Genomic DNA, 45,405 nt, shown 5'->3' with positions numbered 1-45,405 from the left:
CTGCTTTCCGGCACCCCGCCGCTACTTCGCCATCTCCGCCGCGACCTCGGCGCACTCCTTGCGCCCGCACGTCGCGCTCTCCGGGTCCGCGGCGCACTCCTCGCACAGCAGGATCTGCTCGCGGCACTGCTCGTTCACGCAGTTGTGGAAGTCGTTAGTCGCGTGGCCACACGCCCGGCAGCGGCCCAGCGTAGCGGCGTCATCACTAAATTCCATGTGCATGCGCCCGTCGAAAACATACAGGGAACCCTCCCAAAGCCCCTTGTCCCCGTACTTTTCGCCGTAGCGGACGATGCCGCCGTCGATCTGGTAGACCTCTTCGAACCCGCGGTTCTTCATCAGCGAGCTTAGGATTTCGCAGCGGATGCCGCCCGTGCAGTATGTGACAACCGGCTTGCCCTTCAGGTCGTCGTATTTACCGGATTCGATCTCGCCGATGAAGTCGTGGGTGGTGCGCACGTCCGGCACGATGGCGTTCTTGAACTTGCCGATCTCCGCCTCCATGGCGTTGCGCCCGTCGAAGAAGACAACCTCGTCGCCGCGCTCCTCCACCAGCTTGTTTACTTCCTCCGGCTTCAGGTGCACGCCGCCGCCGATCACGCCGTTTTCGTCCACCTTCAGCTCGTCGGGGGCGCCGAAGGCCACAATCTCGTCGCGCACCTTCACGGACAGGCGCGGGAAGTCGTCGGCCGAGCCCGCGGACCACTTGAACTCCATCTTCTTGAAGCCGGGGAATTCGCGGGTGCGGCGCACGTACTGCTTGCAACTGGCCAGCGAGCCGCCGACGGTGCCGTTGATGCCGTGCTTGCTGATGAGGATGCGCCCCTTAAGCTCCAGCTGTTCGCATAGCGCACGCTGCCACAACATCACCGCGGTCGGGTCGTCGATCGGGGTGAAGCAGTAGTACAGCAGAATTCGGGTTTCGTTGAGGTCAGTTGCGCTATGTCCCATACCTCGGATTTTAGGGCTACTGCCCTTCTTCTGCGAAAACCGTCGGCCGCACCTCGATATACCCAGCGGCCTCTTCGGCACGCTGCCGGGCCTGGTCGATGTCCTCGGCGGTGGCCACTGCCACTCCCATTCGCCGCCGCGAGAGTGCCCGGGGCTTGCCGAATAGGTAGACGTTGGTTTCTTCTACTGCCATTGCCTTATTGACGCCCACGTACTCAATATCGCCGTCGTGCTTATCCTCGCAGCGGATTACGGCGGAGGCTCCCGGGGAGATCAGCGTGGTATCGATCGGCAGCCCCAGGATGGCGCGTGCGTGCAGGTCGAATTCAGAGAACCGCTGGGTGCCGAGGGTGACCATGCCCGTATCGTGCGGGCGGGGGCTGACCTCGGAGAAGTAGACGTCGTCGCCCTTGACGAACAGCTCCACGCCGTAGACTCCGCGGCCTCCCAGGGCGGTGGCGATGCGGGCGGCGATGCTGCGGGCGGTATCTAGCGCATCCTCGGACATGTGCGCGGGCTGCCAGGATTCCACGTAGTCGCCGCGGTCCTGGCGGTGGCCGATGGGCTCGCAGAACCATGTGGCTTCCCGGCCGGTGGCGGGGTCGATGGAGCGTACGGCCAGGATGGTGACCTCGTAGTCGAAGGGGATGTACTGCTCGACCATGACGCGCTGGACGTTGGTGCGGGAGTGCTTGAGGGCTGCGTTCCAGGCTGCCTCCAGTTCGTCCACTCCCCCGACGTAGCTTTGGCCTGCGCCGGAGCTACTCATGACTGGCTTGACCACGCACGGGTAGCCGATTTCCTCGGCGGCGCGGGCGAGTTCGTCAGCGGTGGAGGCGAAGCGGAAGGTGCTGTTCGGCAGGCCCAGCTTGTCGTGGGCGAAGGTGCGGATGCCTTCGCGGTTCATGGTCAGGCGGTTGGCCAGGGCGGTCGGTACTACGGAGGCCACCTCGTTGGCCTCTAGTTCCTGCAGCACGTCGGCGGGAATGGTCTCCGAATCCGGGACGACGAAGTGCGGGCCGACCTCGCGGACCAGCTGGCGGATGGCGTCCTCGTCGTGAATGTCCAGCACGTGGGCCTTGTTGGCCACGAGGTGCGCGGGCGCGCCGACGTAGCGATCCGCGGCGTGCACCTCCACGCCCAGGCGTTGCAGGGCGATGGCGAGCTCCCGCCCCAGCTCGCTGGCTCCGAGCAGGAGGACCTTGAGGGAGGAGGGAGTCAGTGGAGTACCAATTGCCTCGGGAGTGTACATAGTCTTTCACCTTACTTATGCCCACATACTTACGCTGTCAGGCCCGCCCGGCCCGCGCGCGCCAGCCCCGCCCGGCCTGCGTGCCAGCTCCGCCGCCTTACGCTGCCAGCCCCGTGCATCCCGCGTACCAGCCCCGCCGCGTGCGAGCTTGTAGCCCGCGCGGCCTGATGGGATGATCGGTTTATGAGTGAAATGCAGCCGAACCCCCAGCGTCACAGCTCCCTCCCCTGCTCCCGCCGCTCGTTTCTGCGCGGGGTGGCCGTAGCCACCGCAGCCACCGCCTCCGGCGCCCTGCTGGCAGCCTGTGCCGGCGAGGAGGTTGTGGCGAAGGCCGATGCCGCGGACCTGGAGGTCGGCGGCGCGACAATTCTGGACGGCTGGGTGCTCTCCCGCCCCGGAGAGAACGAGTACAAGGCGTTCTCCACCTCTTGCCCGCACGCCGGTGGCACCATCAACTCCATTGAGAAATCCGGAGACGTAACCGTGGCGGTCTGCCCGAAGCACATGTCCAAGTTCGACGTCGCCACTGGCGATGTGCTGGAAGGCCCCTCCCGCGACCCGATGGTCCCGGCCAAGAAGGTCGAGCGCAACGGCGACTCGATCGAGATTACGGACTAGTTCGCTGCGCTCGGCGGAACTAACCCGGCGCAACTAGCCCGGCGGGACTAGCCCGCCATATCAATCCGCAGATCGCTGACCTGCGCTGCAAAGCGCGCGTCGTGGCAGGTCCACAGCACCGTCGGCGCGCTCTGCGTGTGCCGCGTGCCCTGCCTGCCCGGCGCGCCCGCGCTACCAGGTTCGCCCAGCGCGCCAGATCCGCCCCGCCCGATCATCCGCGCATACTCGCCACCCGCGTAGCGGTGCATCAGCTCCGCCAGCTCGCGGTAACCCAGCACGTCCAGCCCCACGGTCGGTTCGTCCAGCATCACCAGGTCCGCGCCGCGCACCATCGCCGCCGCGACCAGCATGATCCGCCGCTTCGCCGCGGGCACGTCCAGCGGATGGGTGTTCGCCCACCTGCCCAGCCGGGCGAAGTCTATTGCCGCTTCGGCCAGCTCCTCGCCCGCCCCCACGGCCAGCTCCTCGGCCACGGTCCGGCAGGTCACCGCCTGATCCATCTGCGTGGGCGCCCAGCCCTTCAGCCCCTCCGCGCGCAGCGTTCCCCGGTACTTCAGCAACCCCAGCGCGCCCAGGAATAGGGTCGTCTTGCCGCACCCGTTCGGCCCGGCCAGGTGCACCACCCGACCTGCGGGAACCTCCAGGTTTATGGGGCCGACGCCACCCCGGCGGAAAACCACATCCCGCGCCAGCAGGGCCGTCCCCGTGCTCCCCTGCTCGGTGATCTCCGGAGCCACCGACTCGGCTGCAGGTTTCGGCGCGGGGGAATCGGTCAGGGTGCCGTCGGCTAGCAGGCGCTGGTGCGAGGGGGCGTCATCACTTAAGGGCGAACCCGCACGATCGTAAACGGTGACGGGCCCCGGAAAGTCCGCAATGGTGCGGCGCAGGGTGTCAACGGCGGCGGCGTCCAGGCCGTCGAGGGGGCAGTCGAGCACCAGCGCTTCGGGGCGGGCCAGCAACGCGGCGGCAATGGCCACGCGGCGGGTCTGGCCGGTGGACAGGGTGGCGGGATTCTGCTCAGCCTGGTCTTCCAGTCCCCATAGGCGCAGGGCGGTCTCCACGCGCTGTTGCATCTCGGTCCGCGGCACCCCGCGCTGCTCCATGGGGAACGCGAGCTCTTCGGCGACCGTGTTGCGCAGCAGGGAAATGTGCGCGCTGGCCTCGTTGCCAACCCATGCCGCGCCCGTCTTTTCTGCGTGCGCCCAGGCGTGTTCGGATAGTCCGACGCCACTATCTCCCCAGATGAAGGTACTCAAAGGCATTGTTCGCGCGGGATCTTTCTGGTCGTTCGCTAGTGCTTGCGTTTACTGGTGCCCATAGCCCAGCTAGTGCACTGCCCACCAGCATCCCACCACCAGGGCAGCGATGGCCAGCAGGCGGACCGCCCAGTCCAGGGCAGTATCCGGGACGGGGCGCAGTACGGTACGCGGGCCGGGCTCGCCGATGCCGGTGCGCTGCAGCGGGCGGGCGCGGGTGGCGGCATCGTCCACCATGCCGACGATCAGCGGCAGGATCATGCGGCACTTCGCCCCCAAAGTGGAAACGTCCACGCCGCGGGAGGCGCGAACCTGCTGGATTGTCAGCCAGCGGGCACGGGCCAGCGGCAGCAGCCGGGCGGTCGCGCCGACGACGTACACCAGCTTGGCGGGCAGGCGCGGCTGGACGGTGCGCATCAGCTGGTCGAGGTTTACGAAGCTGCCGATGGTCAGGCCGATGGTGGTGGCGGCTAGGAAACGGCCGCCCAGAGAGAGGGCGATCTGCAGGCCGTCGCGGGTGATGATCCACCAGCCGGGCTCCTGGCCAAAGGGGGCGTACATCAGGCCGAAGCCGATGAAGGCCGGTAGGCCTAAGAGGTTGGCTGCCAGGAAGGGACGACGGGGCGTCGAGAAGAAAAGAGCCACAAGGGCGCACAGACCCCACGCGAAAGCACTCACGGCGAGGCTATCGGCGACGAGGACGAAGATCACCCCGCTGGCGGCGAGGGTGAGGTAGGTCAGTGGGTTCATGCGGTCTTGTCTGCTGCGGCGGTGTGGTCGGCAGGGGCGCTGCCGTCCTTGCCCACCGGTGCGAAGGTGCGGCGTGTGCGCTGCGGCAGGGCGCGGATGACCAGGTAGATGATGGTGAACACGATCAGCTTATCGAGCGGGTCGGAGGTCCAGGACTGCAGGAAGACGGCCGTCATCGGCTCGAAGCCCAACGTCCGGTAAGCAGTGACCAACAGCCCCGTGCCCGTGCCTGCGGTGCCGCCGAAGATGAAGGAGGCGATAGGCGCGGAAAGAAGGGCCGTCAGGAAGCCAATAAGCAACGCGGACAAGCCGATTCTCCAATACGCACCCGTCCACCACTTGCCCAGCAGGCCAGCGCAGACGCCGACAAAGGCATAGGCCGCAGCGAAACCCACAACGGTCGGGTTGAACGTGCCCCACACCAGGGCAGACAGCACGCCGGTGACCAGACCCGCCCACGGGCCGGCCAGGGCGCCGACCAGCACGGTGCCGATGGAATCCAGGTACAGCGGCAGTGGCAGGCCCATGTTGCCGATAATGTGGCCGAGGATGACGTTGATGGCCAGGGCGACCGGCAACAGCGCCAGGGTGCGCACGGGCAGGCGCGGGATCACGGCAATCAGTGCGAGGATGGCGGGGACGACGAAGCCGACCAGGGCGATCGTGGAACTCTTGGAGTCTGCGAGGGACTCGTAGTTGGAGTCGCTGGGCTGCCAGATGACGAGGGTCAGCCAGGTGGCGACAATGATGATCGCGGCTAGACCGAGCAGTACATAAGTGGCTTTTTGTGACAGGGGGCGCATGGGGTGGAACCTCAAATTTCGGAAGTCTTCACACAGGCCAGCGCGGGCTGGGCACAACGTCTATGTCACCTCGACGTTCCGCCCGCGAATCACCCCGCATGGCCAGTGGTTTTGATGTCGTTTAAATGCTTACAGCCTGCGGACCCGATGCACAAATCGCAGGACTTTAGGCGGGGCGATTCGGCGGGTTTTCGGATACGAGGGCGGGGGTTCTGGAACCCCGAATTAAGTGATCTAGTTGACAGACTAAGCTGTCTATTCTTAAATAGTTGAGCAAGCGACCCACGCACCGGCGAAGGCATTGCCTCGCCACTTGTGTGCGCCTTCTGGAGCCCCGGGAAAGGCGCACCCGCGCGGGAACCGCACTGGCAAGAATTCCATACAGCTAAACAGCTTTACAGCTTTACAGCTAGACACAGCCCCGCTTGGCGGGGCCACTAGGAAAAGGAAGACAGGAAAGACAATGACTTTCAACGCAACCGTCGCCGGGGTACCGCGCATCGGACCCGACCGCGAGCTAAAGAAGGCTCTCGAGGGATACTGGCGCGATAACTCCACCGGCCGCAACCTGGCAACCACCGCAACTCGCCTGGTCAATGACTACACCGACGAGCTGCTGGCCGCTGGCCTGGATTCCGCAGCGTTCTCCGGCCGCTCTTTCTACGACGCAGTGCTGGACACCACCGCCCTGCTGGGCCTGCTGCCCGAGCGCGTCGCCGACATCGCGGACCACGACAACGACGGCCTGCCGCGCTTCATCGACCGCTACTTCGCCGCCGCCCGCGGCACCAAGGAGCTGCCGGCCTCCGCAATGACGAAGTGGTTCGACACGAACTACCACTACATCGTCCCGGAGCTATCCAAGGACTCCCGCGTAGAGCTGGACGATTCCGCATTCCTCGAGGACATCCGCGACCAGGTCACCCGCGCAGGCGAGGCCGTTCGTCCGGTGCTGGTTGGCCCGCTGACGTACCTGGCGCTGTCCCGCACCGTCGATGGTTCTGATGCCTTCGCTCACCTCGAGGAAATTTTTGACGCCTACTCCCGCTTGCTCAAGCGCATCGCAGATCGCGGCGTGAAGTGGGTGCAGTTCGACGAGCCGATCCTGGTCACCGACTTCGCTTACGCTGATGCGGCCGCCAACGAGGATCTGCTGAAGCACACCCGCGCTGGCTACGAGAAACTGGTTGAGGCTGCGGGCGCTGGCGATGAGGGCGTCAACCTCCTTATCCAGACCTACTTCGGCGACGGCAACGCAGCCATCGAGCTGCTGAGCGGCTCCGGTGTGGCTGCCTTCGGCGTGGACCTGGTCACCGGTGGCGCTGCCGCTGCCGAGCTGCCCGCCTGGAACGGCAAGGAGCTGCTGGCTGCGGGTGTTGTGGATGGCCACAATGTCTGGCGCACCGACCTGGACGCAGCGCTGAAGACCCTGCAGGGCCTGAAGGAGCGCGGCCCGGTTGCCGTCTCCACGAGCTGCTCCCTGCTGCACGTGCCTTACTCCCTGCAGCGCGAGCAGAACCTGAACGCCGAGGTGCAGAAGTGGCTGGCCTTCGGTTCCGAGAAGATCCGCGAGGTCGCAGCCCTGTCCCGCGCCCTGCGCGGCGAGCAGACCGAGGCCGACGAGCAGCTGTTCGCCGAGACCCGCGAGGCCATCGAGGACCGCAAGAACTCCACCCTGACCCACAACGCCGCCGTGCGCGAGCGCCAGGATGCCGTAACCGACGCCGACCGTCGCCGCGACTCCATCGAGGCCCGCCGCGAGGCACAGAAGGCAGAGCTGAACCTGCCGCCGCTACCGACCACCACCATCGGCTCCTTCCCGCAGACCACGGAGATCCGCCAGGCGCGTGCGAAGCACCGCAAGGGCGAGATCGACGACGCAGCCTACACCCAGGCGATGAAGGACGAGGTCGCGGACGTTATCAAGCGCCAGGAAGAGCTGGGCCTGGACGTGCTGGTGCACGGCGAGCCGGAGCGTAACGACATGGTGCAGTACTTCTCCGAGCAGCTGGACGGCTACCTATCCACCGAGCACGCTTGGGTGCAGTCCTACGGCTCCCGCTGCGTGCGCCCGCCGATCATCTTCGGTGACGTTTCCCGCCCGCACGCCATGACCGTCGACTGGTACAAGGTTGCAGCTGACCTGACCGACAAGCCGGTCAAGGGCATGCTGACCGGCCCGGTGACCATGCTGGCTTGGTCCTTCGTGCGTGACGACCAGCCGCTGGGCGAGACCGCCGACCAGGTTGCTCTGGCTCTGCGCGACGAGATCGACGACTTGATCGCCGCTGGCGCTCGCGTGGTGCAGGTGGACGAGCCCGCTATCCGCGAGCTGCTGCCACTGCGCAAGGAGCAGCAGCCGGACTACCTGAAGTGGGCCGTTGGCTCCTTCCGCCTGGCTACCTCCGGCGCGGAGAACAAGGTGCAGATCCACACCCACATGTGCTACTCCGAGTTCAACGAGCTGATCGACACGGTCTCCAACCTGGACGCCGACGTGACCTCCATCGAGGCCGCCCGCAACGGCATGCAGGTTCTGGCTGCGCTGAAGGACGAGGGCTACGAGCTGGGCGTTGGCCCGGGTGTATGGGACATCCACTCCCCGCGCGTGCCGAAGCAGCAGGAGGTCGACGACCTGCTGTCCGCCGCCCTGGATTCCGTGGACCCCTCCCTGCTGTGGGTTAACCCGGACTGTGGCCTGAAGACCCGCGGATGGGAAGAGACCACTGCCTCCTTGGAGGTTCTGGTGTCTGCCGCTAAGAAGGCCCGTGAGCGCGTCTAGTTTCGTCTAGCGCCCGCAGGCTGGCCGCTGGTTAGCTGGCCACTTCAGCTACCTGGCCACTGGTTAGCTGCGCCGCGTCGGAGACTTTTCGAAGTCCCGGCGCGGCGCTTTTGCATTTCCAGGCCATTCACCCGCCAAATAGTCCCCCTTCAGCGCCGAAAAGCACCCATCCTCCGCCAAATGTCACCCAAATGTCGCTAAAACGGGAATACGTAGGCGCTCAGCGCGGAGCCGGAAAATTTAAAACGCTCTGACCTGCGGGTTTAGACTAATGCAAATTATTGCCCTTAACGCATTCCCGTTCTAACGACATTTACCCCCTCAAAGCCCTTGATTACCGGCCTTCTAGCCCTGGCTACAGCCCTCTAAATGCCGCCCGCACACTACCCGCTCGAACTCCGCGAACACATCGGCCGGGTTCAGAGACTCGAGAATCCGGGCATTCGCCGGGCGATCCCAATACGCACCGCGCGCCTCCGCTGCCCCGCTGGTCGCAGCCCCTTCACCGGCGGAAACCTCCGCAACCCGGTCAGCCACGGTGGTGCCGCGCATGAGGGGAGAGTCGGCTTCGACGTCCACGGTGGCGTCATAAAAAGAACAAGGAACGCGCCGCAACATCACCATGGCCGCGGCGAGGTCGTGGATCTGCGCGCAATAGCCCACGCCGACCGACTGGTGGAATTCGAAGTAGAAGCGGAGGGCGTCGCCGAGGAGGGTCGCCAGCTCTGGGCGCGTGGGGCGCAGCGCTTGCTGCCACCTGCGCAAACGTTCGGGATAGAGCAGGACTTGCTCGGTGACGTTGAGCGGGCAAATCGTCGGCCGCTGGCGGGTGGCGGCGGGAGCATCGGCGGACGCAGGGGTAGAGGCGGGAGCGGCGAAGACCTCCTTCAGCGCGTGGGGGTCGACCCAGGCATTCCACTCGGCCGTAGGCGTGGTGTTCCCGGGGTAGTTAAAGGCACCGGTCATCAGGGTGACCTCGGCCCCAGCCGTGCCGCTTCCAGTCGCGCCACTCCCAGCCGCACCACCCACAGCCTCCGGCGCGTGCCGCAGCGCCCAGGCGAGGTTCGTAGCCGGGCCGGCAATCAGGATGTGCGAGGCTCCGCGCCACAACTCCACTGCTGCCCGCGCATCGCCCGCTGAGCCCGAACCATCCGCATCGCCCGCTGCGCCCGCCAAACCACCCCCATCCAGAGGCGAGTAATAGCCTAAACCTCTTTCTCCGTGCGTTTCCGGAGTAGTCGTCAATGGAACTTTCAGCGGCGCCCGCGCCCCCGCCACCACGGGCACCCCCGCCGCCCCGGCCAGCCGCAGAACCTCCGCGGAATTCACCGCTGCCTGCCCCGCGGTCGTATTCCCCGCGCTGGTCGTCACCACTAAATCAATTTCCCCGGCAGAATGCAGCCCGGCCAAATAAATCAGCGCCAGACTGTCGTCGATCCCCGTATCCACATCCGCGACAACGCGCGGCTTCTGCATTCCGGTCGACTGTAAACTTTGAATCACTGAAGTCCGAAAAACCTTCATTATTGTTTAGTTAATAGGGTTTAGGTCTTATATGATGAAGCTTATGGTGCACGACTACGGAAGCTGGCAAAAAGCTTCAAACAACTACCCACGCGGCACCGCAGCTACTCACTCAAACGAATCACTCTCTCCGAAAGCTGCGGCCCGTCGCGCAGACATTCTGGACGCCGCCCGCAAGGTGTTCACCACCGACGGCTACCACCACACTAAGCTGACGAAGATCGCGGAGGAGGCCGGCTGTTCCGTCGGCACCCTCTACACGTATTTCGAGGACCGCCAGGACCTTCTGATGAACGTGTTGGCAAGTGTGGAAAAGGACCTAAACCCCACACTCGACGACAGCTTGCTGAGCATTGATGACGCCCGCGCTACGGTGATTCACAGCAACCGGGAGTTCGTGCGCTTCTACGCAAATAATGCGGGTGCTATGAACCTGGTTGCCCAGTCTTCCCAGTTCACCCCCGAACTTGCAGATCGGCAGATGCAGATCGCTAAGCAGATGGTTGGCCGCAATCGCCGAATGCTGGAGGCGATGATTGCCAAAAACATGATCCCGCCGCTGGAGGACGTGGAGTACACCGCTGCTGCCATTGCTGCGATGTTCACCCGCTTCTGCCATGCCACCTTTGTTCAGGGCTTCTACGAGGTCACAGATGAAAACCGTGACGAGATCATAGAGCGCACGATCAAGACTCTGAGCCTCATGACTTTCCGCATGGTCGGCATGGAGGACACGAAACCCGGGGAGCTATAAGGCAAACCCGGCGCCCCCTAGCCGGCGCCATCTCTAACGATAGCGGCGCAGCGGGCGGCTCCCCGATGCGTCCGGAATGTCCAGGTGCGCGTGTTCATTGAAGCTCAGCAGCTGGGCTTTGCCTGCACTCCGGACGCTAAACACGCTCACCGAGGCGGTGAAGATGTTGTTGATCAGCCGCGTCCAGTCGGCGCCGATGAGCTCAGCCGCGCACATGGAGATCGGCCCGCCAGAGGTAACCACCACGACTGGTTGATCGCCCGCGGCAAGTGAGGTGGCGTCCGAAAAACCCTGCCTGACCTGCGCGGCAAAAGAGTCGAATGCCGGGGTGGAGCGCCACTCGCGCAGGGCGGCGTCGATGGCGCGGCCGAGCAGACGGTTGTGCTCCTTCATTCCTCGGGGGTTATCGCGCGCGGCTTCGTAGGCCCGGCGGATCTCTGCGAGCTTGTCCGGGTGGGCGCGGAAGTAGGGGGCTAGCACATCGTCGGAGCTAAACTCGCGCCACTGCTCCACAATGCGGATGGCCTGCGGTTCCAGACCCGCGGCCTCCAGTTCCGCATGAACACCTTCCGCTGTGCTGAGCTGCCGACCGAGCGGGCCGGACAACACCACCGGCTGCGCTGCGCTCTCGCCTGCGGTGCTCTCCTGCGCTGCGCCCTCCCGCGCTGCGCTAACCCGTGCCGCGCCTTCTTCCGCCGCTCCCCCGCCGCCCCCACCGATACGCGCGGCCAAGCTACGCCCGGTCGCCGCGGCTTGCTCGTGCCCGAGGGGTGTCAGACGGTCGTAGGTTTCCTCCATCGCGCCGTCTGCGACATCGCTGGTGTGCAGGCCTCCAGAGTTCGCCTGCCCATGGCGCACCAGGTACAAAATCCCCATTTTTTAGAACTCCAAACTTTTCTAAGCCTCAGGCCAGTCTCCCTCACTTACACCCGAATTTCTTTAGTTTTGCGATCCTTCATTTTTGCAGCCCGCCACCCGCTTATGATGCGAGTCACAACTCAATCCCAGCATCCCTACTCAAATCCCGTACCCAACTTTCGTACCCAACACCCGCTAAGGACCCTTGAATGAGTAAATACGACTACGCCGGGCTGACCGCCATCGTCACCGGCGGCACCCGAGGCATCGGGCACGCCACCGCACTACAGCTCGCAGCCAGTGGCGCGAACGTGGTCATCACCGGCCGCAAGCCAGAGACCGTCGTCCCTGCCGCCGAGGAACTGCAGGCAGCCGCCCGAGAGCAAAACCCGGACGCGGGTCGCGTGATCGGCATCGCCGCCCACGTTGCGGACCCGGAGGCAGCGAAGAAGGCCTGCACCCAAGCGGTCGAGGAATTCGGTCGTCTAGATGTACTCATCAACAACGCGGGCACGAACCCCGCCTTCGGCCCCGTGCACAAGCAGTCCGCGGAAATCATGACGAAGGTTTTCCAGATCAACACCATCGGGCCAGTCATCTGGACCAGTGCCGCCATCGAGGCAGGCCTCGGTAAGGCTGCCGGCACTGACACCGCTGACCGCGGCCCCGCCGGCGCGGTCGTGAACGTCTCCAGCATCGGTGCCCTGTCCATGGAGGACTACATCGGCGTGTACAACGCCTCCAAGGCCGCCCTGCTGCACCTGACCAAGCAGATGGCCCGCGAACTGGCGCCACGCATCCGCGTAAACAGCATCTCCCCCGGCGTGGTCCGCACCAAGCTCTCGGAGGCGCTGTGGAAGGAGAACGAAGACTCCACCTCCACCCTGATCCCCGCTGGCCGCATCGGCGAGCCAGAGGACATCGCCGATGCCATCGCCTTCCTGGCCGCACCCACCAGCTCCTGGCTCACCGGTGAGAACCTCGTAGTCGACGGCGGAATGCTCGTGGGCAACAAGACCATCGACGTGACCACCCCCGGAAATTCCAGCGCTAAGGATAAGCCCGCTGGCGGACAATCTGGCGTCGAAAGGTAAAACAGTGGACTTCCAGCACAGCGAACGGTCCTTGGAGTACCAAGGCAAGCTCACCGAATTCATGGATGAGTGCATCTACCCGGCCGAAGCCGTGTACGAGCAGCAGATGCGCGAATCCGGCGACCCGCACCACTTCCCCGCCATCCTCGACGAGCTAAAGGCCGAGGCGAAGAAGCGCGGCCTGTGGAACCTGTTCCACCCCCACCTCGGCGCAGGCGGTACTGGCGGAGCTGGTAGCGCTGGTAGCTCAGGTGGGGATAGCAACCGCCCCGGCCTGACCAATGCCGAATACGCGCCCCTGGCGGAGATCATGGGCCGGTCCATGCACCTCGCCCCCGAGGCCTGCAACTGCAACGCACCGGACACCGGAAACATGGAGGTCTTCGAACTCTACGGCACCGACGAGCACCGGGAAAAGTACCTGGAACCCCTGCTCAACGGCGAAATCCGCTCCGCGTTTGCCATGACGGAGCCGGGCGTGGCTTCCAGCGATGCCACCAACGTGCGCATGAGTATGGAACGCACCGACGGCGGCTACGTGCTCAACGGCCGCAAGTGGTTCACCTCCAACGGCATGCACCCGCACCTGAAGGTGATGATCGTGATGGGCAAGACCAGCCCGGACGCGGAGATTCACCGCCAGCAATCCATGCTCGCCGTGCCCGCGGACGCGCCTGGCGTGACTATCGTGCGCAACCTGCCGGTGTTCGGCTACCACGACCGCGAAGGCCACGCGGAGGTCCACTTCAAGGATGTCTTCGTGCCGGATAAGGACATCCTCGGCGGCGAGGGCATGGGCTTTAAGATCTCCCAGGATCGCCTGGGCCCGGGCCGCATCCACCACTGCATGCGCGCCATCGGAATGGCCGAGCGCGCCCTGGAGCTCATGTGCACCCGCGCTATGTCCCGCACCGCATTCGGCAAGCCTTTGGCCAACCGTGACAACATTCGCGACCAGATCGCCCAGGCTCGCATCGACATCGAGCAGGCTCGCCTGCTGACCATGAAGGCCGCCTGGATGATGGACACGGTGGGAAACAAGGCCGCCCGCCAGGAGATCGCCGCCATCAAGGTGGCCGCCCCAGCGATGGCACTGCGGATCGTTGACCAGGCCATTCAGGTACACGGCGGGGAGGGTGTCACCGACGACACTCCCCTGGCCGCCATGTGGGCGGGCCTGCGCACCCTGCGCTTGGCCGACGGCCCCGATGAGGTGCACCGCATGACCATCGCCCGAGCTGAATTGAGGAAGTATCGTGACAAGTAACTCTAGCCCTTTTTCTGACGCCCACCTGGCCAGCTGGCTGCACGACGTAGCCGGACTGGAAGGCGGCGCGGACGGCATCTCCCTGCAGCGCATCGGCGCGGGGCAATCGAACCTGACGTACCTGGCCACGGATTCCCAGGGCAAGCGCGTGGTTGTGCGCCGTCCGCCATTGGGCACGCTGACCGCCAGCGCTCACGATGTGGTCCGCGAGGGCAAGATCATGGCAGCCCTGGAGAACACGGATGTGCCGGTGCCGAAGATCTACGGCAGCTCGACGGACTGGGAGGAAAGCCGCCGTGCAAGCCGCGGTGAAGCTCACGGCGAAGGCAGCGAGCAGGTAGCCGACGTGCCGGTGATCGCCATGTCCGCCATCGACGGGGTGACCGTCAACTCCATGAAGGTTGCGGACAGCATCACGCCCGAGGTGCGCGGCAAGATCGCCGACGGGCTTATCGACGCGATGGCGGCGATCCACAGCGTGGATCTGAAGTCGGTTGGTTTGGACGACTTGGCGTCCCACAAGCCCTACGCCCCACGGCAACTACGGCGCTGGACGGGCCAGTGGGATAAGACGAAGACCCGCGAGCTGCCGGCACTGGACGAACTGACGCAGCTGCTGGTGGCGAAGATCCCGAAGCAGGACGAGACCGTGCTGGTCCACGGTGACCTGCACATCGGCAACATCATTGCGGACCCGGAGACCGGGAAAATCAACGCGGTGGTGGATTGGGAGCTGACGACGCTCGGCGATCCGCTGTCGGACATCGGCTCCCTGATGGCGTATTGGCCGGTCAAGAACGGCCTGCAGCTGCCTGGCTTCGAGGCCGCGCTGGCCGACGGGTTCCCCACCCCGGAGGCGCTGGCGGAGCGCTACCTGCAGAAGGCCGGTAAGGATACCGACCGCGACCGGCAGGCGCTGGCCTACTGGCACGTGCTGGGCCTGTGGAAGGTCGCCATCATCGTGGAGGGCGTGGTGCGCCGCGTTATGAATAACCCCTCCAACCAGGCAATTTCCGGCGCCCCGACGCAGGAAATGGTGGAGTGGATCGTTAACCAGGCGGCGGTTACGGCCCGCGAGTACGGGCTGTAGCCGCCACACTCCCCTAGTCCACCATCAGGGACTCGTCATCGCTGGCCAACAACCGGCCAGCATTCTTGCCGAGCATGAGGGTGTAGATCTGCTCAATGTGGATCAGCACCGCCATCTTCGGTGGGTTGTGCCCCTTCTCCTCAGCGAACTTCACCGCTGCTTCCCACACCGGCCCTTCGTGGAACAACTCTGCTGGACCGATAAACCGGTACCCGTCCAGCTCTGCCCAATCCACGACCGCCACAGCGGCCTTTGAACCGGCCCGTAGGTTTTCCAGGTGCTGCCGGCCGGTGTTTTCGTTGTAGATCAGCGTCTCGTCATCCCACACGCGCAGACTGCGCTTCGGGCCGATGTCCGGCAGTAGCGTCTCGCCGTCGGTCACAGTCGCCAGGTACGGCAGCTGTGCATCGATCATGTCTTTCATTTCTTGGGTTAGCTTCGCCACGAGCTTTTTCCTTTCTTCTCTCTGGCATATTCCGCACTACGCAGCCGCGTACGCGGTGTGAACTTGGATACACCAGGCACCCTACACAAAAGTTCAATACATTGTTATTGTAAAGTTCGTGTCATTGAACTTTTGGAGCTAGTTTTATGGATATTCACCCCAACGAACAACCAGCTCCAACTAGCAACAAGCTGTAAAGGACCTCTCCCCCAATGCAACCAATCGCGGCCTCGCAGCCGCGCATCGTCTACTTCTCCTCTGCCTCCGAAAACACCCGCCGATTCGTCGACAAGTTGGACATTCCCGCCCGCCGCATCCCCTTGCGGCGCAAGGAGCCGGAGCTCATCGTCGACGAGCCCTATGTGCTCATCACCCCAACCTATGGCGGAGGCGACCCGCGGAAGGCGGTGCCCAGGCAAGTCATCACCTTCCTCAACAATTCACATAACCGCTCTCTCATCAGGGGTGTGATCACCAGCGGAAACAGGAATTTCGGTACGGCATACTGCTGCGCTGGACCAACAATCGCCGCCAAGTGCCAGGTGCCGGAGCTCTATCGCTTTGAATTGCTCGGCACAGCCCGCGATGTTGCCCGTGTTCGGGAAGGCATCCGGGAGTTCTGGGATCGGACTGGCGGGGAGATGTGGCGTCCATAAGACAGAGCAATAAGACACAAGCAGAACGACACGATCGAGAACAATCAGAAAGGAAAAAATGAGCTACCTCACGCGCTCCCAAACCCCACCCCAATGGCCGCACGACCCCGCCCGGCCGCTACGGCCGGTGAATTGGAACCGGCTAGACGACCAGAAGGACCTGGAGATCTGGCAGCGGCTGACCAGCAACTTCTGGCTGCCAGAGAAAGTACCGCTGTCCAACGACCTGCCAACCTGGAACGCACTGACGGACGCAGAACGCGAGCTGACCACCAAGGTATTCACCGGGCTCACGCTGCTGGATACTGTGCAGGCGACCGTTGGTGAGATCAGCCAGATCCCGGATGCCCGCACCGAACACGAACAAGCGGTCTACGCAAACATCGCCTTTATGCAAGCCGTTCACGCGCGCAGCTACAGCAGTGTGTTCAGCACGATGTGCAGCAGCGAGGAAATCAACGCCGCCTATACCTGGGCCATCGGTAACCCAGCCCTGCAGCGCCGAGCGACGGCAGTGATGCAGCACTACTACGGGGACGACCCACTCAAGCGGAAGGTTGCCGCCACGCTACTGTCTTCCCTGCTGCTATACGCCGGGTTCTACCTACCGCTGTGGTTTAGCTGCCGTGGCACGCTGATGAATACAGCCGACATGATCCGGTTGATCCTGCGTGACAAGGCCGTCCACGGGTACTACTCGGGATACAAATTCCAGCGAGGGCTGGAGGCCCACCCGGAGCGCTCGGCGGAACTCGAGGAGTTCACATTCACACTAGTGGAGGAACTTCTGGAGTTAGAGAAGGAGTACTCCGGAGATCTGTACGGCGAAGCTTTAGCCGACGAGAAATCGCTGATCGACGGCGTGATGGCCTTCGTGCACTACAACGCGGATAAGGCGCTGATGAATCTGGGGTATCCACCGCAATACGAGGAAGAAGCGGCGAAAACGGAGCCGGAGATCATCGCCGCCCTGGCGCCGGATTCCAACGAAACACACGACTTCTTTAGCGGCTCCGGATCCTCCTACGTGATCGGGCGGGCGGAATCAACGGAGGAGGATGACTGGGATTTCTAGCGCCGCTAGGCCTTAGCTGCCACGGGCACGTTCTTCAGATCCTTGCGCAGGATCTTGCCCGTGCTGGACTTCGGGATCGCGTCGATGAACTCGACCATGCGGATCTTCTTGTACGGGGTCACGCGCTCAGCAACCCACTCCATGAGTGCCTCCGCACTCACGGCCGGGTCGTTCGGGTCCACACCCTGCTGCAGCACCAGGAATGCACGTGGCAGCTCTTCGCCGTCGGATTCGCGCAGGTAACCGACCACGGCCGCATCGGCGATGGCCTCGTGGGTCATCAGCAGCGCTTCCAGCTCGGCCGGGGCAACCTGATAACCCTTGTACTTGATCAGTTCCTTCATGCGGTCGACCACGTAGGCATTGCCCAGGTGGTCTAGGTTCGCGATGTCGCCGGTGCGCAGCCATCCGTCGGGAGTGATGGTGTTGGCGGTGGCTTCCTCGTTGTTGAGGTAACCGAGCATGACCTGCGGGCCGCGCACCCACATTTCACCTTCGATGGAACGCTCGCCCTCGTTCGCAGGCGGGTGGATCTCCTCGAGGTCTTCTGTCGTGATGTCCACGATCTTTACCTCCGTGTTGGAGACCGGCAGGCCGATGGAATCCAGTGGCGTAACGCCGACGTCGCTCACGCTGGTCACGGGGCTGGTTTCGGTCATGCCGAAGCCCTGCAGGATGCGCACGCCCAGGCGGCTGGCCACGGCGTCTGCAAGCTGCCCGTCCAGGGCCGCCGCGCCGGAAAGTACGGTCTCCAGGGAGCCGATGTCGAACTTGTCCACCAGCGGGTGCTTGGCCAGCGCCACGGCGATCGGCGGGGCGATGAAGGTAAACGTGATGCCGTGCTTCTGGTGAGCTGCCAGGAACTTCTCCAGGTCGAAGCTGGGCATGGTCACCACGTGGGCGCGCACGTACAGGCAGGAGTTCAGCAGGACATTCATGCCGTAGATGTGGAAGAACGGCAGCACGCACATCACCACGGAGTCGCGGTCCAGGCCGTTGGGACCGAGCCGCACGCCGATCTGCAGAATGTTCGCCACGAGGTTGCGGTGGCTCAGACGCACGCCCTTCGGCACACCCGTGGTGCCCGACGAGTACGGCAGCACCGCCACGTGGGTCGCCGGGTCGATGGTGACTTCGGGCGCGGGGCGGCCCTCCCCCACGAGCGCCTTGAGGCCAGTTGCTTCGTCGGTGAGGTCGATGATGTTGCCCGGGTCGATCCCTGCCTCTTCTGCACCTTGGACGCCCGCTTCTCCCAGCAGCTTGGTCGTCAGCACATACGTCGCACCTGAGTCCTTAAGCTGTTTTGCCACGTCGTGAGCGTTCAGTAGTGACCCCAAGGTAGTAACAGTTGCCCCGGCGCGGAGAATTCCATGGAAGGCGACCGCGAAGGCGAGGCTGTTCGGGCAGTGCAGCCCGACGACTACGCCTGGCTTGACTCCGCGTTCGGCCAGTGCGCCCGCGAAGGCGTCAATAAGAGCCTTGAGTTCCCCGTAGGTGGTTTGCGATCCCGTGGCGTCGTCCGTGATGGCGATGCGACCAAGGTCTTCTTCGGCGATGTTGCCGAAAAGTACGTCGTAGATTGTGCTGTTCGGGATGTCGATTTCCTGCTGTGGGCTCTGGATCGGCATGGTTTCACTCCTTGTAACCGGGGCCTGCGCTTGCAATGTAAGACAAACCTTAAGCGAGTGACGTGCATCACGTTGCCGAACAAGTATTTTCCTTTTAAAAATATTCGGATCTTTCCGGCGTTCACCCCCGTAGCTCCTCAGTAGACTCGAGGTCATGCAGGACAATCGTGCCCACCTCAAGCCTCTCCCCGTACCACCGCTGGATGCCACGCTGCCCGCGCTCCGCCATGCGGTCTCTGCCGTCGCGGATGCCGATACGCTGGCCGCCACGGAGCGAACCATCGAGGACTTCCAAGCCAACCAGGGCCCCGCCCTGCAGTCCGCCTTGGAGGCCTTCGCCGCCGACCGCGACGCCGCGAACAGCAGCTGGCTGGCAGACCACTGGCTCCGCGATTACCTGACCGTTCGCACGCCGCTACAGACCACCTCGAACGTGGGCTTCCAGATCAACCTGCGCACGGAGACCTCTGGGTTGGATCGTGCCGTGGACATCCTGCGCGCCCTGGCGCTGGTGCACCTGAAGCAGGCCGATGGTTCGATGCCGGAGGAGGTCGACGGCCGCGGCAATCCGCTGGACGCCAACCAGTGGCGCTGCTTCAACGGTGCGCTGCGCATCCCCCGCCCAGACTGCGATGAGGTCACCTTCAGCGAGCTCGGCACCGCATCCCGCAGCATCGGCATGATCGTGGATGGCCACGTGTTCGACCTGCGCATCACGGACGAGCAGGGGCGCCTAGCCTCTCGGGAGCAGCTGCGCGCCATCCTGGAGGTGCTGCGTACTAACTCCGACACCGCCGGGAGCACCACCGGCGACCCTGCCGCTCCCGCCCTGGACTCTCGCCTTTCCTACCTCGGCTCCGCGGCTCTGGCGGAGGTTCCGCTCCCCGCGGAGACTCAGGCCACCCTGCGCGATCAACTTTTCGCGCTGCACCTGATCGACGATGCGCAGGCCACCGACGCCGACCTGCTGCGCGACCTCACTTTCGCCCCCGGCCACGCCTGGGTTTACAAGCCACTGACGTATGAAATCAACCTGGCCAGCAATTTTGCGGCCATGCACGTGGAGCATTCGACGGTCGATGGAGCCACGCTCGTGGAGGCGGTGCGTCGGGTGCAGGAGGCTGTGGATAGTGACGCCCCTACGTCCCCAAGCGCCGACGCGGATGTCACCCCAGCTGATGTCGCTCCGCTGAAACTATCCCCGGTTACGCCTGCCGCCTCCATTCCCACCGGCGACGAATACGCCGTAGAAATCATCGAGGTGCCGAAACTGGCGAAGGAGGAGCTTCCATTTAAGTTCAGTGCCGATGCGATGAGCCAGCTGATTCTCTCCATCGCGCAACTGCTGACCTTCGGCCGCATCCGCGCGGTGTACGAGGCCGTGGATATGCGCGAGTACAAGGCCGGCCGCACGGAATGCCTGCGCGCGGTCACCCCGGAGGCCGTGGCTTTCTCTAAGCAGCTCGTCGCCGGCAAGCCGACTGTCGAGGCCCTGCAGGAGGCCCTGAATGCCCACCGCAACTGGGTGATTGGCTGCAAGACTGGTCGTGGCATCGATCGCCACCTGTGGGCGCTGTCTTTCACCTCGGAGAAGCAGTCCGGCGCTCCCCTGGCGCTGCTGGCGGATCCGGGCGTCAAAGCCGCCCGCACGGACTTCCTGTCCACCACCTCGATCGGTAGCGATGCGCACATCATCCGCTATGTTTTCGCCCCCACTATCCCCAATGGTTTCGGCGTGAACTACACGCCGAAGGCCACCAGCATCGAGTACTGCCTGACCTTCAACCGCGACAAGGCGGAGCAGCCGAAGCAGTTCCAGGCCAACCTCACCCGCGCGGCGGAACTGCTGGCCGCCTTCCTGCGTACGCTCTAGCGCGCTCTAGCGCAGCGCCCTAACTCTCCGCGACGTCGTTGATGACGATCGTCTGGTCGCGACCCGGACCCACGCCGATGTAGGAGATCCGGCAGCCGGACAGCTCCTCCAGACGCTTGACGTAATCCTGCGCCTTCTGCGGCAGTTCCTCGAAGGTCTTGCAGTCCGTGATGTCCTCGTCCCACGCGGGCATGGTCTCGTAGATCGGGGTTGCGTGGTGGAACTCGGTCTGCGTCATCGGCATCTCGTCGTGGCGCACACCGTCCACGTCGTAGGCTACGCAGATCGGGATTTCGCCGATGCCGGTCAGCACGTCCAACTTCGTCAGGAAGTAGTCGGTGAAGCCGTTCACGCGGGAGGCGTAGCGGGCGATCACGGAATCGTACCAGCCGCAGCGGCGCTTGCGCCCGGTGTTCACGCCGACCTCGCCGCCGGTGGTCTGCAGGAACTCGCCCCACTTGTCGAACAGCTCCGTTGGGAACGGACCGGCACCCACGCGCGTGGTGTAGGCCTTGATGATGCCCAGCGATGCGGTAATGCGCGTCGGACCAATGCCCGTGCCCACGCATGCGCCGCCAGTGGTGGGGTTAGAGGAAGTCACGAAGGGATACGTGCCGTGGTCCACGTCTAGCATCGTGGCCTGGCCGCCCTCCATCAGCACAGACTTACCGGCGTCCAGAGCTTGGTTCAGCTCCGTCGTCGCATCGATCAGCATCGGCTTGAGGCGATCGGCGTAGGAGAGGAAGTAATCCACAACCTCGTCCACGTCCACGGCGCGACGGTTGTAGATCTTCACCAGGATCTGGTTCTTCTGGTCCAGCGCGGATTCGATCTTCTGGCGCAGGATGGATTCGTCCAGCAGGTCCTGGGCGCGGATGCCCACGCGGGAGACCTTGTCGGCGTAGGTCGGGCCGATGCCGCGGCCGGTGGTGCCGATGGCGCGCTTGCCCAGGAAGCGCTCGGCCACGCGGTCGATGGCCACGTGGTAGGGAGCCACCAGCTGTGCATTGGCGGAAACGCGCAGGCGGGAGGCGTTTGCGCCGCGAGCTTCCAGTCCGTCGATCTCCTCGAACAGTGCCTCCAGGTTCACCACGCAACCGTTGCCGATGATGGGCGTGGCGTTTTCGGAAAGCACGCCTGCGGGCAGCAGCTTGAGCTCGTACTTCTCGCCGCCGACGACGACGGTGTGGCCGGCGTTGTTGCCACCGTTGGGCTTGACTACGTAGTCGACCTTCCCGCCCAGAATGTCGGTAGCTTTGCCCTTACCTTCGTCGCCCCACTGGGCGCCTACGACGATGATCGCTGCCATGGAAACTAAAACACGTCCTCTGCGTTGGTACTTCTGTACTCATGGGTGTAGCCCCGCGCCATGCATTTACTGCATCTTCTGTCGCTGCTGTAGCTTCAGTTAGAGATCGGGCGGGGCACCTAGACGTTTCTCCATTCTAGTACCTCGCCGGTGCTTGTGGCACAGCTATGGTGGGTTTCTATGTTGTTTATGTTGCGTTGCGATGTCCCCGCCAGCGATCGGCTGCGCGATCCCGTGTTGCCGGGCGAGGCCGTGGAGTGCCTCGATCTGTCTGCCATTCCGAAGCGCAAGGAGCTGCGTTTCCTGGATGATCTGGAGCGGTTCGTAGTGGGCTCCACCCCGTCTTTAGAAGAGATGATGCAGCGCCCCGACGCTCCCCACTTGGGCGCCCCGCAGCCAGACCCGCACGAGGTCAGCGAGCGCGTGCGCGTGATCGTGCAGGGTAGCGATGCTGCCCTGGCCGCTGTGGTGTCCAAGTTGATGCGCATTGATGCCCTGTGGGTCGAGGTCGGTTTTATCCCTTCTGGTTCTTCGGCGGTCGCTCTTTCGTGGGGTCTGGACGCCACCTTCTCCCCCGCCGAGCACCTCACCTTCGCGCTGGCTTCCCCGGCTGTGCCGACTCCGGTGATCCGCGACGACCATGGCGTGGTGACGTTGGGAGCGGCGGAGGTCACTGGGCCGGTGCGCTCGGCTGGTAAGGCAGGTTCGGCAGGCGAATCCGAGGGGACGGCGGAGATGATCGGCGAGGTGATCGTCGATTCCGAGGTTCTGTACGAGCAGGCGAAAGCGGGCACCAGCGATTTCAACAATGGTGTGCGATTGGTTCCCACACCGGATGCTCCGGGGTTGGCTGCGGTGCAGCGGCCGCCGTTGCCCCGTAAGGGCTGGTTTGGGCGCATAAAGAAGCCCCGCAGTACCGTCTCTCCGACGGTGCTGCGGGGGCGGGCCTTACAGGCCGGTGGGGTGGATCTGGCGGTCACCCGTGACGGAGTGCGCCATCCCCGCCCGCTGAAGTCGGTGACGTTTTACCGCCACCTGCGGGATGGGCAGTTCGTGCGCAACTAAGCGTGCCCGCAGTTAGCGGACGTAGCCGTGGTCGCGGGCCCAGTTGTACAGACCGAACAGGCCAGCGCCGATGGCAATCGTTCCGAACAGGGCGGCGAGGAAGTAGCCGAATGGGCTGGAACCGGTGATGCTGCTGGAACCGCTGGAACCGTTGCTAGAGCCGCTCAGAGATCCGAACAGTCCGCCGCTGGAACCGCTGCTAGAACCACTGGAGCCAGTGCTGCCGCCGTTATCGCTCGGCTTGTCCTGCTCCTTGATGGTCACCTTCAACGTCGTGGTGGTGGTCGATCCATCCGGGTAGGTGATGACGACCGGGACATCGTAGTCGCCCAGCTCAACTTCCTTGCTCGGCTTCAGGGTGACGGTGCCGTCCTCGTTGACGGTGGCCCACTCCGGGGCTCCCTCACCAAGAGCGAACTCTGCATCGTCAGCCACGTCAGCCGGCGGAGCGACGGTGGTTTCGCTACCCTGCTTCACGTCGGCAGCGGGGTAAGTCGGGTTATGCAGCTCGTTGGTCGGCTTCACGGTGACGGTGATGTTCACGGTCGTGTCGTCGCCGGAACCGTCCTCATAGGAGACCTTCACCGGAACGGTGTACTCCTTGGCCTCAATCTCCAAGCCCGGCTTGGCGGTGACGGTGCCGTCCGGGTTGACGGTGATCCACGACGGTACGCCCTCGCCAGCCTCGAAGGTCGCACCCTCAGCCACATCGGTCGGAGCCGGAGCAGTCACTTCGTCGCCCTGCTTCACAGTCACATCCGAGTAGGTCGGATCGTGGATCTCGCTAGCGTACTTCACGGTCACGGTGACCACGGCGGTAGTGCGGTCAGCAGAGTCATCTCCATAGATGACCGTCACCGGGATCTGGTACTCACCCGGCTCAACATTACGGTCCGGACGTGCCTCGATGCTGCCGTCCTTGTTCAGAGTAACCCAGCTCGGCGCGCCTGCGCCCAGGGAGTATTCGGCGTCCGCAGTGCTGTCCTCAGGAGCAGCAACGGTGGCGGACTCTTCCTGCTTTACCGCGATCGGCTCGTAGGTCGGATCGTGGATCTCGTTGATGGCGCGCTCCGTGACCGTGACCTTCAGCTCGGCATTGTCGGTAGTGCCATCGGGGTAGGTGACGGTAACCGGGACCGTGTAGTCCTTCGCATCAACCTCGCCGCCCGGGTTCAGCTGGACAGCGCCCTTGTCGTCGATGGACGCCCAGTCCGGAGCGCCCTCAGCCAAGGCAAACGTGGTGCCGTCCGGCATGCCTTCGATGGCAGGAGTCTTTGCGGAACGGTTGGCCTGCACGGTGATGCTGCCAAACTCCGGGGAGTAAATCTGGTTGTCCGGCTTCTTGGTCACGGTCACCTTGGCATTTGCTTCGTCGGTAGACCCATCGTCGTAAGTGACGACAACTGGAACGGTATATTTCTTGTCTTCGGTCTCCAGGGTCGGCTTTGCCTCGATGGAGCCGTCCTCGTTGACGGTGACCCACTCCGGCGCGCCCTCACCACGGGTAACCTTCGCGCCCTCCGGCAGTCCCTCCGGGGCAGGGATGGTAGAGGTGCTTTCCTGTTCGACGGTGGCCTCACCGAACTGCGGATCGTGTAGCTCGTTGGTGTGGGTAACCTTCACGTGGACGTTAACCACGGTATCGCCCTTGGACTGGTCCGGGTAGCTGACGACAACCGGAACAGTGTAGTCGCCCGGCTTCACTTCCCGGCTAGGTTTTACGGTGACGGTGCCATCTTCAGCAACGGTGGCCCATTCCGGTGCATTTTCTCCAGCTGCAAACTTTGCGCCCTCGGCAACGTCCTTTGGAGCTTCGACAGTCTCCTCATCCAGCTGCTTAACAGTCACTTCCTCGTACTGCGGATTATACTGCTCCGCGAGAGGCTTCCTCTCCACATTGACCTTCACAACGGTGTTGTCCGTGGAAGAATCCGGGTAGGTAACAACAACCGGAACTTCGTAGTCGCCGGGTTCCACTGCCAGGCCCGGCTTGACAGTGACGGTGCCGTCCTCAGCGACAGTTGCCCACTCCGGAGCGTCGGCGCCCTTGGCGTAAGCGGTGCCCTCTGGAGCATCGGCAGAGTTCTTCGAGGTGGCGGTATCCGCCTGCTTGACCTCGATGGGAGCATAATTTGGCTCGTTGAAATCTGCAGCCTCACCGACTTGAGTTACTCCCAGAGGCTTGTACTGGTCAGTCATGCATGTGACCTTTATACCCGCTGATCCTCCGACCGCACCTTGTCCCCAGACCATATTGCTGTGAACAACACGCCCCTTACCGTCGAGCGTCGGGAACTTCTTCGGCGTCTGAAGGGTGACCGTACCCTTTTTCTTGGGACGCAGAGTAAGCTCAAGCTCCTTATAGTCAATGGTAATTCGCATGAACTTCTTGCTCGGTTGCATCATGTCTTCAACATCAAGAACATGATTCTTAAGCGTCGCTGGCAAGTTAGAAGAAACTAGTTCTACATCTTCTGGAATGTAAAATCGGATTCTATTGGCCTGAGTATTTCCTTGTTTGAAACTGATCTCATCAGGCGCTAATGCCGCTACTTGTTCTTCAGCCTGGATCGGGTCAATTTTTACAACAACCTTGATCTCCTCCCCTTGCGACGCCTTCTCCGGCATCGTTACCTGGAATCGTGTCGAAAGGTCACGGTTTTCGTTTATCATCCCCCCCAGAGCGAAGATATTGCACTGGTAATCCAGGTTCGTATCCTGCGTTTTGTTGACCGTGGCGGCCTGCGCAGCTATCGGAGAGAACGGGGACTGTGGGACAGCCGTGGCGGTCAGTACCAGGCTGGCGGCAGCCGCGACAGCAGTCATGGTGCGGCGGGAGCGGAGAAACATCATAAGAGATACCTCATAGTAGAGCGAGACGACATTAAGCCGTTGTGGGGAACAATTCCCCAACTTCTTTAAGAATCTACTATCGCCGCTCTTAAGGTTCCACTCGTAGCCCCCGACTATTCCTCCAGGTCGTCCCACACCTCCGGCGGTTGCCACGGCCTGTCCACCGTCGGCCGCAGAAACGCCATAGCCGACTCACGCGAATAGCCACAGACCTGCAGGGCGTCAACAATAATCGAGCGACACTGCGCCAAGACCACCGTGCCCGACAAACCCGTACCATCCGCGATGGCCAGGTCCGCCTCCGCGGCGAGTTTCTGCAGGGCACGCACGATCTCCGGGATCTCCACGGCCTCATCACGGGTGCCGCGCGTACCGCCCTCGGCGAACAAAGCACCCAGCTGGCCCAGCTCGTTAGAGATACCGCGCATCAGCTCGGTCATCTCCTCCGGCGGCTCGATCTCGTCCAGCAACATGATCTCCGCCCGGCGCGCTAGCACGCGCGCATTGCGCATCACGTTATCGACGGGCACCAGGATGCGGTTCATCGACTTCGCATGCCGCCGGGCCGTCCAATAGATCGGCGAGACGGCCACGACCTCCGACCCGCCGCCCACGTTCGTCAGCAGGGCATTCACGTAGGTCTGGGTGCCGCGGGCGATCTCCAGGGCCTTGGTGATCTTCGCCGCGTCGCGCTCCTCCATCCCCTGCGCCACATCGTCCAGCACCAGCGCTGCCTTCGAAATCAGCGTGGAAACCTCCCGCCGAGCCGGGCGCAACGGGGAGTTCGGCACCAGCGCCAGCACCACAATGCCGATCACGCCACCGATCAGCGCGTCGATCATTCGGTCTAACGAACCCGAAGATCCCGGCGGCAGGATCGTCGCCACCAGCACCGCGGAACTGGCGGCCTGGAAAGCCACGGAGACCGACTTATCCACGAATGTCGCCACCAGAATGGCGAACAGCACCACCACGGAGACCTGCCAGTATCCGCTACCAATGTTGCTGATCACCAGGTCGCCGATGCCCACGCCCACAGAAGCACCGAGCACCAGCTCGAAGCCGCGCCGCAGACGCTTTCCGGCGCTCACACCAAGGCTCAACACCGCTGCGATGGGCGCAAAGAAGGCCTGCTGGTGGTCGAAAATCTGTTCCGCGATGAGCAGTGCCAGCCCCGCACCAATAGCGCACTGGATGGCGAAGACGACCCCCTCCCGCACGCGAATCGCACCCTGCACCGGCGCGATGCGGCGCAGGTTCCGGGCTGCGGCGCGCACTCCGGGGCGCAGGCGGTTGGCCGGCTCGCCCCACATCTCTTTAGCGGTCCGTGGCCGCGGTTGTGGTTCTGCCATGCCCGCCAGTTTAGGTGGTTACGTCCGCCCACACCGCCAGATGGTCAGTACCTAAAATCCGCTTCGTTCCACCATCCAGGCACTCGCCGGTAGTCATGATGTGGTCCAGCCGGATCACCGGGAACACCGCCGGCCACGTTGGCGTGTGCGCCAGGTGCCCCGTGCAGTCGCTGAGCTCGAAGTCGCGGTAGCGCGGGTGGCTGCGCGTTGCGTTGAAGTCGCCTGCCAGCACCAGGTGGCGCCGGGAGTTCGCCCATTCGCTGAGGTTCGCCAGGTCGCGCTCCCACGCCGGGCGGTCGTCCTTCGCCGGCGCCACCGCATGCACACCCACGAACTCACTGTTGCCGTGTAGCGGCGCATTCACGCGCGGGGTCTGGAAGCGAGTGAGCCCACGGACCATGTTGCCGTGCGCCCCTGTTTTTTCTTTATATGACGCCGACACGAGCGCCACAACATTATCCGCCCGATCGTTGCCGGGTCGCGGCTGGGTCATAGGCAAATAGCCGGTCTTGTCCGCCACGCTGCTAACTTCCTCCGCATTCGTCTCCAGGAGGAAGACGACATCCGGTTTGAGCTCGTCGATCGCACGCGCAATCCGCTTATCGTCGGCCTTGCCCCAGTAGGTGTTCAGGGAGAACACGCGGGTCGGGTTGGTGGCGTCCGAAAAATTGGGCGCCGGCACGCGCGGGACGATCAAGACCGCCAGCAGAGCCAGCACCGCGCACAACGCCGCGCGGCGTACCGAGCGAAGGATGCCGATGCCCGCCGCGGCGAGCACACCGGCGACCCAGGCGCTGGCTTGTATTTCGGCCACGAAAGGCCAGCCGGCTGTGGGTTCTGCGGGCCAGAGGATGCTGGACATCCAAAGTATCGCCACGACTAGCGTGGCGATGCAGAGGTTCCGGTTCACTCCGCGGCTCGGGGCTGGCAGAGAGAAAGAACGGCGTTGGTTCATTTCCGTTCAGGCACAGGTTAGCCCTCGGCGGGCGGGGTGGCGCCGGGTTCGGTGATGGGCTTGGGCTCGGCCTTCTTGCCGGAGCCGTCGAGCCCCAGCGCTGGGGCTGCCGCCGGGTCGCAGTCGTGTAGCAGGTTCAGGCAGCGCACGACCTCGTCGTCCTCGCCGAGGGCACGTGCAGTCTGGACAAGCGCGCCGATGGCGCGCAGCACACCCTGGTTCGGCTCGTGGTTCCACGGGACCGGGCCGGTGCCACGCCAACCATTGCCACGCAGGGCATCCAGGCCACGGTGGTAGCCGGTGCGGGCGCAGGCGTAGGCCTGCACGGGCTGACCTTCGGCCAGCAGCACCTCAGCCAGGGCGGCCCATGCGCCGGAATCCTTCAGGTTCTCCGAGACCGCGACCTCCAGCGACTCACGCGACTGTGCAGTACTTGCACCACCGCCAGCACCTGCAGCACCTTCCACCGGAATGGAGCTTGCCAGCTCCTGCGGCAGGCGCACCTCCGGGTGCTCCGCGCCGAAGAGGTCTCGACTGTGACGAATCTGTTCTGCCATCGTGCTAGCGGAACCTACTTAGCGACGGAAGTGCCAGCGGAGTGCAGATCGTTGCAGGCCTCCACCACGCGGACGGACATGGCCTCCTCAGCCTTCTTCAGGTAGGAGCGCGGGTCGTAAACCTTCTTGTTGCCGACCTCGCCGTCGATCTTCAGCACACCGTCGAAGTTGGTGAACATGTGGCGGGCAACCGGGTTGGTGAAGGCGTACTGGGTGTCCGTATCCACGTTCATCTTGATCACGCCGTAACGCAGGGCCTCCTCGATCTTCTCCTTCTCGGAGCCGGAGCCGCCGTGGAAGACGAAGTCGAACGGGTTGGAGCCCTCAGAAAGGCCCAGCTTCTTCTCCGCAACCTTCTGGCCCATGTCCAGAACCTCCGGGCGCAGCTTCACGTTGCCCGGCTTGTACACGCCGTGGACGTTGCCGAAGGTAGCGGCCAGCAGGTAGCGGCCGTGCTCGCCAGTGCCCAGAGCATCAACGGTCTTAGCGAAGTCCTCTTCGGTGGTGTACAGGTTAGCGCCGGCCTTGGCCTCCACGCCGTCTTCCTCGCCACCGACAACGCCGATCTCCACTTCGAGGATGATGTTGGCCTTCTGCGCGTCAGCCAGCAGATCCTTAGCGATCTCCAGGTTCTCGTCGATCGGGATAGCGGAGCCGTCCCACATGTGGGACTGGAACAGCGGGTTCTCGCCGGCCTCCACGCGCTTGCGGGAGATCTCCATCAGCGGGCGGACGTACTCGTCCAGAACTTCCTTCTGGCAGTGGTCGGTGTGCAGAGCAACGTTCACGCCGTAGTGCTTAGCAGCCTGGTGAGCAAACGCAGCCAGGGCCTCCGCACCTGCAACCATGTTCTTCACGGCCAGGCCGGAACCGAACTGGGCACCACCGGTGGAGAACTGGATGATGCCGTCGGACTCCGCATCCGCAAAGCCCTTCAGAGCAGCATTGATGGTCTCGGAAGAGGTGCAGTTAATCGCGGGGTATGCGAAGCCATTCTCCTTCGCATTGTCCAGCATGTCGCGGTAGACGTCGGGGGTTGCAATAGGCATTTCGATGCTCCTTCAATTCCTTGAAATAGGGCAGGTAGGTCTCCGCCCACAATTATGCCCACAAATTCAACGCCGTGCAGTCACTCCGGCGAGCACTCCCCCTTATGCCCACGCGCCCTGCCTACACCCTGCCTTTCGCCGCTCGTCTACCCGGCTCTCGCTACTTGCCCACCACTGCTACTGTCGCGCCGCTACTCCGCCGCGATGGTACGCGCCGCCGCCTCCATCAGCATCCACCCGGAAAGCTGGACCGATAGATCTCGCTCCGCAATATCGGAGCTCGCCACCGCCCCCGCAATCGTCGCGCCAACCAAACCACCGGCCTGCGGCATCGTCGCATCCTTCGACCAATCGGCAGAGAACACCGGCAGCCCATCAACCTCCAAGCGGAAGCGCCACACCTGTTCGGCTGTCGCCAACACAATCCGCCGGGCAATGGCCACAGCCTCCGTGCCGTGCCGACCTGGCGTCGGCAAGCACTCAACAACAAGAGAAAGATAACGAGCAAGAATGCCATTAAACAGTCCGCCATCACCGCCCGCAGTGCGCGCATTGATCGCACCGTCGCTGTCGGTAAGGTGCACCTCGATCGCGCGGAGCAGGCCATGGATGCGGGTTATTTCTTTGACGCCCACATCTGAAACCGTGCGATCCTCCACCCCAGCTGCACGCCTGCGTGCGAGGGCGAGCTCCACGCACGCGCCGATCATCACGCCCTGACAATAAGGGTGCACCGCCGTGACGGGCTCCGGACCGGCCATCCGCATGTGGATACCATCCATGACCAGGCCGTCTTCGTTGATGAGATTGTCAAAGGTCCAGTCGATCAGGCGCTCCGCCGTCTCGATATCGCCATTACGTGCGGCGAGGATGGCGGCGGGGCCGTTAGTGGGGACGTTGTAGAAAGTCTCCTGCGTGCGCCACGGCAACACGCCCGTGAGGCTATCCACGCCCTCGAAAATGTTCTCCACCAGGGGTTCCAGCTCGCGGGGCGTGCCGAGTTTTGCCTGGATCTTCGGAGTATTCGCCACCCGCTGCAAGGCCAGGGCCAGCCACGCCTTGTCGTCGTAGTAGTGGTTGGCGGTCAGGGGGCGGAGGTTGCGGATGCGCATGGCACGGAGGTGCCGGCGAATGGCGAAAATCCGGGAGTGGGTGGGGCGGCGGATGGCGGCATCGATGAGGTTGTCGATGTAATGGGCTTGCCACCAGTAGTGCCAGCGGACGAACATGCGGTCGCGAGTCGTCGGCGGCCAGGCGATGACCCCCAGCGTAGTGCGTGGGATGCCCCAGAGGCGGCTGGCGTGGCGCTCATAAACCGCCTGGTAGGCGAGGTCCGCGCGGTGGTCCCAGCGTTCGATGAGCTCCTGGTTGGGATTGGGGGATTCTGCTGGCGAGGCTTCGGCGGCCTCTGCCTGCTCGGCTGCCCCTATACCCGCCTGCCCGGCTTGCTCAGCCGCCTCTGTACCCGTCTGCCCCTCCACAGATTCCTGCGGCACCGCAGAAATGTCTCCTACCTGCGACGACTTGCTACCCCGCTTCTTTTTTCCGGGAAGATTAAACACTCTGCACACCTCACTCGGTTGTAGCGCTCTGCAGAACAGTCTAGCCCTCCTCCGGAACTGCGCTGCCCAGCAGTCAAATGTCGCTAGATCGGGAATACGTTAAAGACCATAATTCCCAACTACACAAACATGCAGGTCAGAGCGTTTTCATTTTTCGGAGACCGCTACGCGCGCCCACGTATTCCCGTTCTAGCGACATTCCGCTCACCAGGACCCCAATTCCTAGCCCCAACGCCCGGAGCATTCCCATGCATTCCCGTTCTAACGACATCTGCGGGGTGCGCTAGCGACATTTGCGGGGTGACGGAGGGGCGAAAAAGCACGCGGGATGCCAAACCAGGCAACTACCAGGCCTGGGAGAGATCCGCGTGCTGGCGGATCCACGCATGCATCGCAATCCCCGCCGCCACACCGGCGTTAATGGACCGCGTCGAACCAAACTGAGCAATAGAAACCGTCATCCGCGCAGCATCTTGCGCCTCTTGGGTCACCCCCGGCCCCTCCTGGCCAAACAGCAGCAGGCAGCGCTCCGGCAGTTTCGCGGTTTCCAGCGGCACGCATCCCGGGGTGTTATCCACCGCCACCACAACTAGCCCCTCCCGGGCGGCGAATTCCAGCACCTCCCCCACCGTCGCGTGGTGCTGTAAGTGCTGGTAGCGGTCGGTGACCATCGCCCCGCGCCGGTTCCAGCGCCGCCGCCCGACAATGTGCACGGTGTCCACCGCGAAGGCATTCGCAGTCCGCACGACGGTGCCAATGTTCGAGTCGTTTTCAAAGTTCTCAATGGCGATATGCAGCGCGTGCCGCCGGGTATCAATATCCGCAATGATCGCGGACTGCTTCCAGTACCGGTAGGCATCCACCACGTTGCGCGTGTCCCCGGCATCCAGCAGCTCGGGGTCGAAGCGCGGATCCGTCGGGCGGGGCTGGTTGGGGTGTTCTTCTTCCCAGCTGCGCACCCCTCGGGGATGCTCCAGCCACTCCGTCGGTCCGGGTTTATCGTGTGATTCGGGGGAGGTGGGCGTCATCAAAAATACCTAGGAAAGACCCAGGTCGGACAGGCCCAGCAGAGAGCGGTACTCGACTCCCTCGGCCTCAATAACATCCTTGGCGCCGGTCGCGCGGTCCACGACGGTGGCCACGCCAACGACGGTCGCGCCAGCTTCGCGAGCTGCGGCGACGGCGGTCAGCGGAGAGTTGCCCGTGGTGGTCGTGTCCTCAACGATCAGTACCCGCTTGCCCTCAATGTCCGGGCCTTCGATGCGGCGCTGCATGCCGTGCTTCTTGGCTTCCTTGCGCACGACGAAAGCGTCGATGGTGCGCCCGGCAGCCTCGCCAGCGCCAGCTGACCCAGCGTGCATGATCGCCGTCGCGACCGGGTCCGCGCCCAGGGTCAGCCCGCCGACGTGTGCGTAGTCCCAGTCGGCGGTCAGCTCGCGCAGCAGCTCGCCGATCAGCGGAGATGCCTCGTGGTGCAGGGTCGCGCGGCGCAGGTCGACGTAGTAGTCGGCCTCCTTGCCGGAGGAAAGGGTCACGCGCCCGTGCACCACCGCCAGCTCCTTGACGAGCTCGGCGAGGCGCTGCTTCTTGGCTTCATCGATCATTGCGGTTTCTCCTTCTTGTCTGTGCCGTTGTCTGTGCCCGGGCGGGGCTTACTGCTGGTCGTCTTCGACGACCTCGCCGTCGACGGTTTCGTACTCGATCGGTTCGATGGGTTCAGGGCGGGCGTGGCGTGCCTCTGGCGCACGATGACGCCCACCGCTCCGCCGACGCTGCGTCACAGGAGACAGGCGCACTGCAGTGGACTTGGTCTCCTCGAACTCCTCGAAAATGGTGGCCTCTTCCGCCTCGACGCGGATGACCTGTGCATATTGCGAATTGTGCGAGCTCATGTGCTCGGGGTCTTCACCCAGGCGCGGGATGCCTCCGTCGCGGCGGCGACGCCGCCCCGCGTGGAGGTCGTCATCCTCCGCGGGGTCGTCGTAGTCGCCCACGGCAAAGCTGTTGAAACTGTCCGGGTCTCCGCCTTCCCAGCGCGTGTGCGTGCGAGAGGGGAAGGTCACCGGCTCGGCGGGGCGGGTGATGTCGGGCCGCTCCGGGTTCGGAACTTCCGCGTGTGCGGCAGCTTCCTCAGCGCGGGCAGTGCTGTCCTGCGCGAGGTTGGAGTCTGTGGCGGCGGAGGCGGTGGCGTCACTACCAGCACCGCCCGCATCATCCGCAGCGCCATCAGGCACAGCCTGCAGGTAGGCCGCGCGGCGGGAGGAAGTCTCGGCGGCCTGCTCCTCGATCTCCTCCTGGTTCACCGGGTCGGCGGTGTTCACCTGCAGCGGGCCGCCGGGCAGGGGGCGCAGTTGGTCGGCGGTGAGCATCTCCAGCGGCGCGCTGGTCTGCGCTGGGGGCAGCACCATCGCGGCATCCACCAGGGAGCGCAGTCGCGGCAGGATCTCCTGCCACACATTGAAGTCGAGCTTGCGGGAGATCCGCACGACCGTCCAGTTTTGCCCCCATGCCACGTCGCGGGCGACCTGCGACAGTGCGGCCAGGGAGTCCTCCACACGGGCGTCCAGCATGCGGTCCAGCGCGCGGACGTCGGTGGTGTATGCGGCGAACGGGGGCTGGTCCAACAGGTCGGTGCGGCGCATGCCAGGGGGCTGTGCACCATCAGCGGAATACAGCACCTGAACTGGGGATTCCTCCACCCGGCGCATCGCCATCAGCGTGGACGATCCCACGTCGCCGATGTGCACCTGGTGCCCGTCGACGAAGCCACTGACGACCTCGCGCAGCGTCGGCACCCCACGCCGCTGATCCCCCAGGATGGCGATGGGCCAGTCGCGCGCGACCTCGCCGTCTTCCTTCGTGTACTCGAAGCCGTTGTCGGCCGCCCATTGGCGACGCCGCCTCCGGGGAAAACCGAAAGCCGCCATTGCTGACGCGGGCGCAGACGCAGGCGCATCGGCCGGGTATTCGGCGGTATATTCGCCTGGCTCGTCTTCGTAGCCGTACTCTTCCCCGTACTCATCGTCGCCCTCGGACCACGAGTCGAATTGCGGGCCGTCCCATGCTGCGGACCATTCTTCGTCATCCGCCTCGGACCACTCGCCGTCTTCATCCTCGGGCCATTCGTTGCCCTCAGGCTCCCCCTCGGAGTCGCCCTCGAAGCTGCCATCCTCATAGCCCTCATCCGTGGACCAGTCCCCGTTATACCCGCTGTACTCGCCGTACCCGCGGTTCCCCTCGTTTCCGTCGGCTCCGTCGGCGCCGGTTGCGTCGCTATCTTTTGCGCGCAGGAGTAACCACACGGCAAGGCCCAATAGGGCCAAGCCGAGGATTAACGCGAACATGGAACCGACCATAGGGTCTTGTTTTACTCGTTAGCCGCCTGGTAAGCCTCAGCGTCCATCAGCTCGCCAGCCTCGGTCACCTTGACCTCGTACAGCCAGCCCTCACCGTAGGGATCCTCGTTGATCAGGCCAGCGTTGTCCTCCAGCGCCTCGTTCACAGCCACGATCTCGCCGGAGACCGGTGCGTAGATGTCGGAAACGGACTTGGTGGACTCAACCTCGCCGAAAGCCTCGCCGGCCTCGACCTCGGAGCCAACCTCCGGCAGCTCGACGAACACGATGTCGCCCAGCGCCTCAGCGGCGATGTGGGTAATGCCCACGCGCACGGTCTCGCCCTCCACGACGGCGGAGGTGTTAACCCACTCGTGCTCCTCGGAGTACAGGAAATCGGTTGGCAGTGCAGTCATTGTTCTTAAGCCTCTCTTGTGAAACCTTGTGTGGCTACTTCTGTGGTTGCCTGCCCAAACCTTACACCAGCGGGCAGACAACCCTTTTGCGTTACTTACGCTTTCTTGCGCTCGCTCGTTACTTCTCGCGGGAGTAGAACGGCAGCGCCACGACCTTGTATTCGAAGCGCTTGCCGCGGATGTCCACCTCCACGGTCGCGCCCTCGGCAGCCGCGCCGGAGGAAACCGCGGACTTCGCAACATACGCCAGAGCCACCGGGTGGCCCAGCGTCGGCGACAGTGCACCGGAAGTCACGGCACCGATGGCCTTCTCGCCGTCACCGGCGAACACCTCGTATCCCCCACGGGCAGCGCGGCGACCTTCGCCCGCCAGCCCGATAAGCACCTGCTGGGTGCCCTTTTCCTTAGCGGAAACGATGGCGTCACGACCAACGAAAGAGTCCTTCGACTTCGTCGCCGCAAGAATGCCCAGACCCGCATCGACCGGGGTGAGCTTCAGCGACAGCTCGTTGCCGTACAGCGGCATGCCGGCCTCCAGGCGCAGGGTGTCGCGGCAGGCCAGGCCACACGGCAGGCCACCCAGCTGCCCGGCCTGATCCATGGCCTTGGTCCACACGATCTCCGCACCGTCGTTAGCCACGATCAGTTCGAAGCCGTCCTCGCCGGTGTAGCCGGTGCGGGCCACCAGCACGGGCTGACCTGCAGCAACGCCCTGGAATGCGGCGTAGTAGCCCAGCCCCTCAATAGCCTCGGCAACGGTCTCGCCCGCGCCGGATGCCTCGGGTGCATCCACCACGTTCTCCACGATCTCCAGCATCGCCTGCGCGGCCTTCGGCCCCTGCACGGCGATCATGGCGGTCTCGTCGGACTCGTTGTTAACCTCCACGTCAAAGCCCTCGGTGCGGCCCTGCAACGCGGAAACCACGTTGTCCACGTTGCCCGCGTTCGGCACGATCAGGAACTCGTTCTCGCCCAGGCGGTAGGTGATCAGGTCGTCGATGATGCCGCCGGATTCGGTGCAGATCATCGAGTACTTCGCCTTGCCGATCTTCACGGCCGAAAGCTTGGAAATCAGCGCGTGGTCCAGGAACTCCGCCGCCTGCGGGCCGGTCACGCGAACCTCACCCATGTGGGAGAGGTCGAATACACCCACGGCGTTGCGTACAGCGTGGTGCTCGTCCAGCTCACTGCTGTACTTCAGAGGCATGTCCCAGCCGCCGAAGTCGGTAAATCGCGCGCCCAGCTTCTCGTGCACCAGGTGCAGCGCGGTCTTCTTAAGTTCGGTCATGTCTTGTTCTCCTTCTTCTCTTTGTGACGCCCTTAGCCCCAGCGGACCCTAGTCCTCGTTAATCGCGAAGTCTTCCAGGGGCGGGCAGGTGCACACGAGATTGCGGTCGCCATAGGCGTTGTCGATACGACGCACGGGGGTGAAGTACTTGGTGTGTCGCAGGCTGGCCACCGGGTATGCGGCCTTGGCGCGACTGAAGTGACCACCAGATACAGCTTCCTCGAAGTCGTCCCGCACAACAGAATAGGCGGTGAACGGCGCGTGGCGCAGAACGGACTGCTCGGCGGTGACCTTGCCGTCGATCACTTCCTGGATCTCCCCGTGGATGGTGATCATCGCTTCGATGAAACGGTCCAGCTCTGCCTTGTCCTCCGACTCGGTGGGCTCCATCATCAGGGTGCCGGCGACCGGGAAGGCCAGGGTCGGGGCGTGGAAGCCGAAGTCCATCAGGCGCTTGGAGACATCCTCGGCGGTGATGCCGGAGGCCTTCGTCAGCTCGCGCAGGTCCAGGATGCACTCGTGGGCCACCAGGCCGGTGTCGCCCTTGTACAGCGTCGGGAAGTAGTCCTCCAGCTTGCGGGAAACGTAATTGGCGTTCACCAGGGCCATGCGGGAGGCCTCAGTCAGCCCCTCGTCACCCATCTGGGCGATGTAGGACCAGGTGATCGGCAGCACGCCAGCGGAGCCGTACTGCGCGCCGGAGACCGGCTGGCCGGACTGCAGGGCAGCATCGCCCTCGATGACGTCGGCGTTCGGATCAGTCGGCAGGAACGGGATCAGGTGCTCTGCCACACATACCGGGCCCACGCCCGGGCCGCCACCGCCGTGCGGGATGGTGAAGGTCTTGTGCAGGTTCAGGTGGGACACATCACCGCCGAACTCGCCCGGCTGGGCCAGGCCGACCAGGGCGTTCAGGTTAGCGCCGTCGACGTACACCTGGCCGCCAGCGTCGTGAACCTTCTGGCAGACGTCGCGCACCTGCTCCTCGAACACGCCGTGGGTGGAGGGATAGGTCAGCATGATGGCGGCGGTCTGCTGGCCGTACTTTTCCAGCTTGGCCTCCAGGTCCGGCACGTCGATGGAGCCATCCTCGGCGTTCTTCACAGCCACGACCTTCAGGCCCGCCAGCGCCGCAGAGGCAGCGTTGGTGCCGTGCGCGGAGGCCGGGATCAGCACGATGTCGCGCTGATCGTCGCCGCGGGACTGGTGGTAGCGGTGGATCGCCAGCAGGCCAGCGAACTCACCCTGGGAGCCCGCGTTCGGCTGGACGGAAACCTTGGCGTAGCCGGTGATCTTCGCCAAGCGCTGCTCCAGGTCCTCGATAAGCTCCAGCCAGCCCTGCGCCTGCTCGGCCGGGACGTGCGGGTGGATGCCTGCGAAGCCAGGCCAGGTGATCGGCTCCATGGAGGAAGCCGCGTTCAGCTTCATGGTGCAGGAACCCAGCGGGATCATCGTGCGGTCCAGCGCCAGGTCGCGGTCGGCCAGCTTGCGCATGTAGCGCATCATCTGGGTCTCGGAGGTGATAGCGGTGAAGATCGGGTGGGTCAGGATCTCCTCGTCATCCGCGCGCAGTACGCCGGCCTCGCCCAGCGGGCCGGCGGTGACGTCGAAGCCCGCGGAGTTGACCTCACCGGTGCGGGAGCCCAGCACCTCGATCAGCTTGGCGATGTCCTCGTCCGTGGTGGACTCGCCGACAGAGATGCCGACGAAGGAATCGTTAACCTGGCGCAGGTTGTAGCCTGCCTCGGCTGCGGCGCGCAGAGCCGTGGGGGCGTCCCCAAGAGAAGAACCAGACACGTCAACGGTGACGGTGTCGAAGAAAGTATCGTGCGCCAGCGTCAGGCCAGCCTCGGACAGGGCAACGGCCAGGGCGGTCGCGCGGGCGTGCACCCCCTCGGCGATGGCGCGCAGACCAGCCGGGCCATGCCAAACCGCGTAGAAACCGGCGACGACAGCCAACAGAGCCTGAGCGGTACAGATGTTACTGGTGGCCTTATCACGGCGAATGTGCTGCTCACGGGTCTGCAGAGCCAGGCGGTAGGCCGGGGTGCCCTCAGCATCCACGGACACGCCCACGATGCGCCCCGGCAGCTTACGCTGCAGAGCCTCGGTGCAGGAGATGAAGCCCGCGTGCGGGCCGCCGAAGAACAGCGGCACGCCGAAGCGCTGGGCGGAGCCGACGGCGATGTCCGCGCCCTGGGAGCCCGGGGAGGTCACCAGAACCTGAGCCAGCAGGTCACAGGCAACCGTGACCAGGGCGCCGGTCTCCTTTGCCGCGGAGATCAGACCGGACAGGTCGCGGACGCGGCCGGTGGAACCGGGGTTGGAAAGGACCACGCCGACCAGGTTCTCGCAACCCTCGAACGCCGCGGCAGCATCTTCGCCGTCCAGGTCCACGACCTCCACCGGAATACCCGCAGCCTCGGCGCGCGCCAGGGTGACGGTGATGGACTGCTGGTGCAGGGAGGAATCCAGCAGCACCACGCCGCCCTTCTTGGCGGCCTTCGCATTGCCGCGAGCCATCAGCTGCACGGCCTCGGCCACGGCGGTGGCCTCGTCCAGCAGCGAAGCACCAGCCACTGGCAGGCCGGTCAGATCCTGCACCATCGTCTGGAAGTTCAGCAGAGCCTCGAGGCGGCCCTGGGAAATCTCCGGCTGGTAGGGGGTGTAAGCGGTGTACCAGCCCGGGTTCTCCACCACGTTGCGGCGAATCACGGCCGGGGTGATCGTGTCGAAGTAACCATTGCCGATCAGCTGCTGCTTTTGCACGTTCTTGTCAGCGTAAGCGCGCAGGGTGGCCAGGGTGTCCGTCTCGTCCAGCGCCTCCGGCAGGCCGATCGGGCCAGCCTGGCGGATGGACTTCGGAAGGGCATCGTCGGCCAGCGCGACGGAAGATTCGTAGCCCAGGTAATCGAGGATCTCCTGGGTATCGGCCTGGTTCGGGCCGATGTGGCGCTGAACGAAGGGGGCTGAGTTACGGCGAGTAGCTGCAGAAGACATGGCTTTATAGGGACTTTCCGGTCGTAAGTGCACGGTCGTTAAAAGGAGCCCTCCCCACTCTGTCGCTTGTGCCTGAGAGCTTCACCCGGTCTACCCGGCTTTTCTCCTTCGGCGCCCGCGTGCACACGACTGCGCGCAGGTCTTTCCAGAGTTGCCTCACTGTGACGGTACTTGGGGCCTGAGAGTGTCCCGGGGAGGAATTGCTCCGTCGGCGGCCGGCGCGTGACAAGCGCCGAGCCTCTCCCACCACAGCTAAAAGCGGCAAAAATGTATGCAGTTTTCTCCCACATCATAGCCGTAGTGCGACGGATCACTAAAGAATCCGGACAATGCGAAAAATCTCATTCCGTCCGCATACCCCCACTCCAGCAGCCAAAATAATAAGCATGGCAAAACTTTCCAGCATTCTCCCCTCCCCTTCCCGCCCGCTGCCCGCCGTCAAAGGCGGAGTGGCCATAGTTACCGGCGCCTCCTCCGGCATCGGCCGGGCAACCGTAGCCGCCCTCGCGGAGCTCAAGGCCGGCGCAGGCACTTACGCCCCCGACCGCATCATCGGCACCAGCCGCAACCCCGACAACATCACCGACCCCATCGACGGGGTGGAATACCTCCCCCTCGACCTCGAAGACCCCGCCAGCATCGACGAGTTCGCCACCCGCGCCCTCGCCCTCGGCCCGCCGACCGTGCTGGTCAACAACGCGGGCGAAAGCCAATCCGGCCCCCTAGAGGAGCTCCCCGACGATGCCCTGCACCGTCTGTTTGAGATCAACGTTCTGGGACAAGTGGGCGTCACAAAGAAAATCCTTCCGACAATGCGACAGCAAGGAGCCGGGCGCATCGTGATGGTCGGCTCCATGCTGGGCAGCTTCCCGCTCGCCTACCGCAGCAGCTACGTCGCCTCGAAGGCCGCGATCAAGGGATTCGCCTTCGCCGCCCGGCGCGAGGTCCAGCCATTCGGAGTGGGCATGTCCGTGGTGGAACCCGGCTCCATCAACACCGGACTATCCACGCGGCGCACGAAGTACGTGGACTTGCAAGGCCCCTACGGCGCGGAGTTCACCACCATGCTGACGAACCTGGATAACAACGAGGCCAACGGCATCTCCGCCGAGCGCGTGGCCGAGGAAATCCTAAAGCCCATCCCCGCCACCCGGCCCAAGCCGCTGTACGCGACCGGCTCGATGGCGCCGGTGGTCTTCCCGCTCTCGCGCGTGCTGCCGACCACGACAATGCACTGGCTGATCAACCGGAAGCATGGGCTATAGGCACGCGCCCGCCCAGCGCCGGCCCCGCGCCGCTTAAGTCCGAATTAAGTCCGGAAGCTCTTGTCCCAAACGTCCTCCACGGGCTCGTCGTCGCGCAGGAAAAGCTCGTCGTCGACATCGCGCCCGCGGCGGGTGGACCAGTCATCCCACGGCGCGGCGAACAGTGCCAGTACCGCCGCACCGACAATCCCCATGATCATCAGCATCCCCGCGACGACAATCAACCACAACGGCGAAGTCACATAAAAAACCATCGCCAGCAGCGCCGTCCCGACCAGCCCGATGCTGCTCATCAGCGTATACAGGCGGTTCACGGGGTGTCGCCGATGCCCATAACTATTGCGCTGCGTGGCCGCCAGTGGCCACCCCTGCAGCACTGCCAACACCGCAAAATAAACCCCGGCGATACTCTGTAGCTGCTGCGGCGTGAAAATCTCCACCACCCGCGATAGCGCCAGAATCATGCCGACCACCGACATGATGCTAAAGATCCTCCGCGTCATTGCCCACGCACCCCCTTTACACCCAGAACAGGTTGTCGCCGCCCATCACAGGCTCGCCGGAGAACACGTCTAGCTTTATTTCTGACGCCCCCATCTGCAACCCCAACACCATCACCACCGGATCGAACCCCATCCGGCCCAACTCCCGGGGAGCGTACGTGCACACGGGAGTTCCCTGACGCACCAGGTCGCCCTCCTGGACGTGCACGTCGAATCCCTGGCCGTTGAGGCGCCCGGTATCCACCCCCAACTGCATGAAGATCGACGGCTGGTCGGCCAGTATCTCCGCGTGAGAACCTCCAGGCGCGGGCTGCGTCTGGATCACAAACATGTTCGGCGCCACGCGCTTCATCACTCCCCCGATGGGCGCGAGGATCTGTACGACCTCCACGCCCGCATCGGGGATCACTGCCACACCGGCGCCGATGGTGCCGGTGGCGAGGATCGGGTCGGGGACGGAATCGAGGCTTACGGCTGTCCCCGCCAGCGGGGTCACAACGGGAAACTTCGCAGAGTGGTTCTGTGCGGTCACTTCGCGCTGCTGGCCAGGCCTACGGGGATCCAGGGAGAAGTTGGGATCCATACTCCCGCAGTTTAGTCGCGCTCGATGGGGCGCGAGGCGGAAGCGGACCATTGGGACCAACCTCCTACAAAGTTTTTCGCGCCCGGCAGGCCCGCGTATTCCATCGCGGCGATAAACAGCGAAGAGTGCAGGCCCGAACCGGAGTACACGCACACATCGTCGCCGCTGGTCACACCGTGGTCGGCGAGGATCTGTCGGATCTCCTCCGGGGTCTTCACACGGCCGCTGGCGCTGCTGTCGCGCTCGCTGTGGTTGTTGAAGAGCTCCTTGACCGGGACATTGATCGCCCCGGGGATGCGGCCCGCCTGGTGGTCGAAGCGCTCCTTGCGGCCGGAATAGCGGGAGGACTCGCGGGCATCCACCAGGATGCGCTCCTCGCGCCACTGCTCCACTTCCTCGAGGTCGAGGGTCGGCATGCTGCCCGGACGAACCTCCACGTTGCCCCGGCCGCGCAGTGCTCCGATACCGCCGGCAACGTCGCCGCCCGCGGCTTCCCAAGACTTGGTGCCGCCGTCCAGGATGCGGACATTCTGCACACCTGCCCAACGGAAAATGAACCATGCGCGAGCCGCGTAGAGGTTGGCGCCGGCGTCATAAATATAAACAGGGCGACCATCCGTAATGCCCCAATCGTCGAAGCTTTTCTGCAGGCGCTCCGGCTCGGGAAGAGGGTTGCGGCCCTTGTGACGGGACGGGATAGAAGCCAGGTGCATCAGGGGGTTACAGAACATGGCACCGGGGATGTGCTGCCCCACGTATGCCTCCCAGGCGCTGTTTTCGGTGCGCGCCCAGTGCGAGTCGATCACGGTCATGCGTTCGCCCCGCTGGAAAGCCTCCAGCATCTCCTCACCGGAGACGAAGGGGCTGGCGGGCTGCTGTTGGGCAGAAGAGTTGCTCATAGTTGCTTAGTCTAGAACCTCGCGCCCGCCAATGTTGCGCACGCTATCCCGCCGATGTTGCGCACGCTATCCCGCTGCGGCCGCCTTGCCGGAGCGTTTCCCCTTGCCCGGCCGTTTCCCTGTTCTCTCTGGGAACCAACCCCGCACTGCAGCGAAGACGATAATGCCCACCGCTGCAACCGTCGCTATACCACCGATACCCCAGGTCAGGCCGGCTATCACCGCAATCGGAGCGAGGATGTTCATGCCAATCTCGATCGGCGCATAGCCCACGTAGGCCATGCCGTACTCGTTCATCGTGCCGGACTTCAGATCCGGGTCCACGATCTTCAGCAGCGCAATACCGGTAGCCACAGCGGCGGTAGCCCAGCCCCAGCCGAAGATGCCGCGCTCCAGCCACTTATCACCGAAGAACATCGGCGCGAAGACGAAGAAGAACAGGCAGCAGTACGCAATACCCAGCACGAACAGGATCGCTAGCGGAACCAGGTAGCTCGCCACCGCATCCGGCTTAATGGAGGCGATACCGAAGGCAATCATGAAGTCCGTCGACGCACCGGAGATCGACTTCACCGTCTGCTGGTCCAGGTACTTCGGGCGCTTGATGACGTGCAGGAAAACCTTGCCGCCAATGCCCACCACGAAAGCCAGAGCGAACAGCGGCACCGATACCGCCGGGAAGAAGTGGCCGATAATCTGCTGCGCGATGTAAGCGAACATCACGGTCACGGCAATGAAGCCGGCGTGCAGAGCCAGGGGCTCAATCGACGACGGGTTCGTGGTGGCCTTACCGATGGAGGGCTGCTTGGCCTCGTCCTCGATTTGGCCCGAGCGCAGCTCCCACGGCAGCTTCTCCGGCAGGGTGGAAGTACGGCCGGTGCGGATACCCCAGTTCGCGAAGATAATTCCACCAATGATCGCGGCTAGCGTGCCGACGGTCGCGGAAGTAAAGCCCAGGGACATGGCGGCGTCCGCACCAATATCCCCAAAGGCGCCACCAACGGCCGCGGCAGTGCCGAACCCACCGACGAAACCGACGGGCAGCATCATGCCGAACCACTCTGGAGTATCGAAAATCGGCGCGAAAACCAGCAGGCCAAGCAGCATAAAGATGCCCCACTGGCCGAGGAACATGGAGGTGGAAAAGCCCCACATGTTCTTCGCCTTCGAGGCATCGTTGGAGGCGAAGGTCATGCTGTACGGCATGGAGGCGAACACCACGGCGATCAGCAAAGTGGAGTAATCGCCCAGTGCTCCGGAGAACGGCAGCAGGCCCAGCACCTCTGGCCCGAGGAGCAGCGCGAGCAGGCCCGCTGTGATCGGCGCGGGGATCAGGAGGTTGCGGAACCATTCGAAGTGGCGCCTCATGAACGTGCCGATGATCAGCAGTACCGAAATCATGCCGACATCCATCAGCAGGTCAAAGACCGTAAAGTCCATGGAGGCTCCCTCTTCTGTTCTCTATCTGTTCTCTTTGTGCTGTGTGTGCTCTGTTGCTCTGGGCATTTTATCGCACCTTATTATTGACGCCTGCGTTTCCCGGGCAAACACACTCAGCATCGGTTAAGTTCGAACTGTGCAGCGTACTGCACGCTGGGGAACATTTCGCCAAGGGGCGACATTCCATACCCCGGATGCCTAACGCAGGCATAACAGCGAGACACCAGCCATGAACGAGAGAAAGAGACTGCCCTACATGAAGAACATCCGCACTTCCGCTGACTCCGCCCGCTCCGCCTACTTTTCCAAGCGCCTCGGCGCCGCTTTTCTGACCGGCGCACTGGCCGTCACCGGCCTGAGCGCTTGCTCACTGCTAGGAGGAGGAGAAGTAGCCCAAGAAGACGTGGAGAAGGGCATCTCCGATTCCCTGGAGGAGGAGGTTGGCCGCAAGCCAGAGCGTATTGAATGCCCCAGCGGCCTGAAAGCGGAAGAGGGTGCGAAGATTGAGTGCAAGCTGCACGATTCCGGTGAGACGTACAGTGTTGACGTCACCGCAGACAAGGTCGATGGCAACGACGTTCACTACAACGTCGAGGTCGCTGACCAGCCAGAATAGTTCCACAAATACGTCACACCCCGGCCTCCCGCGCTGACCACACGGCGCTGGCGCACCAGCTACACGGCACCGGCGCACTGGCCACACAGCACTGGTGCCCCCAGGAGCTGAACCGCCCCTGCCACTAGCCCCTTGGCACCAGCTCGCCCCCCTCCCCGCGTGCCCTAAATCCCCTTTTGCATGCCCTAAATAGCTTTCCGCATGCCTAAATGTCGGAAATCTTGCAGAACGTTATTGACACCATTTTCCACTACAGCAAAAGTGCTGGTCAGGGAGTTTTTACAACTCGCCCGCCAGAGCCCGTCAGAACGTTTTGCAACTTTTCCGACATTTAAGCCCTTTGGCACCTTTTCCACCTCCCACAAGCACCCCAAAGTGTGGCCGAGACAGGACTCCACGCCCGCAGATGTCGCCAAACCGGGATTCCATAACCACAAATGTCGCTAGAACGAGAATGCGTTAGTGGGCACAATTTTTATTACTGCATAAGTGCAGGTCAGAGGGTTTTGGATTTTTGAGAACCAGCACCGGCGCCGACGTATTCCCGTTCTAGCGACATTCCAAGCTTCACAAGGAGCCTGAGACGCCAAGCTTCACAAGGAGCCTGCGGCGCACATGAAGCGCAAACGTGAAGAAACGCCCCACCCGGAATGAACTGCTCCCCATTAGTTGGACTGAGAAA

At 63.7% G+C, this 45,405-nt stretch carries 38 protein-coding genes, 1 pseudogene and 1 riboswitch; of the genes and pseudogenes, 12 read left to right on the top strand and 27 right to left on the bottom strand.

Features of this window, described 5'->3' with window-relative positions:
- Positions 1 to 21: 21 nt before the first annotated feature.
- Both HMPREF3166_RS00575 and purT read right to left on the bottom strand, forming a co-directional pair.
- Positions 22 to 951 (bottom strand): oxygen-dependent tRNA uridine(34) hydroxylase TrhO, encoded by a 930-nt coding sequence (locus HMPREF3166_RS00575; RefSeq protein WP_070487232.1) that lies wholly within the window; start codon positions 949 to 951, stop codon positions 22 to 24.
- A gap of 16 nt (positions 952 to 967) precedes the next feature.
- Complete coding sequence (gene purT / locus HMPREF3166_RS00570) at positions 968 to 2,203, bottom strand: formate-dependent phosphoribosylglycinamide formyltransferase (protein ID WP_070487231.1); 1,236 nt, start codon at positions 2,201 to 2,203, stop codon at positions 968 to 970.
- Between the two features lie 183 nt (positions 2,204 to 2,386).
- Here purT and HMPREF3166_RS00565 point away from each other — a divergent pair, with 183 nt between their 5' ends.
- On the top strand, positions 2,387 to 2,821 hold the full coding sequence (locus HMPREF3166_RS00565) for a Rieske (2Fe-2S) protein (RefSeq protein ID WP_049049896.1): 435 nt from the start codon (positions 2,387 to 2,389) through the stop codon (positions 2,819 to 2,821).
- Positions 2,822 to 2,868: 47 nt separating this feature from the next.
- On the opposite strand, the gene HMPREF3166_RS00560 is transcribed toward HMPREF3166_RS00565, so the two are convergent.
- The 3 genes from HMPREF3166_RS00560 to HMPREF3166_RS00550 form a co-directional block, all read right to left on the bottom strand.
- Positions 2,869 to 4,083 carry an ATP-binding cassette domain-containing protein gene (locus tag HMPREF3166_RS00560; protein WP_049049897.1) on the bottom strand — a complete coding sequence of 405 codons (1,215 nt, stop codon included), beginning with the start codon at positions 4,081 to 4,083 and terminating at the stop codon, positions 2,869 to 2,871.
- Positions 4,084 to 4,146: 63 nt separating this feature from the next.
- Complete coding sequence (locus HMPREF3166_RS00555; protein WP_049049898.1) at positions 4,147 to 4,827, bottom strand: energy-coupling factor transporter transmembrane component T; 681 nt, start codon at positions 4,825 to 4,827, stop codon at positions 4,147 to 4,149.
- The gene (locus tag HMPREF3166_RS00550) at positions 4,824 to 5,630 is read right to left on the bottom strand and encodes a glycosyl transferase family 9 (RefSeq protein ID WP_049049899.1); all 807 of its coding nucleotides are present in this window, start codon (positions 5,628 to 5,630) and stop codon (positions 4,824 to 4,826) included. Before HMPREF3166_RS00550 ends, HMPREF3166_RS00555 begins: the two co-directional genes overlap by 4 nt.
- A 463-nt stretch (positions 5,631 to 6,093) precedes the next feature.
- On the opposite strand from HMPREF3166_RS00550, the gene metE reads away from it, so the two are divergent.
- Positions 6,094 to 8,412 (top strand): 5-methyltetrahydropteroyltriglutamate--homocysteine S-methyltransferase, encoded by a 2,319-nt coding sequence (metE, locus tag HMPREF3166_RS00545; protein ID WP_070487230.1) that lies wholly within the window; start codon positions 6,094 to 6,096, stop codon positions 8,410 to 8,412.
- 345 nt (positions 8,413 to 8,757) lie between these two features.
- On the opposite strand, the gene HMPREF3166_RS00540 is transcribed toward metE, so the two are convergent.
- Positions 8,758 to 9,936 carry a nucleoside hydrolase gene (locus tag HMPREF3166_RS00540; RefSeq protein ID WP_070487229.1) on the bottom strand — a complete coding sequence of 393 codons (1,179 nt, stop codon included), beginning with the start codon at positions 9,934 to 9,936 and terminating at the stop codon, positions 8,758 to 8,760.
- Between the two features lie 31 nt (positions 9,937 to 9,967).
- Between HMPREF3166_RS00540 and HMPREF3166_RS00535 the strand changes: the two genes are divergently transcribed.
- A complete protein-coding gene (locus HMPREF3166_RS00535; protein WP_246816883.1) occupies positions 9,968 to 10,690 on the top strand; it encodes a TetR/AcrR family transcriptional regulator in 723 nt (240 codons plus the stop codon).
- Positions 10,691 to 10,723: 33 nt separating this feature from the next.
- Here HMPREF3166_RS00535 and HMPREF3166_RS00530 read toward each other — a convergent pair whose 3' ends face one another.
- The gene (locus tag HMPREF3166_RS00530; RefSeq protein ID WP_070487228.1) at positions 10,724 to 11,566 is read right to left on the bottom strand and encodes a histidine phosphatase family protein; all 843 of its coding nucleotides are present in this window, start codon (positions 11,564 to 11,566) and stop codon (positions 10,724 to 10,726) included.
- Between the two features lie 191 nt (positions 11,567 to 11,757).
- On the opposite strand from HMPREF3166_RS00530, the gene HMPREF3166_RS00525 reads away from it, so the two are divergent.
- The 3 genes from HMPREF3166_RS00525 to HMPREF3166_RS00515 are packed head-to-tail and all read left to right on the top strand — an operon-like array spanning position 11,758 to position 14,999.
- A complete protein-coding gene (locus tag HMPREF3166_RS00525; RefSeq protein WP_070487227.1) occupies positions 11,758 to 12,642 on the top strand; it encodes an SDR family oxidoreductase in 885 nt (294 codons plus the stop codon).
- A 4-nt stretch (positions 12,643 to 12,646) separates the two neighbouring features.
- Positions 12,647 to 13,909 carry an acyl-CoA dehydrogenase family protein gene (locus HMPREF3166_RS00520; RefSeq protein ID WP_035004829.1) on the top strand — a complete coding sequence of 421 codons (1,263 nt, stop codon included), beginning with the start codon at positions 12,647 to 12,649 and terminating at the stop codon, positions 13,907 to 13,909.
- The gene (locus tag HMPREF3166_RS00515; protein ID WP_070487226.1) at positions 13,899 to 14,999 is read left to right on the top strand and encodes a phosphotransferase family protein; all 1,101 of its coding nucleotides are present in this window, start codon (positions 13,899 to 13,901) and stop codon (positions 14,997 to 14,999) included. Before HMPREF3166_RS00520 ends, HMPREF3166_RS00515 begins: the two co-directional genes overlap by 11 nt.
- Positions 15,000 to 15,012: 13 nt before the next feature.
- Here the strand turns inward: HMPREF3166_RS00515 and HMPREF3166_RS00510 are convergent, their stop codons facing one another.
- Positions 15,013 to 15,444, bottom strand: coding sequence for a pyridoxamine 5'-phosphate oxidase family protein (locus tag HMPREF3166_RS00510; RefSeq protein WP_034987205.1), 432 nt, complete (start codon positions 15,442 to 15,444; stop codon positions 15,013 to 15,015).
- 212 nt (positions 15,445 to 15,656) lie between these two features.
- On the opposite strand from HMPREF3166_RS00510, the gene nrdI reads away from it, so the two are divergent.
- A complete protein-coding gene (gene nrdI / locus HMPREF3166_RS00505) occupies positions 15,657 to 16,100 on the top strand; it encodes a class Ib ribonucleoside-diphosphate reductase assembly flavoprotein NrdI (RefSeq protein ID WP_070487225.1) in 444 nt (147 codons plus the stop codon).
- A 58-nt stretch (positions 16,101 to 16,158) separates the two neighbouring features.
- A complete protein-coding gene (gene nrdF, locus HMPREF3166_RS00500; RefSeq protein WP_065422298.1) occupies positions 16,159 to 17,175 on the top strand; it encodes a class 1b ribonucleoside-diphosphate reductase subunit beta in 1,017 nt (338 codons plus the stop codon).
- A 5-nt stretch (positions 17,176 to 17,180) separates the two neighbouring features.
- On the opposite strand, the gene HMPREF3166_RS00495 is transcribed toward nrdF, so the two are convergent.
- On the bottom strand, positions 17,181 to 18,803 hold the full coding sequence (locus HMPREF3166_RS00495; RefSeq protein ID WP_070487224.1) for an AMP-binding protein: 1,623 nt from the start codon (positions 18,801 to 18,803) through the stop codon (positions 17,181 to 17,183).
- Positions 18,804 to 18,957: 154 nt separating this feature from the next.
- Here HMPREF3166_RS00495 and HMPREF3166_RS00490 point away from each other — a divergent pair, with 154 nt between their 5' ends.
- Complete coding sequence (locus tag HMPREF3166_RS00490; RefSeq protein WP_070487223.1) at positions 18,958 to 20,676, top strand: choline/carnitine O-acyltransferase; 1,719 nt, start codon at positions 18,958 to 18,960, stop codon at positions 20,674 to 20,676.
- A 19-nt stretch (positions 20,677 to 20,695) separates the two neighbouring features.
- Here the strand turns inward: HMPREF3166_RS00490 and HMPREF3166_RS00485 are convergent, their stop codons facing one another.
- Positions 20,696 to 21,985 carry an adenylosuccinate synthase gene (locus tag HMPREF3166_RS00485; protein WP_070487222.1) on the bottom strand — a complete coding sequence of 430 codons (1,290 nt, stop codon included), beginning with the start codon at positions 21,983 to 21,985 and terminating at the stop codon, positions 20,696 to 20,698.
- 180 nt (positions 21,986 to 22,165) lie between these two features.
- Between HMPREF3166_RS00485 and HMPREF3166_RS00480 the strand changes: the two genes are divergently transcribed.
- Positions 22,166 to 23,050 (top strand): hypothetical protein, encoded by an 885-nt coding sequence (locus HMPREF3166_RS00480; RefSeq protein WP_070487221.1) that lies wholly within the window; start codon positions 22,166 to 22,168, stop codon positions 23,048 to 23,050.
- Positions 23,051 to 23,062: 12 nt separating this feature from the next.
- Here the strand turns inward: HMPREF3166_RS00480 and HMPREF3166_RS00475 are convergent, their stop codons facing one another.
- The 13 genes and pseudogenes from HMPREF3166_RS00475 to gcvP form a co-directional block, all read right to left on the bottom strand.
- Positions 23,063 to 25,249 carry a Rib/alpha-like domain-containing protein gene (locus HMPREF3166_RS00475; RefSeq protein ID WP_168160713.1) on the bottom strand — a complete coding sequence of 729 codons (2,187 nt, stop codon included), beginning with the start codon at positions 25,247 to 25,249 and terminating at the stop codon, positions 23,063 to 23,065.
- 105 nt (positions 25,250 to 25,354) lie between these two features.
- Positions 25,355 to 25,876 (bottom strand): annotated as a pseudogene (locus tag HMPREF3166_RS10410) (hypothetical protein); the annotation flags it as partial.
- Between the two features lie 140 nt (positions 25,877 to 26,016).
- A complete protein-coding gene (locus tag HMPREF3166_RS00470; protein WP_083293770.1) occupies positions 26,017 to 27,255 on the bottom strand; it encodes an FUSC family protein in 1,239 nt (412 codons plus the stop codon).
- 10 nt (positions 27,256 to 27,265) lie between these two features.
- Positions 27,266 to 28,210: an endonuclease/exonuclease/phosphatase family protein gene (locus tag HMPREF3166_RS00465; RefSeq protein ID WP_070487218.1), complete on the bottom strand. Its 945-nt coding sequence runs from the start codon at positions 28,208 to 28,210 to the stop codon at positions 27,266 to 27,268.
- Positions 28,211 to 28,227: 17 nt separating this feature from the next.
- Positions 28,228 to 28,767 (bottom strand): DUF3151 domain-containing protein, encoded by a 540-nt coding sequence (locus HMPREF3166_RS00460; protein ID WP_035004850.1) that lies wholly within the window; start codon positions 28,765 to 28,767, stop codon positions 28,228 to 28,230.
- 14 nt (positions 28,768 to 28,781) lie between these two features.
- Positions 28,782 to 29,816: a class II fructose-bisphosphate aldolase gene (gene fbaA / locus HMPREF3166_RS00455; RefSeq protein ID WP_005297034.1), complete on the bottom strand. Its 1,035-nt coding sequence runs from the start codon at positions 29,814 to 29,816 to the stop codon at positions 28,782 to 28,784.
- A 191-nt stretch (positions 29,817 to 30,007) separates the two neighbouring features.
- Positions 30,008 to 31,321, bottom strand: a complete 1,314-nt coding sequence (locus HMPREF3166_RS00450; RefSeq protein ID WP_246816886.1) for a glycoside hydrolase family 76 protein — start codon at positions 31,319 to 31,321, stop codon at positions 30,008 to 30,010.
- Between the two features lie 401 nt (positions 31,322 to 31,722).
- Positions 31,723 to 32,406 carry a TrmH family RNA methyltransferase gene (locus tag HMPREF3166_RS00445; protein WP_070487217.1) on the bottom strand — a complete coding sequence of 228 codons (684 nt, stop codon included), beginning with the start codon at positions 32,404 to 32,406 and terminating at the stop codon, positions 31,723 to 31,725.
- A 9-nt stretch (positions 32,407 to 32,415) separates the two neighbouring features.
- Positions 32,416 to 32,982, bottom strand: a complete 567-nt coding sequence (gene pyrE, locus HMPREF3166_RS00440; protein ID WP_049049915.1) for an orotate phosphoribosyltransferase — start codon at positions 32,980 to 32,982, stop codon at positions 32,416 to 32,418.
- Between the two features lie 48 nt (positions 32,983 to 33,030).
- Positions 33,031 to 34,722 carry a type III secretion system chaperone family protein gene (locus tag HMPREF3166_RS00435; RefSeq protein ID WP_246816882.1) on the bottom strand — a complete coding sequence of 564 codons (1,692 nt, stop codon included), beginning with the start codon at positions 34,720 to 34,722 and terminating at the stop codon, positions 33,031 to 33,033.
- A 23-nt stretch (positions 34,723 to 34,745) separates the two neighbouring features.
- Positions 34,746 to 35,129, bottom strand: a complete 384-nt coding sequence (gene gcvH / locus HMPREF3166_RS00430) for a glycine cleavage system protein GcvH (RefSeq protein WP_035004863.1) — start codon at positions 35,127 to 35,129, stop codon at positions 34,746 to 34,748.
- 118 nt (positions 35,130 to 35,247) lie between these two features.
- The gene (gene gcvT / locus HMPREF3166_RS00425; RefSeq protein ID WP_035004865.1) at positions 35,248 to 36,417 is read right to left on the bottom strand and encodes a glycine cleavage system aminomethyltransferase GcvT; all 1,170 of its coding nucleotides are present in this window, start codon (positions 36,415 to 36,417) and stop codon (positions 35,248 to 35,250) included.
- Between the two features lie 48 nt (positions 36,418 to 36,465).
- On the bottom strand, positions 36,466 to 39,417 hold the full coding sequence (gene gcvP / locus HMPREF3166_RS00420; protein WP_070487215.1) for an aminomethyl-transferring glycine dehydrogenase: 2,952 nt from the start codon (positions 39,415 to 39,417) through the stop codon (positions 36,466 to 36,468).
- 49 nt (positions 39,418 to 39,466) lie between these two features.
- Positions 39,467 to 39,576, bottom strand: a riboswitch (glycine riboswitch).
- 227 nt (positions 39,577 to 39,803) lie between these two features.
- Here gcvP and HMPREF3166_RS00415 point away from each other — a divergent pair.
- A complete protein-coding gene (locus tag HMPREF3166_RS00415; RefSeq protein WP_246816881.1) occupies positions 39,804 to 40,682 on the top strand; it encodes an SDR family oxidoreductase in 879 nt (292 codons plus the stop codon).
- Positions 40,683 to 40,726: 44 nt separating this feature from the next.
- On the opposite strand, the gene HMPREF3166_RS00410 is transcribed toward HMPREF3166_RS00415, so the two are convergent.
- The 4 genes from HMPREF3166_RS00410 to HMPREF3166_RS00395 all read right to left on the bottom strand — a co-directional run bounded on the left by HMPREF3166_RS00410 (position 40,727) and on the right by HMPREF3166_RS00395 (position 44,107).
- Complete coding sequence (locus HMPREF3166_RS00410) at positions 40,727 to 41,161, bottom strand: hypothetical protein (protein WP_246816880.1); 435 nt, start codon at positions 41,159 to 41,161, stop codon at positions 40,727 to 40,729.
- Between the two features lie 40 nt (positions 41,162 to 41,201).
- Complete coding sequence (locus tag HMPREF3166_RS00405) at positions 41,202 to 41,768, bottom strand: PTS sugar transporter subunit IIA (RefSeq protein ID WP_070487283.1); 567 nt, start codon at positions 41,766 to 41,768, stop codon at positions 41,202 to 41,204.
- A gap of 11 nt (positions 41,769 to 41,779) precedes the next feature.
- Positions 41,780 to 42,667: a sulfurtransferase gene (locus HMPREF3166_RS00400; protein ID WP_070487213.1), complete on the bottom strand. Its 888-nt coding sequence runs from the start codon at positions 42,665 to 42,667 to the stop codon at positions 41,780 to 41,782.
- Between the two features lie 66 nt (positions 42,668 to 42,733).
- Positions 42,734 to 44,107 carry a sodium/glutamate symporter gene (locus HMPREF3166_RS00395; RefSeq protein WP_049049921.1) on the bottom strand — a complete coding sequence of 458 codons (1,374 nt, stop codon included), beginning with the start codon at positions 44,105 to 44,107 and terminating at the stop codon, positions 42,734 to 42,736.
- A 256-nt stretch (positions 44,108 to 44,363) separates the two neighbouring features.
- Here HMPREF3166_RS00395 and HMPREF3166_RS00390 point away from each other — a divergent pair, with 256 nt between their 5' ends.
- Positions 44,364 to 44,723 carry a DUF4333 domain-containing protein gene (locus tag HMPREF3166_RS00390; protein ID WP_070487212.1) on the top strand — a complete coding sequence of 120 codons (360 nt, stop codon included), beginning with the start codon at positions 44,364 to 44,366 and terminating at the stop codon, positions 44,721 to 44,723.
- Positions 44,724 to 45,405 lie beyond the last annotated feature (682 nt).

This window comes from Corynebacterium sp. HMSC08A12 (assembly GCF_001807485.1).
Lineage (GTDB): Bacteria > Actinomycetota > Actinomycetes > Mycobacteriales > Mycobacteriaceae > Corynebacterium > Corynebacterium evansiae.
The sequence above is the reverse complement of the archived record's forward strand: the minus strand, read 5'-3'. Positions and strand labels throughout refer to the sequence as shown.

Bases quoted from the DNA above. Each gene is read 5' to 3' on its own strand.
- HMPREF3166_RS00575 (WP_070487232.1), bottom strand. From the start codon at position 951: ATGGGACATAGCGCAACTGACCTCAACGAAACCCGAATTCTGCTGTAC.
- nrdF (WP_065422298.1), top strand. From the start codon at position 16,159: ATGAGCTACCTCACGCGCTCCCAAACCCCACCCCAATGGCCGCACGAC.
- HMPREF3166_RS00530 (WP_070487228.1), bottom strand. From the start codon at position 11,566: ATGGGGATTTTGTACCTGGTGCGCCATGGGCAGGCGAACTCTGGAGGC.
- HMPREF3166_RS00485 (WP_070487222.1), bottom strand. From the start codon at position 21,985: ATGGCAGCGATCATCGTCGTAGGCGCCCAGTGGGGCGACGAAGGTAAG.
- HMPREF3166_RS00415 (WP_246816881.1), top strand. From the start codon at position 39,804: ATGGCAAAACTTTCCAGCATTCTCCCCTCCCCTTCCCGCCCGCTGCCC.
- HMPREF3166_RS00550 (WP_049049899.1), bottom strand. From the start codon at position 5,630: ATGCGCCCCCTGTCACAAAAAGCCACTTATGTACTGCTCGGTCTAGCC.
- pyrE (WP_049049915.1), bottom strand. From the start codon at position 32,982: ATGATCGATGAAGCCAAGAAGCAGCGCCTCGCCGAGCTCGTCAAGGAG.
- nrdI (WP_070487225.1), top strand. From the start codon at position 15,657: ATGCAACCAATCGCGGCCTCGCAGCCGCGCATCGTCTACTTCTCCTCT.
- HMPREF3166_RS00395 (WP_049049921.1), bottom strand. From the start codon at position 44,107: ATGGACTTTACGGTCTTTGACCTGCTGATGGATGTCGGCATGATTTCG.
- HMPREF3166_RS00560 (WP_049049897.1), bottom strand. From the start codon at position 4,083: ATGCCTTTGAGTACCTTCATCTGGGGAGATAGTGGCGTCGGACTATCC.
- gcvH (WP_035004863.1), bottom strand. From the start codon at position 35,129: ATGACTGCACTGCCAACCGATTTCCTGTACTCCGAGGAGCACGAGTGG.
- purT (WP_070487231.1), bottom strand. From the start codon at position 2,203: ATGTACACTCCCGAGGCAATTGGTACTCCACTGACTCCCTCCTCCCTC.
- HMPREF3166_RS00410 (WP_246816880.1), bottom strand. From the start codon at position 41,161: ATGTCGGTGGTCGGCATGATTCTGGCGCTATCGCGGGTGGTGGAGATT.
- HMPREF3166_RS00535 (WP_246816883.1), top strand. From the start codon at position 9,968: ATGATGAAGCTTATGGTGCACGACTACGGAAGCTGGCAAAAAGCTTCA.
- HMPREF3166_RS00470 (WP_083293770.1), bottom strand. From the start codon at position 27,255: ATGGCAGAACCACAACCGCGGCCACGGACCGCTAAAGAGATGTGGGGC.
- HMPREF3166_RS00490 (WP_070487223.1), top strand. From the start codon at position 18,958: ATGCAGGACAATCGTGCCCACCTCAAGCCTCTCCCCGTACCACCGCTG.
- HMPREF3166_RS00445 (WP_070487217.1), bottom strand. From the start codon at position 32,406: ATGACGCCCACCTCCCCCGAATCACACGATAAACCCGGACCGACGGAG.
- gcvP (WP_070487215.1), bottom strand. From the start codon at position 39,417: ATGTCTTCTGCAGCTACTCGCCGTAACTCAGCCCCCTTCGTTCAGCGC.
- HMPREF3166_RS00555 (WP_049049898.1), bottom strand. From the start codon at position 4,827: ATGAACCCACTGACCTACCTCACCCTCGCCGCCAGCGGGGTGATCTTC.
- HMPREF3166_RS00405 (WP_070487283.1), bottom strand. From the start codon at position 41,768: ATGGATCCCAACTTCTCCCTGGATCCCCGTAGGCCTGGCCAGCAGCGC.
- HMPREF3166_RS00565 (WP_049049896.1), top strand. From the start codon at position 2,387: ATGAGTGAAATGCAGCCGAACCCCCAGCGTCACAGCTCCCTCCCCTGC.
- HMPREF3166_RS00435 (WP_246816882.1), bottom strand. From the start codon at position 34,722: ATGTTCGCGTTAATCCTCGGCTTGGCCCTATTGGGCCTTGCCGTGTGG.
- fbaA (WP_005297034.1), bottom strand. From the start codon at position 29,816: ATGCCTATTGCAACCCCCGACGTCTACCGCGACATGCTGGACAATGCG.
- HMPREF3166_RS00525 (WP_070487227.1), top strand. From the start codon at position 11,758: ATGAGTAAATACGACTACGCCGGGCTGACCGCCATCGTCACCGGCGGC.
- metE (WP_070487230.1), top strand. From the start codon at position 6,094: ATGACTTTCAACGCAACCGTCGCCGGGGTACCGCGCATCGGACCCGAC.
- HMPREF3166_RS00480 (WP_070487221.1), top strand. From the start codon at position 22,166: ATGTTGTTTATGTTGCGTTGCGATGTCCCCGCCAGCGATCGGCTGCGC.
- HMPREF3166_RS00495 (WP_070487224.1), bottom strand. From the start codon at position 18,803: ATGCCGATCCAGAGCCCACAGCAGGAAATCGACATCCCGAACAGCACA.
- gcvT (WP_035004865.1), bottom strand. From the start codon at position 36,417: ATGACCGAACTTAAGAAGACCGCGCTGCACCTGGTGCACGAGAAGCTG.
- HMPREF3166_RS00400 (WP_070487213.1), bottom strand. From the start codon at position 42,667: ATGAGCAACTCTTCTGCCCAACAGCAGCCCGCCAGCCCCTTCGTCTCC.
- HMPREF3166_RS00465 (WP_070487218.1), bottom strand. From the start codon at position 28,210: ATGAACCAACGCCGTTCTTTCTCTCTGCCAGCCCCGAGCCGCGGAGTG.
- HMPREF3166_RS00475 (WP_168160713.1), bottom strand. From the start codon at position 25,249: ATGACTGACCAGTACAAGCCTCTGGGAGTAACTCAAGTCGGTGAGGCT.
- HMPREF3166_RS00390 (WP_070487212.1), top strand. From the start codon at position 44,364: ATGAAGAACATCCGCACTTCCGCTGACTCCGCCCGCTCCGCCTACTTT.
- HMPREF3166_RS00460 (WP_035004850.1), bottom strand. From the start codon at position 28,767: ATGGCAGAACAGATTCGTCACAGTCGAGACCTCTTCGGCGCGGAGCAC.
- HMPREF3166_RS00540 (WP_070487229.1), bottom strand. From the start codon at position 9,936: ATGAAGGTTTTTCGGACTTCAGTGATTCAAAGTTTACAGTCGACCGGA.